Annotated in this window: 53 protein-coding genes (2 of these 53 running past the window's edge); 17 read left to right on the top strand and 36 right to left on the bottom strand. The window is 66.5% G+C overall.

The features are described from left to right. The 12 genes from WEA80_10270 to WEA80_10215 all read right to left on the bottom strand — a co-directional run. Nucleotides 1-734, bottom strand: partial view of an Rne/Rng family ribonuclease gene (locus WEA80_10270; GenBank protein MEX1186962.1) — the 5' end (the start) only. Its footprint begins 868 nt before the window's first position; 734 of the gene's 1602 nt are visible here — the first part of the coding sequence; the start codon lies at nt 732-734; the stop codon falls past the left edge of the window. 397 nt (nt 735-1131) lie between these two features. Then, the gene (locus tag WEA80_10265) at nt 1132-1680 is read right to left on the bottom strand and encodes an isoprenylcysteine carboxylmethyltransferase family protein (protein ID MEX1186961.1); all 549 of its coding nucleotides are present in this window, start codon (nt 1678-1680) and stop codon (nt 1132-1134) included. A 34-nt stretch (nt 1681-1714) separates the two neighbouring features. Then, nucleotides 1715-2932, bottom strand: coding sequence for an acyl-CoA dehydrogenase (locus WEA80_10260; GenBank protein MEX1186960.1), 1218 nt, complete (start codon nt 2930-2932; stop codon nt 1715-1717). Between the two features lie 106 nt (nt 2933-3038). Further along, complete coding sequence (locus WEA80_10255; protein ID MEX1186959.1) at nt 3039-4781, bottom strand: ATP-dependent DNA helicase RecQ; 1743 nt, start codon at nt 4779-4781, stop codon at nt 3039-3041. Between the two features lie 115 nt (nt 4782-4896). After that, a complete protein-coding gene (locus tag WEA80_10250; GenBank protein MEX1186958.1) occupies nt 4897-5061 on the bottom strand; it encodes a hypothetical protein in 165 nt (54 codons plus the stop codon). Further along, entirely contained in the window at nt 5061-5828 is a 768-nt protein-coding gene (locus WEA80_10245; GenBank protein ID MEX1186957.1) for an enoyl-CoA hydratase/isomerase family protein, read from the bottom strand. The genes WEA80_10250 and WEA80_10245 overlap by 1 nt, the downstream gene beginning before the upstream one ends. After that, on the bottom strand, nt 5825-6181 hold the full coding sequence (locus WEA80_10240; GenBank protein MEX1186956.1) for a hypothetical protein: 357 nt from the start codon (nt 6179-6181) through the stop codon (nt 5825-5827). The genes WEA80_10245 and WEA80_10240 overlap by 4 nt, the downstream gene beginning before the upstream one ends. Beyond that, complete coding sequence (locus WEA80_10235; GenBank protein MEX1186955.1) at nt 6178-7539, bottom strand: acyclic terpene utilization AtuA family protein; 1362 nt, start codon at nt 7537-7539, stop codon at nt 6178-6180. The genes WEA80_10240 and WEA80_10235 overlap by 4 nt, the downstream gene beginning before the upstream one ends. After that, nucleotides 7536-9143 (bottom strand): acyl-CoA carboxylase subunit beta, encoded by a 1608-nt coding sequence (locus WEA80_10230; protein ID MEX1186954.1) that lies wholly within the window; start codon nt 9141-9143, stop codon nt 7536-7538. The genes WEA80_10235 and WEA80_10230 overlap by 4 nt, the downstream gene beginning before the upstream one ends. After that, nucleotides 9140-10381: a sensor histidine kinase gene (locus WEA80_10225; protein ID MEX1186953.1), complete on the bottom strand. Its 1242-nt coding sequence runs from the start codon at nt 10379-10381 to the stop codon at nt 9140-9142. Before WEA80_10225 ends, WEA80_10230 begins: the two co-directional genes overlap by 4 nt. 95 nt (nt 10382-10476) lie before the next feature. Beyond that, nucleotides 10477-11997, bottom strand: coding sequence for a transporter substrate-binding domain-containing protein (locus WEA80_10220; GenBank protein MEX1186952.1), 1521 nt, complete (start codon nt 11995-11997; stop codon nt 10477-10479). A gap of 58 nt (nt 11998-12055) precedes the next feature. Beyond that, the gene (locus tag WEA80_10215; protein ID MEX1186951.1) at nt 12056-12469 is read right to left on the bottom strand and encodes a cobalamin B12-binding domain-containing protein; all 414 of its coding nucleotides are present in this window, start codon (nt 12467-12469) and stop codon (nt 12056-12058) included. Nucleotides 12470-12526: 57 nt separating this feature from the next. On the opposite strand from WEA80_10215, the gene WEA80_10210 reads away from it, so the two are divergent. Then, nucleotides 12527-12970: a hypothetical protein gene (locus WEA80_10210; protein MEX1186950.1), complete on the top strand. Its 444-nt coding sequence runs from the start codon at nt 12527-12529 to the stop codon at nt 12968-12970. 1499 nt (nt 12971-14469) lie between these two features. Here WEA80_10210 and WEA80_10205 read toward each other — a convergent pair. From WEA80_10205 to aspS, 8 genes are all read right to left on the bottom strand, one after another. Further along, nucleotides 14470-16986, bottom strand: coding sequence for a BsuBI/PstI family type II restriction endonuclease (locus tag WEA80_10205; protein ID MEX1186949.1), 2517 nt, complete (start codon nt 16984-16986; stop codon nt 14470-14472). A gap of 198 nt (nt 16987-17184) precedes the next feature. Further along, nucleotides 17185-18174, bottom strand: a complete 990-nt coding sequence (locus tag WEA80_10200) for a PD-(D/E)XK nuclease family protein (GenBank protein ID MEX1186948.1) — start codon at nt 18172-18174, stop codon at nt 17185-17187. A gap of 18 nt (nt 18175-18192) precedes the next feature. Next, nucleotides 18193-18699, bottom strand: coding sequence for an ImmA/IrrE family metallo-endopeptidase (locus WEA80_10195; protein MEX1186947.1), 507 nt, complete (start codon nt 18697-18699; stop codon nt 18193-18195). Nucleotides 18700-20207: 1508 nt separating this feature from the next. After that, complete coding sequence (locus tag WEA80_10190) at nt 20208-21914, bottom strand: methylmalonyl-CoA mutase family protein (protein ID MEX1186946.1); 1707 nt, start codon at nt 21912-21914, stop codon at nt 20208-20210. Beyond that, nucleotides 21911-23056 carry a methylmalonyl Co-A mutase-associated GTPase MeaB gene (meaB, locus tag WEA80_10185; GenBank protein MEX1186945.1) on the bottom strand — a complete coding sequence of 382 codons (1146 nt, stop codon included), beginning with the start codon at nt 23054-23056 and terminating at the stop codon, nt 21911-21913. The genes WEA80_10190 and meaB overlap by 4 nt, the downstream gene beginning before the upstream one ends. Further along, the gene (gene ybeY / locus WEA80_10180; protein MEX1186944.1) at nt 23046-23534 is read right to left on the bottom strand and encodes an rRNA maturation RNase YbeY; all 489 of its coding nucleotides are present in this window, start codon (nt 23532-23534) and stop codon (nt 23046-23048) included. The genes meaB and ybeY overlap by 11 nt, the downstream gene beginning before the upstream one ends. A 70-nt stretch (nt 23535-23604) precedes the next feature. Continuing rightward, nucleotides 23605-24573 (bottom strand): PhoH family protein, encoded by a 969-nt coding sequence (locus WEA80_10175; GenBank protein ID MEX1186943.1) that lies wholly within the window; start codon nt 24571-24573, stop codon nt 23605-23607. Nucleotides 24574-24631: 58 nt separating this feature from the next. Further along, complete coding sequence (aspS, locus tag WEA80_10170; GenBank protein ID MEX1186942.1) at nt 24632-26431, bottom strand: aspartate--tRNA ligase; 1800 nt, start codon at nt 26429-26431, stop codon at nt 24632-24634. Nucleotides 26432-26505: 74 nt separating this feature from the next. Between aspS and rlmN the strand changes: the two genes are divergently transcribed. Next, nucleotides 26506-27588, top strand: coding sequence for a 23S rRNA (adenine(2503)-C(2))-methyltransferase RlmN (gene rlmN / locus WEA80_10165; protein MEX1186941.1), 1083 nt, complete (start codon nt 26506-26508; stop codon nt 27586-27588). On the opposite strand, the gene WEA80_10160 is transcribed toward rlmN, so the two are convergent. The 12 genes from WEA80_10160 to WEA80_10105 form a co-directional block, all read right to left on the bottom strand. Next, nucleotides 27517-27939 carry a LytR C-terminal domain-containing protein gene (locus WEA80_10160; GenBank protein ID MEX1186940.1) on the bottom strand — a complete coding sequence of 141 codons (423 nt, stop codon included), beginning with the start codon at nt 27937-27939 and terminating at the stop codon, nt 27517-27519. The two genes, rlmN and WEA80_10160, sit on opposite strands and share 72 nt — an antisense overlap. Nucleotides 27940-28048: 109 nt before the next feature. After that, a complete protein-coding gene (locus tag WEA80_10155) occupies nt 28049-28621 on the bottom strand; it encodes a hypothetical protein (GenBank protein MEX1186939.1) in 573 nt (190 codons plus the stop codon). Continuing rightward, nucleotides 28618-29463 carry a pantoate--beta-alanine ligase gene (gene panC, locus WEA80_10150; protein MEX1186938.1) on the bottom strand — a complete coding sequence of 282 codons (846 nt, stop codon included), beginning with the start codon at nt 29461-29463 and terminating at the stop codon, nt 28618-28620. The genes WEA80_10155 and panC overlap by 4 nt, the downstream gene beginning before the upstream one ends. Nucleotide 29464: 1 nt before the next feature. Next, nucleotides 29465-30289 carry a 3-methyl-2-oxobutanoate hydroxymethyltransferase gene (panB, locus tag WEA80_10145; GenBank protein MEX1186937.1) on the bottom strand — a complete coding sequence of 275 codons (825 nt, stop codon included), beginning with the start codon at nt 30287-30289 and terminating at the stop codon, nt 29465-29467. After that, a complete protein-coding gene (folK, locus tag WEA80_10140; protein MEX1186936.1) occupies nt 30286-30693 on the bottom strand; it encodes a 2-amino-4-hydroxy-6-hydroxymethyldihydropteridine diphosphokinase in 408 nt (135 codons plus the stop codon). Before folK ends, panB begins: the two co-directional genes overlap by 4 nt. Nucleotides 30694-30721: 28 nt before the next feature. Continuing rightward, entirely contained in the window at nt 30722-31081 is a 360-nt protein-coding gene (locus WEA80_10135) for a dihydroneopterin aldolase (protein ID MEX1186935.1), read from the bottom strand. Beyond that, entirely contained in the window at nt 31074-31871 is a 798-nt protein-coding gene (gene trpA / locus WEA80_10130) for a tryptophan synthase subunit alpha (GenBank protein ID MEX1186934.1), read from the bottom strand. The genes WEA80_10135 and trpA overlap by 8 nt, the downstream gene beginning before the upstream one ends. Beyond that, nucleotides 31840-33324, bottom strand: a complete 1485-nt coding sequence (locus tag WEA80_10125) for an HD domain-containing phosphohydrolase (GenBank protein MEX1186933.1) — start codon at nt 33322-33324, stop codon at nt 31840-31842. The genes trpA and WEA80_10125 overlap by 32 nt, the downstream gene beginning before the upstream one ends. Beyond that, the gene (locus WEA80_10120; GenBank protein ID MEX1186932.1) at nt 33321-35048 is read right to left on the bottom strand and encodes a HEAT repeat domain-containing protein; all 1728 of its coding nucleotides are present in this window, start codon (nt 35046-35048) and stop codon (nt 33321-33323) included. Before WEA80_10120 ends, WEA80_10125 begins: the two co-directional genes overlap by 4 nt. Continuing rightward, the gene (gene trpB, locus WEA80_10115; GenBank protein ID MEX1186931.1) at nt 35048-36277 is read right to left on the bottom strand and encodes a tryptophan synthase subunit beta; all 1230 of its coding nucleotides are present in this window, start codon (nt 36275-36277) and stop codon (nt 35048-35050) included. The genes WEA80_10120 and trpB overlap by 1 nt, the downstream gene beginning before the upstream one ends. Continuing rightward, on the bottom strand, nt 36267-36911 hold the full coding sequence (locus WEA80_10110) for a phosphoribosylanthranilate isomerase (protein ID MEX1186930.1): 645 nt from the start codon (nt 36909-36911) through the stop codon (nt 36267-36269). The genes trpB and WEA80_10110 overlap by 11 nt, the downstream gene beginning before the upstream one ends. Then, nucleotides 36908-37675 carry an indole-3-glycerol-phosphate synthase gene (locus WEA80_10105; protein ID MEX1186929.1) on the bottom strand — a complete coding sequence of 256 codons (768 nt, stop codon included), beginning with the start codon at nt 37673-37675 and terminating at the stop codon, nt 36908-36910. The genes WEA80_10110 and WEA80_10105 overlap by 4 nt, the downstream gene beginning before the upstream one ends. 142 nt (nt 37676-37817) lie before the next feature. Here WEA80_10105 and lexA point away from each other — a divergent pair, with 142 nt between their 5' ends. Further along, nucleotides 37818-38426: a transcriptional repressor LexA gene (lexA, locus tag WEA80_10100; protein MEX1186928.1), complete on the top strand. Its 609-nt coding sequence runs from the start codon at nt 37818-37820 to the stop codon at nt 38424-38426. Nucleotides 38427-38654: 228 nt separating this feature from the next. Then, complete coding sequence (locus tag WEA80_10095; protein MEX1186927.1) at nt 38655-39218, top strand: hypothetical protein; 564 nt, start codon at nt 38655-38657, stop codon at nt 39216-39218. Here the strand turns inward: WEA80_10095 and trpD are convergent. Continuing rightward, the gene (trpD, locus tag WEA80_10090) at nt 39163-40191 is read right to left on the bottom strand and encodes an anthranilate phosphoribosyltransferase (protein ID MEX1186926.1); all 1029 of its coding nucleotides are present in this window, start codon (nt 40189-40191) and stop codon (nt 39163-39165) included. The two genes, WEA80_10095 and trpD, sit on opposite strands and share 56 nt — an antisense overlap. Continuing rightward, nucleotides 40188-41090, bottom strand: coding sequence for a hypothetical protein (locus WEA80_10085; GenBank protein ID MEX1186925.1), 903 nt, complete (start codon nt 41088-41090; stop codon nt 40188-40190). The genes trpD and WEA80_10085 overlap by 4 nt, the downstream gene beginning before the upstream one ends. A gap of 97 nt (nt 41091-41187) precedes the next feature. Between WEA80_10085 and truA the strand changes: the two genes are divergently transcribed. The 13 genes from truA (at nt 41188) to WEA80_10020 (ending at nt 56429) form a co-directional block, all read left to right on the top strand. Further along, nucleotides 41188-41943 (top strand): tRNA pseudouridine(38-40) synthase TruA, encoded by a 756-nt coding sequence (gene truA, locus WEA80_10080; protein ID MEX1186924.1) that lies wholly within the window; start codon nt 41188-41190, stop codon nt 41941-41943. 16 nt (nt 41944-41959) lie between these two features. Further along, complete coding sequence (locus WEA80_10075) at nt 41960-42610, top strand: transaldolase family protein (protein MEX1186923.1); 651 nt, start codon at nt 41960-41962, stop codon at nt 42608-42610. Next, nucleotides 42607-43995, top strand: coding sequence for a trypsin-like peptidase domain-containing protein (locus WEA80_10070; protein MEX1186922.1), 1389 nt, complete (start codon nt 42607-42609; stop codon nt 43993-43995). Before WEA80_10075 ends, WEA80_10070 begins: the two co-directional genes overlap by 4 nt. Beyond that, nucleotides 43992-45425, top strand: a complete 1434-nt coding sequence (purB, locus tag WEA80_10065; protein ID MEX1186921.1) for an adenylosuccinate lyase — start codon at nt 43992-43994, stop codon at nt 45423-45425. Before WEA80_10070 ends, purB begins: the two co-directional genes overlap by 4 nt. A 91-nt stretch (nt 45426-45516) precedes the next feature. Further along, a complete protein-coding gene (locus WEA80_10060) occupies nt 45517-46434 on the top strand; it encodes a phosphoribosylaminoimidazolesuccinocarboxamide synthase (GenBank protein MEX1186920.1) in 918 nt (305 codons plus the stop codon). Beyond that, on the top strand, nt 46431-47084 hold the full coding sequence (locus tag WEA80_10055) for a phosphatidylserine decarboxylase family protein (GenBank protein MEX1186919.1): 654 nt from the start codon (nt 46431-46433) through the stop codon (nt 47082-47084). Before WEA80_10060 ends, WEA80_10055 begins: the two co-directional genes overlap by 4 nt. Then, a complete protein-coding gene (gene pssA / locus WEA80_10050; protein MEX1186918.1) occupies nt 47081-48001 on the top strand; it encodes a CDP-diacylglycerol--serine O-phosphatidyltransferase in 921 nt (306 codons plus the stop codon). Before WEA80_10055 ends, pssA begins: the two co-directional genes overlap by 4 nt. Further along, the gene (gene purS, locus WEA80_10045; protein ID MEX1186917.1) at nt 47998-48261 is read left to right on the top strand and encodes a phosphoribosylformylglycinamidine synthase subunit PurS; all 264 of its coding nucleotides are present in this window, start codon (nt 47998-48000) and stop codon (nt 48259-48261) included. Before pssA ends, purS begins: the two co-directional genes overlap by 4 nt. Nucleotides 48262-48310: 49 nt before the next feature. Next, entirely contained in the window at nt 48311-49003 is a 693-nt protein-coding gene (gene purQ / locus WEA80_10040; protein MEX1186916.1) for a phosphoribosylformylglycinamidine synthase subunit PurQ, read from the top strand. A 2-nt stretch (nt 49004-49005) separates the two neighbouring features. Beyond that, nucleotides 49006-51327 (top strand): phosphoribosylformylglycinamidine synthase subunit PurL, encoded by a 2322-nt coding sequence (gene purL, locus WEA80_10035; GenBank protein MEX1186915.1) that lies wholly within the window; start codon nt 49006-49008, stop codon nt 51325-51327. A 6-nt stretch (nt 51328-51333) separates the two neighbouring features. Next, the gene (purF, locus tag WEA80_10030) at nt 51334-52710 is read left to right on the top strand and encodes an amidophosphoribosyltransferase (protein ID MEX1186914.1); all 1377 of its coding nucleotides are present in this window, start codon (nt 51334-51336) and stop codon (nt 52708-52710) included. Between the two features lie 13 nt (nt 52711-52723). Beyond that, complete coding sequence (ppdK, locus tag WEA80_10025; GenBank protein MEX1186913.1) at nt 52724-55396, top strand: pyruvate, phosphate dikinase; 2673 nt, start codon at nt 52724-52726, stop codon at nt 55394-55396. 52 nt (nt 55397-55448) lie between these two features. After that, a complete protein-coding gene (locus WEA80_10020; protein ID MEX1186912.1) occupies nt 55449-56429 on the top strand; it encodes a lysylphosphatidylglycerol synthase transmembrane domain-containing protein in 981 nt (326 codons plus the stop codon). 16 nt (nt 56430-56445) lie between these two features. On the opposite strand, the gene WEA80_10015 is transcribed toward WEA80_10020, so the two are convergent. Next, nucleotides 56446-57291, bottom strand: a complete 846-nt coding sequence (locus WEA80_10015; GenBank protein MEX1186911.1) for a universal stress protein — start codon at nt 57289-57291, stop codon at nt 56446-56448. Then, nucleotides 57284-57671: the 3' portion of an ACR3 family arsenite efflux transporter gene (gene arsB / locus WEA80_10010; protein MEX1186910.1), read on the bottom strand. 728 nt of this gene lie beyond the right edge of the window; the window shows 388 of its 1116 coding nt (coding positions 729-1116); its start codon lies off the right edge, out of view — the gene reads right to left on this strand; its stop codon occupies nt 57284-57286. Before arsB ends, WEA80_10015 begins: the two co-directional genes overlap by 8 nt.

The following is a 57671-nucleotide window of genomic DNA, read 5'->3' as shown; positions in this document are numbered from 1 at the left end:
CCCGTCTCCCGATGGATCAGCGCCGGCGCGCGCGTGAAGTGCGTCTTGCGCTTGATCTTCTTCCACTGCGCCATGAGCGACTGCAGCTCCCGCTGCAGCATCTCGGCGGTCACGTCCTCGCCGACGGTGCGCACGATCACGCCGCCCGACTTCTCGGGGAGCGCCGCCGCGACCATCTCGCGCAGCCGCTGCCGCTCCGGGCCGGGGCCGATCTTCCGGCTGACGCCTACCTTCGACGCTCCGGGGATGTAGACCAGGAAGCGCCCGGCCAGGGAGATCTGCGCCGTGACGCGCGGACCCTTGGTCGAGATCGGCTCCTTGGAGACCTGCACCAGGATCTCCTGGCCGCGCTTGAGCAGATCCTGGATCTGCGGCTCGCCCTTCGAGCCGTTCCGTTTGCCATTGGAGCCGTCGGCGCCCCTCGCGCCCTTCTCGGGCTTCTCGTTGTCCGTCTCCGGCTCCGGGACGTCGCCGTTGCCGGGGTCGTCCTCTTCGTCCTCGACTTCCTCGTCGGCTGCGTCGGACGCGTGCAGGAACGCGCTCTTCTCGGTGCCGATGTTGACGAATGCGGCCTGGATGCCGGGGAGGACCGCTTCGACTTTCCCGAAGTAGATGTCGCCGACCATCCGGCGCGTCTCGGGCCTGTCCACGAGCAGCTCGACGAGCTGGTCGTCTTCGATGATCGCGACGCGCGTCTCACGCTGCGCCGCGTTTATGAGAATTTCTCTTTTCATATAAGCCTTGGGTCCGCCGGCGGCGACTCGACACCCGCGCGGGCCAAGGCCCGTGTTGACTGTTGTGCGACACCGGCAACCGCCGGCTTTCGCCTTGGGATCCTGCCGCTTCGCGTGTGATCGTCCGCGGGATACCCGCCGGCTGGACCGCTCGTGGAGCGGTTTGCCGGACCCCGGGCTCCCGCGCGATTGCCCCCTTCGGGGCGGCACGCAGACGACGGGCTGCGGGATGGGAGCAATCGAACGTGCATCGGCTGCTCGTCCCACCAGCCGGCTGATATGCGAGTCGCACAAATCTGCCGGCCCGAAAAACACTGGATGTACGCGGGGAAACTTAGCGCCGGGGCGATCGTTCGGTCAATAGCGACAACGACTTAGCGGCCGCCATAAAATCGGTTTATAAGCCCTGGGAAGCCCTCAGCCCCAGCCAGATCAGCGCGGCCACGAAGACCAGCGCGGCCTTCCACTCGCCGTGCTTCATGTACAGGTCGAAGCTGAACCGGTCGTCCTCGCCGCTCTCCAGCGTCCAGGCCGTGCGCCGCGGGAAAAAGGCAGGGACGCTCCGCGCGTAGTTCGGATACTCCGTCGGAAACCGGCCCAGGATGTTGACCCGCTCGGCCTCGATCTTCGGCGCGTACACCAGCACGAAGAACGCGATCACCAGCAACAGCAGCGACCAGTGCGCCGCGATCGCGAACCCGGCCGCGATCAGGAAGCTGCCGAAGTACAGCGGGTTCCGCGTGTACGCGTACGGGCCGGTGATGGCGAGCTGCTCGTTCTTGCGGATGTGACCGCTCGCCCAGCCGCGGACAAGCACGCCGATGAGCGCGATGGAGCCGCCGACCGCGAGCGGTAAGGGCTCGGGCTGGGCGAACGCGAGGTACAGCGCGCCCAGCACGAAGCCGAGCGGCATTCGGAGCGCCTTGGCGAGATCCTGATAGCTCATGGGAAAAACGCTGCGTGCTGCGTAGTTCCCCTGTTCAATCTCTTATCTCCCGCAAAATCTGCCGCGCTATCACCATCCGCTGAACCTCCGACGTCCCCTCTCCGATCTCACAGATCTTGGCATCCCGCATCATCCGCTCCACCGGATAGTCCTTCGTGTACCCGTATCCGCCGTGGACCTGGACCGCCTTTATCGTAGTTCTCATCGCCAGCTCCGAACAGAACAGCTTCGCGATCGCGGCCTGCTTGGTGAATGGCTTCTTGTGCTCGGCCAGCCACGCCGCGTGATACACGAGGTGTTTGCCCGCCTCGATCTCCGTCGCCATGTCGGCCAGCGGAAAGCTGACGCCCTGAAAGTTGGATATGGGCTGCCCGAACTGCCGCCGCTCCGACGCGTAGCGCAACGCTTCCTCGTACGCGCCCTCGGCGATGCCGAGGGCCAGCGCCGCCATCCCGATCCGGCCGGCGTCGAGCGTCTGCATGAAGTTGAGAAAGCCCTGCCCCTCCTCGCCGAGCAGGTTCTCTTCCGGCACTTCAGCGTCCTCGAAGTTGAGCGACCGCGTGTCCGACGCGCGCCAGCCCAGCTTGTCCTCCTTCTTGCCGGAAGTAAATCCCGGCGTGTTCGGCAGTGATTCGTCGTGGCCGAAGCCGGCTGCGTCCGCCTTCGCGCGGTCGCACGTTTCCTTGGTGATGATGAAGGAGCTGATCCCCTTCGTGCCGATGCCGGGCGTCGTCACCGCCGTCACGACGAAAACCTCGCCCACGCCGCCGTGCGTGATGAACACCTTCGAGCCGTTGAGGACGTAGCGCCCGTCCTTCTTCACGGCCGTCGTCTTCGTTCCTCCCGCGTCGCTCCCCGCGCTCGGCTCCGTCAGCCCGAACCCCGCGAGAACTTTCCCGCCGGCCAGCAGCGGGACATACCGCTCGCGCTGCGCGCCGCTGCCGAAGTGGAAGATCGGCGAGGTGCCGAGCGTGGTGTGCGCCGAGATGGTGATCGCGTGCGACGCGTCCACCTTCGCCATCTCGTGGATGACGCTGACGTAGGCGAGCAGGTCCAGGCCGGAACCGCCCAACTCTTCGGGCCACGGAATCCCGAGGAGCCCGAGGTCGATCATCTTGCGGACGTTGTCCCAGGGGAACTCGCCGGATTCGTCGTACTTCGCGGCGGTCGGCGCGATCTCCTCGCGGGCGAATTCGCGGACCATGTTGCGGACGGTGAGATGCTGTTCGCCGAAATAAAGAGCGTCATCCATTGGGGATAAGTCTATTCACGGTGTGCTGGACGAGCCATGCTCCGATGCGATCAGAGCGTTGTGCGAAACGCATCACGCTCAGGCAGAAGTTGCGGCGATGCCTGTGCTACAAGCAGTTATCGCAACTCCTGCAATTTCTGATGCGCGCGGCGGACTTGTCCCCGAAATAGCGCAGCACGAACGTCCGCCGACAGTTCCTGGTTTGAGCGTATTTTTGCATCATGTCCAGCTTCGCCATCTCCGCGCGGCGCCGGGTGTCGAGCCCGTCCCAGTCCACGTCCAGATCCTTCACGTTCCGCGCCCCGGTCAGAGCCAGCCCGCCGCCGCTCCGCTCCCAGGCGACGAACTGCTTCGCGGCCAGCGTCTCGAGGATCGGCGTCGCCCCCGCCGCCCCGCCGAACCCCGGAGGAAGTCCGTTCAAGTCGATCGTCGCGCCGGCGTAGAGGTTGTCCCGCGCCACGGTCCACAGCGCGCGCAGCAGCCCGATCTCCAGCTCCGCCCCCTCGCTCAGCTCCCGCTTGATCCGCGCGTGCGTCGCCAGCAGCCGCACGGTCACGAGCGACGACGACGCCCCGACGGTTCCGACCGCGCCGGCGAAAGTGAGCACCCGGATCGCCGCTTCGACGTCGCGCGCGCCGATCCCCGTGCCGGCCATCGCCGCCAGCGCCTCGGGATCGTCGGCGGTGATCCCCTTACCGCTGGTCGCGCGGAGCAGCGCACCGAACACGCGCTCGATCGTCCGGCGCTCGGGGTGCGCCGCCTTGATGAAGAACTCGTGCGTGAACCTGTCCTGATAGGCGTGCAGCAGCAGCACGTCGGAGTGGTCGCCGTCGCGTCCCGCGCGCCCGGCTTCCTGGTAGTAGGCCTCGAGAGTTCCCGGCATCGCGTAGTGGATCACGAGCCGCACGTCCGGCTTGTCGATCCCCATTCCGAACGCGTTGGTCGCGACGATCACGCGCACTCTCCCGCTCATGAAATCGTCCTGCACCTTCCGCCGGCGGTCGCCCGCGAGCCCGGCGTGGTACGCCGCGGCGCCGATGTCCGCGCGAGTCAGAACGCCCGTGATCCGGTCCACCGCCTTGCGGGTGGGTGCGTACACCACGGTCGTGCCCTGGTTCTCGAGCAGCTCGTTCACCAGCACCTGGTCCTTTTCCTTGTCGCGCCGCACGGCCTGCACCGCGTACGACAGGTTGGTCCTGTCGAAGCCGGTGATGACGACTTCCGGCTCGCGCAGGCCGAGGTGCGTGATGATGTCGCTGCGCACGTGCGGCGTGGCCGTCGCGGTCAGCGCGATGCACGGCGGCGAGCCCAGCCCCTCGCGCATCGCGCGCAGCCGCAGATAGCTGGGCCGGAAATCGTGGCCCCACTGGCTCACGCAGTGCGCTTCGTCCACCGCCAGCAGCGACACGCCGATCGACCGCAGCCGCTCGACGAGACGCTCCGACTCCAGCCGCTCGGGCGCGACGTACAGCAGCTTGATGTCGCCCGTGGTCGCGCGCGCGAGCCGGTCGAGCGAATCGTTCAGCGACAGCGTGCTGTTGAGGAACGCCGCCCCCACGCCCTTCTGCGTGAGGACGTCCACCTGGTCCTTCATCAATGATATGAGCGGCGAGACCACGACGGTCAGTCCCGGGAGCACCATCGCCGGGACCTGATACGCCAGCGACTTCCCGCCGCCCGTGGGGAGCACAACCAGCGTGTCGCGTCCCGCGAGCACCGACTCGACCGCGGCAAGTTGTCCGGCGCGGAACTCCGTGTAGCCGAACATGTCGCGCAGTACGTCGGTCGCCGTGCGGGGACCCGCGCCCCTTTTCGTCCTGCGGGTCCGGGTTGCTGCAACGCTTGTCATCGAGCTGGGGCGAACCGGTGGGAGGTGGGCTGGGGCGCGGCTACCCCGAACCATAAGCCACGAACCGCCCTGCGTCGAATCGGTCCATTCCGGTCGTAACCGGCAGCCCCCGGATTCAGAGCCTGGGCGTTCTCCCCCCCACGAATCGAAGGATAAGGGCCGCGCCCAGCAGGACGATCCCGGCCATCCGGAGGTAGGTGGAGTCATTCCGGATTCCCAGCGCGAACAGGACCAGGGCGGTGAGCGCCAGCGACAGGCGGATCGCCAGCAGCCGCGGCACTACTGCTTTTTGCCCCTGCGGGAGAACCGCGCCACACCTTCGCGGAACGCGGCGGTAGCGCGCGCCTCCGCGTTCCCCGCGACGCCGGCCGCGAGACTCTCCGCGAAGCTCTTCCCCTCCGATTCATAGAAGAGCCGCTTGGTCAGCCGCACCGCCTCGGCCGGCAGCTCCGCCAGCTGCGCGGCGCACTGCTCGATCTCGTCCTTGAACTTCTCAGCCGCGATCACGCGCGTGATCAGTCCGATCCGCTCGGCCTCGTGCGCGTCGATCAGCCGGCCGGTCGCAACCAGCTCGAACGCCTGCTTCTCCCCCGCGCTGCGGCGGAGCATCGTCATCACCATCGCCGGCACGAACCCCACGCGCACCTCGGGGTAGCCGAAGCGCGCGTTCTCGTGCGCGAGCGCGATGTCGCACGCGTTCGCGAGCCCGCACCCGCCGGCGAGAGCGTGTCCCTGCACCCCGGCGACGACCGGCTGCGGCAGGCTCCGGATCGCCACGAAGACGTCGCCCAGCGCCTGCGCGTCCGCGCGGTGCTGCTCGGACGTGGCGTCGCGCATCGCGGACAGCGCGTCCAGGTCGGCGCCGGCGCAGAAGTCGTTGCCTTGCCCGGTTATCAGAACCACGCGCACCGTCGGCGACTCGCGGATGTGCTCGAGGCAGAGCCTGAGCTCGTCCGCGGCGACGCGGTCCAGCGCGTTCTTCTTCTCGGGGCGCGCGAGGATGATGTTCGCCACGCCGCCGCCTTCCTCGCACAGCACGCGCTTCATGCCCGCACTCCCGGGAGCTTTAGCGTCTTCGCCTCGGCGTCCGGCACGTCGAGGATCATGCGCAGCAGAGCGGTCGAGAAAACCTTGCCCTGCGCGTCCGTCTTGAGCGAGATCGTTCCCCCGCCGTCGAGCGCGCCGTGCAGCAGGAAGTTGAGCGCGCGGAGATTCGGCAGCTCGAATCGCTCCACTGGTCCGGTTATCATTCCCTCAAAGTGATGCGCCACGCGCTCCGCCGTCAATTCACGCGCGAGCAGCGGGTACCACGCGGGGTCCAGCGCTATGACGCCGACGTTGGCGGTATCGCCCTTGTCGCCCGAGCGCGCGTGCGCGACGTCGAGGAGCCGCAGCTTCACGCGATGACCTCCACCTGCGTGCGAACCTGCGTCTTGTCGATCAGCGCGGGCCAGTACGCCACGATCTCCTCGACCTTCGGCCGGCCGCCGGCGAACCCCGTGACGCTCGGCGGCCCGTTCAGCACCAGCGGCGCGATCTCGCGGGTGAACCGCTCGACCGCCTTCCTGTCGGGCCCGCGCACGCCGAAGCGGAGCTGCACCTCCGGCACCTCGCCGGCCGCGCCCGCCAGAGGACCGTGCGTGGACGAATGCCCCACCAGCTCCGCGAGAATGTGGTCGAACCGCAGCCCCAGCCGGTCGAGCCGCTCGCGCAGAATGCGCTCGGCCGCGCGCGCCTTGTCGACGGCGTCGGGCCAGACGTACACCAGCGTGCCGACCGCCTTGAAGCCCGCGCGATACGCGATCGACACCTTGAGCTTGTCCGTCGGGGGACGGCCTTTGATCCCGTGCACGCGGACGCGATTCTCGCCCGCCTGCTCGAGCTGGATCGTCGTGAAGTCGGCGACGACGTCGGGAGTGATGTACGACGTGGGATCGCCCATCTCGTACACGAGCTGCTCCGTGACCGTCGGTACGCTCACCCGGCCGCCGGTGCCCGCGTGCTTCGTGATGGTGAACGTCCCGTCGGCCGCCGCCTCGGCGATCGGGTAGCCGACGTTCGCGAGATCGGGAATGTTGCGCCAGTCGTGCATGCAGTTGCCGCCCGAGCACTGCGCGCCGCACTCGATGATGTGCCCCGCGACGATGCCGGCGGCGAGCTTGTCCCAGTCATCGGCGGCCCAGCCGAACTCGTGCCGCAGCGGCGCCATCGTCAGCGCGGTATCGGTTGAGCGGCCGGTGATGACGACGCTCGCGCCGCGTGCCAGCGCTTCCACGATCGGCTCCGACCCGATGTACGCGTTGGCAGCGATCACGTCGCCCCGCACCTGGCTGAGCGGCTCGCCGGTGTCCATGTTCGCCAGCTCGTGCCCCGCGGAGATCAGCTCATCGATGCGCGGCAGGAGGTCGTCGCCCGTGACGACGCCGACCTTCAGCTTGCCCGCCGCGCCGCGCGCCTGCGCCATCTCCAGCACCGCCGCGGCGCACGCCGGCGGATTCACGCCCCCGGCGTTCGCGATGACGCGCACGCCGCGCTCCGTGATCGCGGGCAGCACGCTCTCGATCGCGCCCACGAAATCGCGGGCGTAGCCCATCGCGGGATCGCGCTCCTTCTGCTTCTGCAGGATGCTCATGGTGACTTCGGCGAGGTAGTCGAGCATGAGGTAGTCGATCTCCCCGCCATCCGCCTGCCTGCGCGGCGCGTCCAAATCGTCGCCCCAGAAACCCTGCCCCGCCGCGACGCGAACGATCTGCTTCACAGAACGAAGGCTCCAAGGTGTGGACCGGCGTTCTGGAGAGCGGCCGTCAACGCCATCACCAGCACTTCGCGCGTGTCTTCCGGATGCACGATCGCGTCCACGAACCCGCGCGCCGCCGCGTACTTCGCGTCGAGCTGGTGCTCGTAATCCTCGCGCATCTCGTCCACCGACTTCTCGACCTCAGGCGGGAGCTTGCTCCCTTTCGTCTTCGCCGTCTCCAGCGCTCGCCCGTGCACCGCCTGGATTGCCGACTCGCCCTCCATCACGCCCATTCGCCCGGTCGGCCAGGTGAAGATGAAATCCGGATCGAACCCCTGCCCGGCCATGGCGTAGTAGCCCGCGCCCGACGCGTGGTTGATGGTGAGCACGATCTTCGGTGATCTCGCGCAGGCCATCGCTTCGACGAACCGCGCGCCCGCGCGGATGATCCCGCTCTGCTCCGCCTCCGGGCCCACCATGAACCCCGATACGTCCTGCACGAACAGGATCGGCAGCCTCTGCTTGTCGCACCGCTCTATGAAGAACGCGGTCTTCTCCGCGCTGTCGGTGTAGATGATTCCGCCGATCCTCGGCTTTTCCCCCGGCCGCTTCACCAGCTCGCGCAAGTTCGCGATGATTCCGACCGGAATCCCGCCGATCCGCGCGTCCGCGCAGATCATCTCCTTGGCCAGCTCCGGCTGAAACTCCGTGAGAGCGCCGTCATCCACGATCGCGCGCAGGAGCGCGTGCATGTCGTACGACATCCGGTGGTCCGCGGGCAGCAGGTCGTACAATGCCTCAGCATTGGTGGATGACGAGGACGCATCTGTCGTCGATGCGTCCTCGTCGTCTGCACTCACGGGTAGCTGCAATGGCAGTTGGCCGACCAGCTCCCGCAAACGCTCGAGACACTCGGCATCGCTCTCTACTGCATAGTGAGCCACACCGCTCACTTGCGTATGCATTACTGCGCCGCCCAGCGTTTCCGAATCGACGACCTCGCCCGTCGCGCCCTTGACCAGATTGGGGCCGGCAAGCCCCATGAACGACGTCCCTTTCACCATCAGGATCACGTCGGACAGCGCGGGGAGGTACGCACCCCCAGCCACGCACTGGCCCATCACGGCGGCGAGCTGCGGCACGCGCAGGTAGCGGCGCATGATCGAGTTGTAGTAGAAAATCCGCGCCGCGCCGTACTGCCCGGGAAACACGCCGCCCTGGTACGGCAGGTTCACGCCGGCGGAATCCACCAGGTAGATGATCGGGATGCGGCACCGCATCGCGATCTCCTGGGCGCGGAGAATCTTGGGGATCGTCTCGGGCCACCACGAGCCCGCTTTCACCGTCGGATCGTTGGCGACCATCACGCACAGCCGGCCTTGCACGGCGCCGATTCCCGTCACCACGCCCGCCGCCGGCGCCTGGCCGTCGTACTTGTCGTGCGCGACCAGCATTCCGATCTCGAGAAAGCGCGTGCCCTCGTCCCGCAGCCCCTCGATCCGCTCGCGCGCGGTGAGTTTCCCCTGCTTGTGCACCTTCAACGTGCGCTCGGCACCGCCGCCCTTCGCGATCTGACCCTCGAGCTTGCGGACGGCCGCGCTCAGCTCGCGGAGCCGCGCGCTCACTTCCCTCCCTCCGGCCGGCGCGTACCCGCGGCGGCCGCGTCCTCCTCCCGCCGCGACGGGAGCGCGAACGCGAACACCGACCCGCCCTCGGCGGGAAACTCCGCCCAGGCGCATCCGCCGAGCGACTCGACCGTCTCGCGCACGATGCTCAAGCCGAGCCCGGAGCCTTCGATACCGGTGACGGTTGCCGCGTGCGCCCGAAAAAATTCCCCGAACAGCTCGGAGCGCGCCTTCTCCGGCACGCCGATACCGTTGTCGCGGACGCGGACGGTCAGCTCGCCGCTCAGCCCGCCGGTCACGCTCGTGTCCTCGAAGCGGAAACCCCCCTCGATCCGCACCCACCGCCGCTCGGCCTGCTTGTCGCTGTACTTGATCGAGTTCGAGATGTAGTTCATCAGGCACAGCTCGACCGCGCCGGCGTCCACCTCGACCGGGGGAAGATCGTCGGCCAGCTCCACCTGAACCGACGCCGCCCGGGCCGCGTCGCGCAGCTGCCGCACCACTTCGGCCGCGGCCTGAGGGAGCAGCACGTTCCGCCGCTGGCGGGAGTCGGTCTCGATCTGCGACAGCGAGACCAGGTTCAGGAAGGCCCGCTGCAGCGAATCGGAGTTCTCCAGCAGCATGCGCTGAAAGCGCTGCCGCTGCGGCGGCTCGAGCCAGTCCTCCTGGAGCAGGTGCGCCGCGCCGCGGATCGCGCCCACGCGATTCTTCAGCTCGTGCGACACGGTTCGGTTGAATTTGCGGAGCTGCTCCTCGCGCTCCTTCACCTTCTCCGCCGAGAGCCGGAGGAAGTGCGTCATCGTGGCCTGGCGGATCACTTCGATCGCCTGTCCTACGCGCTGCCAGCAGCGCAGAAAATCACGGCGCGGTGCTTCCAGGCGCGCTTCTTCGACCGCCTCGTACAGGAAGGAGAAGACGACGCCGCCGAGGATCTCGTACTCCTTGAGGATCTGGTAGGCGTCGAACCCCTGCGCGTGGCGCAGCGCGCCCAGCTCCATGGCCTTGGCCGACATCGCCGTGCCGTCGTCGGGGTCGTCGGGCCGCTCCAGGAAGTCGGCGATCCCCTCGATGAGCAGCGGAACGTGATTCAGCAGGTCGTCGGTCGGAAAGATCTTGTTCGGGGCCAGCGACACTCTCGCGCTGATCCGCTCCAGCCAACGGGAAACGAGCTCGTCCTTCGAGCCGCGCAGCAGGTTGGCGACCTCGGAGGCCAGCGTGTGAAGGGAGTCACCGGGCAAGAGCGATCAATCCGTCGGCTGGGAGGAAGAGAAGCGATGCGACAACGATTCCGAAATGAAGGGAGGCGCGAACGCTCGCGCCAGTCCCGCAGCGGCTAGTCGTTCCCGGCCTGTCGGTAGTGCTGAAAACGCTCGAGGATGATCGCGACGTAGTTCACCGGCTCGATGCCACGGGAGTAGCCGTATTTCACGACGGGATTGGTGTACACCTCGCGCTTGGACTTCTGCAGCAGCCAGTAGGAGACGTCCGCCCATTTCGTCGGGTCGTCGCCGGCCTGCCTAGCGAGCCGCTGCGCGTCCTCCACGTGGCCGGAGCCGGTGTTGTACGACGCGAGGATGAACTTGAGCCGCTCGTCCGGGTCCTCGATCCGCTTGGTCCAGTAGTTCGTCAGCCAGTCGAGGAAGCGCACGGCGCCGGCGACGTTCTCCTCGGGATCGGTGGCGTTGCGCACCTTGAACTCCGCGGCCGTCCTCGGCATGAGCTGGAGCAGGCCGGTAGCGCCCGCCCACGACCGGGCGCGCGGCTGGAACTTGGATTCCTGGTACGCCTGCGACGCCAGCAGCCGCCAGTCCCAGCCGATCTTCTTCGCTCCTTCCTTGAACAGCGTGTCGTACTCCGACAGGGTTCCGGTCTCGGACGCGAGGAACGGGCTTTCGAGCCGCTGGTGATAACCCGCGCTGTGCACGAAGTACTTGGTGTACAGGTTCTTGAGCGTCGCCGCGTTCTGCTCGTCGTCCAGCCACTGGTTGAGCCGCGCGAGCAGCTGCGGCGCGTTCGGGCGCACCGCCCACGCGATGGGCGCGGCTTCGCCGAGGGCGGGGCGGACCGCGATGTTCGTGTAGTGGTCGCTGGATATGTCGGCGAGGTTCCCCTGCGCGACCGTGTACCGGATGGTGCCCTCGGAGACCGCGCGGATCAGCGCTTCGGAGGTTGCATCTACCTCGACCACGTAAATGTCGCCGGTCAGCGTATCGGCCAGCTCGATCAGCGTACGCGTATAGGGTGACTGCTCGGGGACGTCCACGCGCTGCCCCTGGAGCTGCGACGGCCGCTGGACCTGCCGCACGCGCGCCGGCGTGATGGGGGGAGGCGTGGCGGGCTTCGCCGCGCCGCCAAGCGCCGGAGCAGTGTCCGCGACGACGACCGCCGGCGGGCTGGTGGATATCTGCACCAGTACCGGGTTCGTGGCGTATAGCGCGCGGGTGTACGCCACCACTCCCGAATCTTCCGGCGCGGCAACGAGGCGCGCCGCGACGATGTCGCCCTTCCCCGCGCGCAGGAGCTTGAACATGCTGTCGCGCTCCGTCACCACCAGCATCCGCAGCTTCACGTCCAGATCTTCCGCGAACTTCTTCAGCAGCTCGTACTCGTAGCCCATCGGCTCGGCACGGTACAGGAAGTAAGTGGTCGAGTTGTACGGAGCGATGACCACCAGCGTGTCGCGCTGCGCGATGGCCGGGAGGTCGCGCTGGATCGAGGGACCCATCTTCGCCCTGCGCTGCGCTTTGTAGATCGCCTGGGAGAGGAACGGCATCTCCCCGCAGCCGAAGATTCCAGTCAGGAGGACGAGCAGCGCGAATCGACCGGGCTTTAGGGGTGTGCGTGTGCGAGTCACACCCTCGCGACATGCGAACTTCGGGCCGCGACGGCGGGCGGCCGCCGCGACTGGCGGGCTAGGCTTCCTGCTCCTGCCGCTGGGCGAACCAATCCTTTATGTAGGCGATCAGCTCGCTGGTGTGCGTGCCAGGGCCGAACAGCTTCCCGATCCCCATGGCCTGGAGCGCCTCCATGTCTTCCTTGGGGAGGATCCCGCCGCCGGTGATGAGGATGTCGTCGCGCCCCTGCTCGCGGAGGAGCTCCACCACGCGCGGGAAGAGCGTCATGTGCGCGCCGCTCAGGATGGAGAGGCCCACGACGTCCACGTCTTCCTGGACCGCCGCGGTGGCGATCATCTCGGGTGTCTGGTGCAGGCCCGTGTAGATGACTTCCATGCCGGCGTCGCGGAGCGCCGCGGCGACGACCTTGGCGCCGCGGTCGTGGCCGTCGAGGCCCGGCTTGGCTACGAGGATGCGGATAGGGCGGGTCATGGGGTCAACTTACTGGGAACAACGGAACTGAACCAGTAAGGCCGTGTACCGGCCGACATGAAGAACATTCAGCGGTCCCTCAGGGGAGCGTTGCTGGCCGGTCCCGTCGCGCTGCTCCTGGCGTGCGGCGACTACGCCACCGATCCCCGCTATCGGACGTTCATGGGTTGCGACTTGCGCGACATCTTCGCGGGCGACGCGCGCGCCGGCACATTGTCGAGCGGCGACTGCCGGGTGCAGGGCGCGTACACCGACATGTACTTCTTCGACCATCGCAACGATCAGGACTTTCTGATCATCGATCTCGAGTCGTTCGATTTCGACGCGTACCTGGCGATCTACGATTGGGACACACGCGAGCTGCTGTACGAGAACGACGACTTCAACGACTTCGATACCGACGCGCGGCTGTCGGGGACCCTGCCGCGGGGCCGGTACGTCATCGCGGCGTCGTCATTCGAGGCGGGAGAGACGGGGCAGTACGTGCTGACGGTTGATTGAGGCGAAAGATGGCATAGAGCATATAGCGTTAAACGATTGGCCCATTTCGGCGTGTAACCCTTGGACTTTACGTAAGGATGGAGAGTTGCAAATACCGAGGCGCTCCATGATTTCAGTGCGCATCTCCTCGTCTATATTGAAACTCCCCCGAACACGCGGATGAACATCGAGTGGCAACACCTGCGGGCAAGGCGCATTTCTATTTGTTTCCGTTCGACATCCATCGTACCAAGGAGGAGTTTCCGCCAATTCCGCTCGTGTTGGATGGCCACCGCGGGACAGTCTACGGTCCGTTTCAGAACCGGAAAACTGAAGTGCCCCCAATCGCGCAGGTTGACCTGTCTAGAGTCCCCCGAAGGCCGTTTACAACCCAACCTCAGGGCGGTCCTTCGGTCACGATCACCCCGCAGGTTCCCGCGGACCGAATTCGCGCAGACGCAGTACGAGTTGACGTCTACGGGGATGAAGTGGCCGGCCGGAACGCGGCCGACGCGTTTGTTGGCCGATTCCTAAGGCTCATTCGCGCTGCCACGAATCAGTGGTGGATCACTCGACCGCACGCCGAATATGAATCCAACCCACGGAACACAATGGATATCAACGGACGCGGCGAGCGAATCCAGACGAATCAGTCGATGGCCTTGTCGATGAGGATCGAAGCGACGATGGGCGTCGAAGACACATTGCTTAGTTCGGAGTTGTTCGCTGCTCTTGCTCGTAACGCCGGGGAGGGTTGCGACTCACCCCTCTCTCTCGACTTATACTTTGATGCAGTTTTTACCTCGATATCCGACCAGCAGGACGAGCTCGCCGTCTTGTTAGTAGCCATGGCGTGTGAGCTCGCGGTTAGGGAAGGCCTCTCGCGAGCTTTGAGCCGGTCCGGAAATCCGCGGCGGCGGGTAATACGACTCATCAGTTCTAGCGACCTGCTTCGAAACCTCCGAGTGGTTGCGCCGCTGCAGTTGCGACGGGACTTTTTTCAAGAGGAACCGGATTCTGGGGAATGGATCACGCGACTCTGGAAGGAACGAGGAAGGCTTGCCCACGGTAACCTGAACCAGCGGGCAGTGGGCTCATCTAAATCTAGCCTCGAGAGAGAACAAGTTGCTGCGGTGCTCGGCGCCGCTAGAACACTTATGAAATGGGCTGACACACTCTCGGCCGCGGACCCTGAAGAAACTTCGTATTCCTTGCATCGCTAGAAAAAACGGGCTCTCGGCACGCCCCCGAACACGTCCTCCAACGCAGCCCTGATCTCATACAGCGTGCAGTACGCGCGCGGGCAATCGAGAATGAGTGGCATCCGATTAGCATCCGTCCGCGCCGCTTCGCACCGACGCGCGGCTGTCGGGAATGCTGCCGCGGGGGAGGTACGTTATCGCGGCGTCGTCGTTCGAGGCGGGTGAGACCGGGCAGTACGTGCTAACCCTGGACTAGCGCCTCAGGAAAACCATCCCGCGGGCCGGTTTATTCGCACGCTTGCGAATCCAGAGCGACGCTCAACTGTCGTACGGCCCCAGGAACCGTTCGCCGTTGAAATGAATGAGATGAGTGGGCGCATCCGCCGCCCATACCTCGGTTTCCCATGCAATGTCGCCGAGGAATTTCTTCAGTGCCTGCCGAGTCATAAACGCCGTCACGAACACGAGCGGCGCTTTTGAAGTGGCAAACAGCTTCTTCAGCTCTGCCCGTCGTTTCGGATTGACGGGACCGTGACTGGTAACTGCCTCCACCAGTACTAACCAGTTCATTTTTTCGAAGTGAACGACCACATCCGGCATCTTCCCGTGGGCCTTGACGGCAACGCCGAGCTCTGCAAGGCGATCGCGATCGAAGTAGCCCCATTTTTTGTCAGCGTCGCCCACGTAGAGTGCGCGGCCACCCGGCGTGAAGCGGGGGCAGAAATCCTCGACGATCTGCCGTATCAGCTCGTTCTGTCCCCCCGGCGATAGTGATATCTCCAGGCCGTCGCGGAGAGTCAGCGGCAAGCGACGCATATCACGCTCTCTAGCATATCTCGCAACAAGGGTGTCCGAGGCTGCTAAATACTTCCGAAGATTCGCGTCCCACCGCGACGTTCCTAAGGTCTTTAGAAGGCGTAGGACAACTGGCGGAACTTGATAACAGTACGCCGGACTATTCGTCGCGCGATCGGGCTTATCTGGATTCGCCACGACAACGCCGGCCGCCTCGAACTGATGAAGCGTGAAACGCCGGATAGTTTCGCGTGTGTTCGGCTTCCAGTGCTTGTCGTAATGTTCAGCCACAAAGCCCATAATCGGCGTCACGCCGCGTACCGGATTCTTTGCTGCCGTCCATTGATCTCCCGATCGCATCCCCAGAAGGGCCAGAAGGGTTAGTGCCGCACGCTCGTTCTGTTGGTCCTTGGGTAGCCCCAGCGCCTTAAGGGCGGCGGACGCTTCCACAAGGCGCGCCTTGATCGCTTTGGACCCACGTTTTCGCGGCTTCTTCACGGCGATGATTACCTCTTCGACTATATCGTCAAGCTGCTCTTGCGTCGTTGACGGAATTGGCATCTGCGTTGCGATGCTGTCCAACTGCGCGGCGCTCGGATACGGCAACTTCCTAAGATCTGTAGCGTTCACCTGCGTGTGGCCGCTGAACTGGCGAAAATAACGATCCGCGATAGTCGAATTTAGAAATGCAGCGAGACCCACTGCCAGCGTCTTGGGAATCCCTCTCCCAGCTCGGTGGAAGTAGTTCACGTGATTCTCGAAAGCTACTCTGTCGCCGGGTACGGAATCCGGTGTCACAACTGCTGCGACCAATCGTCGGTTCTCTTCCTTTGCCGTGAAACGTTTGACGACTACGTAGACACCACCCGGATTCGTCAATTCCGCTGATGCAGGTGACAGCGCCAAGGCATTGGGCTTGTTGGCGCGCGGATGGGGCCACCGAACGGACTGTCCGTATATGTGCCGCGGATAAATGAGAGGAATGCTTTCCGGGCCCAGAACGGAACGCAAGTGCTCACGAGCCCGAAACTCAACTACGCGCCCGGTTGAAACCTCGAGCCCGAGTTGAGCGAGAGAACTCGAGAGCTTTTCAACTACGCGACTCACGGTGGTGTCCCATTCGTCGGGAGTAATGTGGATCACATTGTCTGGATCAGTAGGCTGGATAACTTGGTCGAATGCCACGTTTCGGCGGTGGATTTCTTCTGACGTTCCGCCGGCGCTCCATTCAACCGAAACCTGTGACCTCTGCGGAGTTCCGCGCTCCACGCGGAAGATGACGTTCTCTTGCAGAACGCCATCTTGTCCGAATGCAGCGGATCTGGAATCAAGAACGTGGAGATGAGTCAGGTTGTTTGAGCCAAGGAGGTCTCCTCGAAACGTGCGGAAGTAAGGGCCATTACAGAATGACCGCGGAGTGATTGCCATCAACTCGCCGCGCTCAGCTAGGAGCCTCATGCTGAGGGCGACGAAAGCCGTGTAGAGATTACTTGTCTCAATTCCTGCGCCGCTCAAGAGAGTACGTTCGACGGAGTCACTCCTGATTTTCTTGTACGGCGGATTCAAGAGGGCACAATCGAATGGCACGATCTCCGAGGCGAACAATCCCCCCGACAAGGCCTCGACGGCGGCTGAGACGAAATCCTCGAGTCGGATCGAATATGAAAACCTTATCCCCGCGTCGTTACACGCCCTGTGACACGTTTCGAGGACTCGATTCAGACTTCCCTGGAGGTGCTGGTCGACTTCGAACGCAGTTACATCTATCGCTTCTGGCGCCGTGTCGCCGCGTATCACGTGCGAAACCCAGGCGGCGATCAACATTCCTACGCCGGCGCCGGGGTCCAGCATGCGAAGTTGGGCTCCTCTCTTTTCGCTAAGAGAAGCGAGTACCTCGGCAACCCCGGCCGGCGTGAAGAACTGACCAAGAGTTGCGCGCGCGGACCGCCGCGTCGCCCGCACGATTTCGGCTTGTATGGATTCCGCAACACTGACAGCGTCGTGCGACGCGGTAAATGCGGCCGTAGATGCAAACGTCATAGTCACCTACAATTTACGGCGCGCGCCCCAAGTGTCCGAGCCAAAACGGTGCAATCCATAGCGAAAGAATGCCGATGGATCGGTGAACCCTCAAGAAAGGGTTCGTCTGAGCTGCGGGCCCGCGCATCTCAGGCGCCATCCACATATGTGGCAGCGGCCGCCATTGGCCGGTTTCACATGGACCGAATCTTCGGATGGTTAGAACTTTAGTCGGACCCCTGCGCGGCCCAGCAAAACGAGCTCAGGCTCGCAAAGCTGGAAGAAAGGACAAATCCGGCACTCACTGGGGTCGTCGGTGAGCTGAAAGCCACTCATGGCCTTAGGCCGATTTGTGAGTATATCTACTAACATGTCGCGCATGTCGGCCGCACTGCACTCTATCCTCGTTCGAACGGCGAGTATCTCAGAATCCGTGAACCGGACAACGTCAACCTTCCCGCTTTGAAGGTGAACGAGCTTCGTGGGATAATGGCTGGTTGGATTCGTCAAACTCAACGCCTCGCGGATATAGAGACCGTAAACCGCGAGCTGATCGCTTCCCTCATCCGCAACACCAGTTTTCCAATCGACGATAGTCCATTCGTTATTGGTCAGATACACGAGATCTGGTACGGCGTACACGGTAATGCCGCCAACTTGGAACGTGGATAGCGGTTCAACCATTACTGTTCCTTCTTTCCCAGCCCTGCCTACCTCGTCCCAAATAGCGGACGAAACGAGATTGTCGATACATTTCACGGCCCGAGCCCGAGCCCGTAGGAGCTGATTCTCAAGGACCCCGCGCTTGTAATAGGCTCCGTACGCGACGGGATGGCGTTTTGGACGCGCCTGAAACGACTCTAGGTCTTGGGAGCGCGCATACAACTCGTCTAGGGCTTTCATCGTCGTTTCAATGAGCGAGGCGACCGGTATGGGTCGGCCATCCAGAACCGACGCGACATAATCCTTAGCGCGTTCGTGGACCTCGGTCCCGACCTGAACATCGAATGATGTGAGATTCTTCAGCCGCCATGCCGTTTTGGCTACGTCGCTGGATGTCCGTTCCCACCCGTTCGACGAACCGTAATAGTGCCAGAAATAACGGCGCCGACATCTTTCGAACAGCAATTCTCTACTGCTCGACCAGCTGAACTCCGGATAGTCGCGATGTACGTATGGTGGAGCCGCGTCCGTGGCCCCAGCGGTCACGGTCCGTTGGCCTGCCACTTATAGCACCCCCAGCGCAGACAGGCGAAGCGCGAGCGCTTGACGGCTAACTCCGTATTTGGCCGCAAGTTTCGCCAGTGTATCGTCAAAACCTGCACTCGACGACGCCTTGGACTCGTGCTCTAGGACAACGCTTGACACGTCCTTTAGGAGGAGATCAGCGGGCAGTAACAATTCAGCGGCAAATTGATTCGCTTCGATTTCCTCGTCAACCGTTCCAGTGGCGGACTCCTCATTGCGCATACGTAGCTGGAATGACCCATCGGCATGCGGAGCGGTGTATCCGTGCAGAATGATGTGCGCGATTTCGTGAGCGATTGTGAACCTACGGCGACTTTCCGGGTCATTCGCGTTAACGGCGATTACCCAGCGTCCGCGCTCGGGAAGCGGAATAAGAACACCCGCCACGTTTGGTCCGAGGTCGTCGCGGGACTCTACACTCGCGCCAAGGTTCGCGGCGATGGCATCCAAATCGGTCGGGATTCCCTTTGGAGATTTGCTTAGCACCGATCGCGCTGCAGCACGCGCTTTCCGAATTCGCGCCACCGCTACGCGTCTCGTCCCGTCACTTCGGCAACTAAGCTCACAAGTTGTCTTCGATCGGATTCCGTAATACGTCTCTCATCCGGCGCGACGTGCAACTCCACGCTATCGCTCCAAGGGACAAAAACCGTTTTGGGATCTGGAAGGAGTGCCGCTGGCCGAATTCCCAATACGGCGGCGGCAGCGTACAGAAGTTCCAGGTTGGGCCTCTGTCGCCCAAGCTCGAGATTGCTAACTGAAGACCGGGCCAATTTGAGGCGTCGAGCCAGCTCTTCCTGAGATAGGCCGGCTCGGTGACGCGCCTTTGCCAGTTTTTGGCCGAAAACTCTGAGCAAGGGCTGCGGCTTCGATGAACTCACGTCGGACAGTATACATGGCAAAAGGACTTCGTCAATGCCAAAAATACTGACAAGTAGTACTTGCTTGCGTTATCGCTGGATTAGAGGTACTATTGACGAGTGGCAGCCTTAGTGGGTTCAGACGCGCCAACCGGGCGAGACATCCTTCGCGTGATTGGTGAGGGGCTAGACAATGATGTCTGGCCAGGAGTTGCCTCAGGTGGTCGACTGGTACCCGCTCAGTCGACCGTCGCGAACGTGGCGGGAAGCGCCAAGGAGGTGAGCGCAGATGGCGCCGGACCAGCGAGACGGTCCGAGGGATCCTCAACCCGATCACGGGAAGGGCCCGCCGGACGTTGTACCACCGAAAGACCCAGTTCGCCCGATCAAGCCGCACCGATCTTCAGGCAGCTGAGTGACCGGATGGTGAGGGAGCTCGACGAGGTGGCTTCAGCTTATCCGCAAGCTCGAACTGAGGTCGCCTCGTCGGGCATCTGGCTGACGATCAACGTGAGGCCGATCCCCAGACTCTGGATGTCTGCCACAGTTCTTACGCTGATACCGACGTTTATCCCCGGGAGGATAGCGTCTTGGGCGCGGTGGGATTCCGATGTCCAGTTCGGTCGCTGGATCGGGCCCCGGCACAGCTACTTCGATGGTAGCATATGCGCGTTTGACCAGGCCGACGAGGGGTGGGAGGACCCATCGTTGTTGGACCGCATGGGAGCGATCTCGCTGTGGGTCGCACGGCAAGCGTACGCAGAAGCGTTCGGCCGATGGCCCGGCCCACAAGTAATTCATGAACCAGCAGCGCGCCTGTTCTTTCAGTCGCCATCGGAACTTTGTGCTGGCTGTGGATCCAGGCGTCCATACTCAGGATGCCACCTCTCGGACGATCTAGACGATCCCGCGAACTATCCCGATCGCATTGTCACGGCATTGTGTTTTCGTGCGATCCCCGAAGAGGTCATCCAGCGGCTGAGGCTCCAGTGGGACGCGCGGTCCATGTTCGAAGCTTGGGCACCGTCGATTCGGCGCAGACCGATACCCGCAGGAATCCTTCTCGTCGGCTCACGTCCCGCCTAGAACCGTCGCCAGCTATCCCTTTCTACGGGGAAAGAGCGCTCCAGATAGTCAAAAGAAAACCGGCTCCCGGTACGCCCCGAACACGTCCTCCAACGCCGCTCTGATCTCGTACAGCGTGCAGTACGCCCGCGCGCAGTCGAGAATCAGCGGCATCAGGTTCGCGTCCGTGCGCGCGGCCTCGCGCAGCTCGTTCAGCCTCCGGTCCACCAGCGCCTGATCGCGCTTCGCCCGCATCGCGGCCATGGACTTCCGCTGCTCGGCCTCGGCTTCCTTGCCGATCTTCAGTAGCGGGATCGTCAGCTCGGGCTCGTCCGTAACAAACTCGTTCACGCCCACCACGAGCTTGCGCCGCTGCTCCAGCTCCCACTGCTGCCGCGCGGCGGACTCGGCGATCTTCCGCTGGAGCCAGCCCTTCTCCAGCGCGGCTACCACCCCGCCCTGCTGCTCGATGTCGGCGAAGATGCGCTCCGCTTCCGCTTCGAGATCGGACGTGAGCCGCTCGACGTAGTACGACCCGCCGAGTGGATCGCTCACGTTCGCCGCGCCGGTCTCGAACGCGAGCACCTGCTGCGTGCGCAGCGCGACCTGCACCGCCTCTTCCGTGGGAAGCGCAAGCGTCTCGTCCATCGAGTTGGTGTGCAGCGACTGGGTGCCGCCGAGCACGGCGGCGAGGCCCTGGTACGCGACGCGCACGATGTTGTTCATCGGCTGCTGCGCGGTCAGCGTCACCCCCGCGGTCTGCGAGTGGAAGCGCATGATCCACGAGCGCGGATCCTTCGCGCCGTACCGCTCCTTCATGTGCCGCGCCCAGATCCGACGTGCCGCCCGGAGCTTGGCGATCTCCTCGAAGAAGTCATTGTGGATGTCCCAGAAGAACGACAGCCGCTTGCTGAAGCCGTCCACGTCGAGCCCGCGCGCGATCCCGCGCTCCACGTACGTGAAGCCGTCGGCCAGCGTGAACGCCAGCTCCTGCGCGGCCGTCGCCCCCGCTTCGCGGATGTGGTAGCCGGAGATGGAGATCGTGTTCCACTGCGGCACGTGCTCCTCGGACCACTCGAAACAATCAACGATCAGGCGCAGCGCGGGCTCGATCGGGAAGCACCACGCATGTTGCGCCATGTACTCCTTGAGGATGTCGTTCTGGATCGTCCCCCGGAGTTGCTTGGCGTCTATCCCCTTCTTCTCTGCCGCGGCGATGTAGAAGCAGTACAGGATCACCGCCGGGCCGTTGATCGTCATGGAGACCGACACTTCGTCCAGCGGTATCCCGTCGAACAGCGTCTCCATGTCGGCGAGACTCGAGATCGCGACGCCGCACTTGCCGACCTCGCCGAGCGAGCGCGGGTGATCCGAATCGTAGCCCATCAGCGTCGGGAAGTCGAACGCCACCGACAACCCCGTCTGCCCGTGCGCTAACAGGAACTTGTAGCGCGTGTTGGTCTGCTTCGCCGTGCCGAAGCCGGCGAACTGCCGCATCGTCCACAGCTTGCCGCGGTAACCGGTCGCGTGCGAACCCCGCGTGAATGGGTACACGCCAGGCAGACCGATCTCCGCTGGATCAATGTCCTCGGTGTCGAGCGCGGTGTACACGGGCTCGACGGCCTTCTGCGAGTTGACGAAGCCGATGTCGCGCTTGGCCGCGGCCTCATACTTCCGCCGCCACTCGGCGACTTCCTCGCGCAGGCGCTTCAGCTCGGCGTCGCGCTGGTCCGCCGGCTTCAGCTGCTTGTCGTCGAATCCCTTGATGGCGGTCATTTGCTCGCTCGCTTGTCTCGGTGGGCGATCAGCTCGCCGCTCTTCTCCAGCAGCTCGTCGGCGACCGTGAACGGCGTCGCCGATCCGCTTTCCATCTCCTCCACCCGCCCGTCCAGCCACTGCTGCGTGCCGGAATCACTCCACAAGCGATTGCGCACGCGTTGCTCGACCACGTCGACAACGCGGTCACGAAGGCGGCGACGACGGCGGGTCCGCAACTCACCACTGGCTTCAAGATATGTAAAGTGCGCATCGATGGCGGTGAGGAGCTCGACTACTCCCTCGGCCTTTGTCGCGATGGTGCTCAGCACCGGCGGAAGCCAGGGAAGCTGTTGGCTATTGGCTATTGGCTTTTGGCTAACAGCATCAGTTGCGAGTTGGGCCTTCGCTGCCTGACGTGCCAGGCGGGCCGGATTGATGGCTTTCATGTCCACGCCGTGGTGCGCGGGCATGTTCTTCATCGTCGCGCCGGAGCGGAGGCCGAGCATCAGCTCGATGTCCATGCGGAGGCGGTCGGCGCCGGGGCGGTCGGCCTTGTTCACCACGAAGATGTCGGCGATCTCCATCAGGCCGGCCTTGAGCGTCTGAATCGAATCGCCCGACTCCGGGACGAGCACGACGACGCTGCTGTCGGCGATGCGCGCGATGTCCAGCTCGGACTGCCCGACGCCCACGGTCTCGACGATGATCCGCTCGAAGCCGAACGCGTCGAGCACGTCGGCGACCTCGCGCGTGGCGGCGGCGAGCCCGCCGAGCGAGCCGCGCGTGGCCATCGACCGAATGAACACCCCGGAGTCGAGCGCCACGCTCTCCATGCGCACGCGGTCGCCGAGCAGCGCGCCGCCCGTGAACGGCGAGGTAGGATCCACCGCGACGACTCCCACGCGGTGTCCGGCGTTCCGCAGCTCGCGCACGAGCAGAGTGCCGAGCGTGCTCTTCCCCGCTCCCGGTGGTCCGGTGATCCCGATGCGCCGCGCGCGGCCGAGCTTGGTGTGCAGCCGGCCGAGTATCTCGTCGAAGCCGGCCCGGTGGTTCTCCACGATGCTGACGACGCGCGCGAGCGCGGCCGACTTGCCGGCGTCGAAGTCCGCGAGTAGCTGATCGAACGCCGCCGCGCGCGCCGGCGCGATGCTAGAAGGCATCAGCGAGAATCCTCTCCTGTTTGCGCCACATGTCCGAGCTCACGCGGTCCTCACCGGGCTCATGATCGTAACCGAGAACGTGCAGCGTCCCGTGGACGATGACTCGCGCGAGCTCTTCACGCATGCCGGCCCCGTAATGGGCCGCATTTTTCCGCACGATGTCCGGACAGATGTAAATGTCGCCCAGGACGGAATGTTCGAAGGGGCTGGCCGCAGAACCGGACGCGTGTCCCCGAAGGGCGCGTCTTAGGCCGAAGGCCGTAGCGCCCGCAGGGGATACACGTCCGGTGTCGCGGCCAGCCCCGGGCGCGGCGCCTGGCGCGTCGCCGAGCGCGAACGAGATCACATCGGTTGGCCCCGCGTGATCGAGGTGCTCGCGGTTGAGCTTCGCGATCTCGCGGCTGGAGACGAAAGCGACCGAGATCATCGCCTCCTTCACGCGTTCGGCGAGCAGCGTCCGGCGGACCAGGTCGCGCACGCGGTCGGCCGACAGCGGGATGCGCTGGCCGCCGAGCGAGACGTCGACAGCGAGCCGCGACGGGGGCGTGTCAACCGCCCGAGTCGTCGGCGTACGCCTTGATGATCTCGCGCACGAGCCGGTGGCGCACCACGTCCGCGTCGTCGAGGTAATGGAAGCCGATCCCCTCGATGCCCGGCAGGATGCGCTCGACCTGGAGCAGTCCCGATTCCTCCCGCCGCTGCAAGTCTATCTGCGTCTTGTCGCCGGTGATCACCGTCTTGGAGTTCACGCCGAGCCGCGTGAGGAACATCTTCATCTGGGCGTTGGTGGCGTTCTGCGCTTCGTCCAGGATCACGAACGCGTCGGACAGGGTGCGGCCGCGCATGTACGCCAGCGGCGCGATCTCGATCGTCCGCGTCTCGAGCGCCTTCACCACGCGCTCCTGCGGCATCATGTCCTCGAGCGCGTCGTACAGCGGGCGCAGGTACGGATCGACTTTCGCCTGCATGTCGCCCGGGAGGAAGCCGAGTGATTCGCCCGCTTCGACGGCGGGACGCGCGAGCACGATCCGGCGCACCCGCTTCTTGCTGAGCGCGTCCACGGCGGCGGCCACCGCGAGATAAGTCTTGCCGGTACCGGCCGGGCCGATCCCGATCACGATATCGTTGTCCATGATCAGCCGCAGGTACTCGTTCTGCCCGCGCGTCTTGGGGCGGATGACCTTGCGGATGCCGGGGAGCACGATCCGCGTCTCGCCGTCGTCCAGGCCGGAGCCGTTCCCGCCGGTGTCCGACACGTCCTCCAAGGTCATCCGCAGCACGTCGTCGGCGGTCAACGGCACGCGCTGCTTGGCCGCGTCGATCATGCGCTGCGCGATCGGCGTAGCGCGCTCCACTGATTCGTTCGACCCGCTCACGGTGAGCGTGTCGCCGCGCAGCGCGACCTTGGCACCGCTCTGCTTCTGCAGCTCGATCAGGTTCTCGTCGTTGACGCCCGCGAGCGTCAGCATGTCCGCGCCTTCGGTGGAGAGCTTGTTGGTCTGGAAATCGTCAGGCATTAAATGAGCTGTTGGCTATTGGCTGTTGGCTATTGGCTGTTGGCTATTGGCTTACTGATCAGTGATCACTTTTCCTGATGTGCAGCTCCTGCAAATCTGCGTCCGCTACGGGGGACGGGGCGCCCTCGAACAACGCTCTTGCGGCGGTGGTTTTCGGGAAGGCGATTACATCTCTTAGCGATTGGGCGCCGGCGAGCATCATGGCGATGCGGTCGAAGCCGAAGGCGATGCCGCCGTGAGGGGGGGCGCCGGAGCGGAGAGCTTCGAGCAGGAAGCCGAAGCGGGCCTGCGCATCCGCCTCGCTGATTCCCAGCGCGGTGAAGACGCGCGACTGAATGCGGGGGTCGCTGATTCTCATGCTCCCGCCGCCCAGCTCGGTGCCGTTGAGCACGAGATCGTAGGCGAGGGCGCGGACGTGCTCGGGATCGCTCTCCACCTTGGCGAGATCGTCCGGGTGTGGCGACGTGAAGGGATGATGCACCGAGCCGAGCGCGCCCGTGGCGGCGTCACGGCTGAACAGCGGGAAGTCGGTGACCCACACGAACGCGTTGGAGCCGTTGCCGAGTCCGAGGCGGCTTGCGATCTCCTGCCGCACGCGGTCGAGCGCGGGGTTCGCGGTCGCGTCGGGCGCGGCCGCCAGCAGGCACAGGTCCCCTTCCTCGATCGCAAGCTTGTCCGCGGCGCCCTCCGGCAGGTGCTTGGCCAGCGGTCCGTCGAGCGCGCCGCTCACGCGCTTCGTGCGCAGCAATCCCGCGACGCCCGCCGATTTCGCGATGGTCTCCAGCTCGTCCACCTGCTTGCGCGAGAACGACGCGCCACCGGGGACGCGCAGCCCGCGCACGCGTCCGCCCGCTTCGATCGCCGACCGCGTGATACCGAAATCGGCGTTGCGCACGATGTCCGTCGCGTCGAAGATCTTCAGCCCGTACCGCAGGTCGGGACGGTCGGTGCCGTAATTCTCCACCGCGTCCGCGTACGTCATCCGGTCGAATCTCTCCGGCACCCTCAACCCGGCGACCCGGAACAGCGCCGCGATTAGCCCTTCCGTCAGCTGGTAAATGTCTTCCGGCGCGATGAACGACGCCTCGATGTCGATCTGCGTGAACTCCGGCTGCCGGTCGGCCCGCAGGTCCTCGTCGCGGAAGCACCGCGCGATCTGGAAGTACCGGTCGAAGCCGGATACCATCAGCAGCTGCTTGTAGATCTGCGGCGACTGCGGCAGCGCGTAGAACTCGCCCTTGTGCACCCGGCTCGGCACGAGGTAATCGCGCGCGCCTTCCGGCGTGGGCTTCGTGAGGATCGGCGTCTCGATCTCGAGGAAGCCGTGCTCGTCGAGATATCTGCGCGTCGCCTGCTGCAGCTCGTGGCGCAGGATCATGTTGTCGCGCAGCTCCGCCCGGCGCAGGTCGAGATGCCGGTAGCGCAGCCGAAGCTCCTCCGACGCGAGCTTCTCGCCCTTGCCCAGCGAGACCGGAATCGCGGGAGTCTCCGCGGGCCCGACGACGCTGATCTTTGCCGCGCGGACTTCCACCTCTCCGGTCGCCATCTCCGGGTTGCGCCCTTCCGGCGGACGCAGCGCGATCTCGCCCTCGAGCAGCACGACGCTCTCGACGCCCGCGCCCGCGGCCGCGGCGATCGCTTCGGGAGACGCCCAGCGGGGGTCGAACGAGACCTGGATCAGCCCCGAGCGGTCGCGGAGATCCAGAAAAAGGAGTCCGCCGAGGTCGCGGGTGCGATGGATCCAGCCGCCGAGTCGGACGCGGGTGCCGGCGTCCGCAGCACGGAAACCGCCGCACATGTGCGACCGAAGCGCTGTGCTCCGGGTGCCCGGCTGGGCCGGAGGGGTCTGGGCGGTCAATTCGACCGGACTGAGAACGTCATCAGGATGAGTTAAATTTAAGGCCTACAACGCTTTATTGTGAATACTTAAAGATGAATCAGAAGGAAAATCTCCTCAACCTCACCCCCTCCGAGGCGGCCGAGCGTCTGCGCTTGTTTGCCGTCGAGATGGGGCAGCCCGCGTACCGCGCGTCGCAGGTGGCCAGGCATCTCTGGCAGGTGCCGCTCCCGGGGTTCGAGGCGATGACGAACATACCCCTCGCCTTCCGCCAGCAGCTGGCCGCGCGCTTCGACGTCCCGCGGCTCGAGCTCGCCACGCGCCAGCTCTCCGCGGACAGCACGCAGAAATTTCTCTTCCGGCTCGCCGACGGCGAGATGATCGAGACCGTCGCGATCCCCGAGGACAACCGGCTGACGCTGTGCATCTCCTCGCAGGCCGGGTGCGCGCTCAAGTGCTCCTTCTGCGCGACCGGGGCGATGGGCTTCGCGCGCAACCTCGAGACGTTCGAGATCGCGGGCCAGGTGCGGGAGCTGGCGCTGCTCGACCCGCCGCTGCGCGCGACCAACATCGTGTTCATGGGGATGGGCGAGCCGATGCTGAACTGGAAGGCCGTGGATCCGACGCTCACGATCCTGAACGCGCCCGACGGGATCGGGATCGGAGCACGGCACATCACGGTCTCCACTGTCGGCGTGCTCCCCGGGATCGTCGCGCTGAGCGAGCGCCCCGAGCAGTTCCGGCTCGCGCTCTCGATTCATGCGCCGACCGACGAGCTGCGGCAATCGCTCATGCCGATCAACACGAAGTATCCGCTGGCCGAAGTCATCGAAGCCGCCAGGAAATTCGACCGGCGCGTCACGTTCGAGTACGTCATGCTCGGCGGCGTCAACGATTCGCCCGAGCACGCGCGCCAGCTCGGCGAGCTCGCGCTCGAGTGCAAGGCGTTCGTGAACCTGATTCCGCTGCATCCGGGCGGAGCCGGCGAGTTCAGGCCGACGTCCGCGCGCGACATCTCGATCTTCGCGCGCAGGCTGCGCGGGATGCGAATTCAAACGGCGATCAGAAAGAGTCGCGGGATGGACATCGCCGCCGCATGCGGCCAGCTACGGGTAGAACGGCAGCGCCGGCGGGCGCCAGTCGCCGCCGACAAGGACCGTCACGTCCAGGTAGCGTGAGGAATCCGGGCGGCTCTCCGCTCTCGCTTTCATCGCCGTAGCGACGAGCGCGGCCCAGTCGCCGTGGCCCGAGCGGTCGAGCACGAGCGTCGAGTCGCGGCGCTCCGACGCGTTGCCAAACGACACGACGTCGAACCCGCGGTCCCGCAAATAGAGCGTCGCCTGCCGGGCGAGACCGCGCGTGGCGGTGGCATTCTGCACCTCGACCTTGATGCGCACTCCCGCGGGCGCGACGACGTTGTACGCCTCGTCGTCGAAGCTTCCCGGCGCGCCGGCCGCAGGCGCCACGGCGCCCCGGTAGTAATTCCACCCAAACCACCCACCCGCCGCCAGCAACAGCAGAAGCAGCACCCACCGCCCGATCTTTCGCCGGGGCCTCGGCGCCCCGAACTCTTCGAATTGTCCGGGATCCGTCACCGCTCAGCCAACAGCCAATAGCCAACAGCCAATAGCTGAGTCTTCACCTCAGCTCGTTCCACAGCGCCACGGTTTCCGGATAGATGTAATCCCCTTCGCGAATCGACCACTCCAGCCGGAAGCGCACCACCTGGCGGAACACGCCTTCGAAAGCGTGCGGCACCTGGCTGGCGAGAAACTCACGGTCCTCGTGCAGAAACTTGCGGCCGGGCTCGAGGTAGTCCGCCATGTACAGCGCCTTTCCGGTCGAATCCCAGTTGGGCGAGCCCATCGTGTGATAGCGGATGGCGTCCAGCAGGCTGGACCGCTTCTCCCCTTCCTGCGCGAGACGTACCGCGGCCGCGGGCCCGTGCAGCAGCCCCACCGGCGAGCTCTTGTCGCCGGTGAGCCGGCGCAGCTCCTCCTCCGGAGCTTCCCGCAGCGCGTCGTGCAGCCGACCCGCGTCTATCCACTCGTTCGCCTTGGCCGGATCCAGGCGCATCCCGGCCGCCCAGGCCGACAGCAGCGCGGTGACGCGCGCGATGTGCGCGCGCCGCTTCGGCCCGACTTGCGCCCACGACGGCAGCTCCACGTACGGCGAGGTGAATGAATCCGAATCAGTCAGGGTTTCTTTCACGGTTCCAGAAGCTCGTTGTCTATGAGTCGCGTGCCGCCGACGCGTACGGCGGCGATCGCCGCGGCGCGCGTGTCCACGTTCTTGACGCGCTTGAAGGTGCGAGGGTCAACTACGGCGAGATAGTCCAGCTCGATCCCCGGTTCCGCCGCCAGAACCTCCTCGGCGACGCGCTCCAGCTCGGCGCCGCTCTGCACGCCGGACTTGTGCGCCGCGCAGATCTTCATGAGCGCGCGCGGCAGCGCCCGCGCCGCAGCCCGCTCCGTCGGGCTGAGGAACTGGTTCCGGCTCGACAGCGCGAGCCCGTCGGCGTCGCGCACCGTCGGCTCGATGATCACCTCCAGCGAAAAGTCGAGCTCGCGCGCCAGCGCCTGGACGAGACACGCCTGCTGGAGGTCCTTCTGCCCGAACACCGCGAAGTCCGGCTGCACGATATTAAACAGCTTCGCGACCACGGTGAGCACGCCGGTGAAGTGGCCGGGGCGTGACGCGCCCTCCCACTCCTTGCCGAGCCTGATCGCGTGCACCTCGATCGTGCGCTCGCGCCGGTAGATCTCGTCCACCGACGGCGCGAACACGAGCGATGTGCCCCGCTCGACCGCGCGCCGAGTGTCGCTCTCGAGATCGCGCGGGTAGCGGGCGAGATCCTCGTTCGGCCCGAACTGCAGCGGGTTCACGAAGATGCTCATCACCACGTAGCCGCCGACGCGGAGTGCGGCATCCACGAGGCTCAGATGGCCCTCGTGCAGCGCTCCCATCGTGGGAACGAACGAGATCGTCTCCCCGCGGGCGCGCGCCCCCGCGACCGCCGCGCGAACGTCGGCGATCGTCGTCACGACGTTCATGTCAGAAGCTGTGCTCTGAGCCGGGATACTTGCCGCCGCGGACGTCGCTCGCGAAGCGCTCGACGGCGCTGCGGACGTCCGTTGCCAGCTCGGCGTACCGCTTGAGAAACTTGGGCGCGAACCGGTCGTTGAGGCCGAGCAGGTCGGGGAGCACCAGCACCTGGCCGTCGCAGCCCGCGCCGGCCCCGATGCCGATCGTGGGGACCGCCACGGCCTCGGTTATCCGCGCCGCGAGCTCGGCCGGGACCAGCTCGAGCACGATGGAGAACGCGCCGGCGTCCTCGAGCCGCCGGGCCTCGTCCATCATCCGCGACGCGTCTTCCGCGCCCCGCCCCTGCACGCGCGCCCCGCCGAGCGTGTGCACCGACTGCGGGGTGAAGCCGATGTGACCGACGACGGGAATGCCGGCGCCAACCACGCGCCGCACGGTCTCGGCCATCTCCTCGCCCGCGCCCTCCATCTTCACCGCGCTCGCGCCCGTCTGCTGCAGCACGCGGCCGCAGCTCATGATGGCCTGCTCGACGCTCGCCTGGTACGTGAGGAACGGCATGTCCACGAACAGCAGCGCGCGCTTCACGCCGCGCCGCACCATGGTCGCGTGGTAGATCATCTGGTCGAGCGTCACCGGGAGCGTGGTGTCCAGGCCGGCGATCACGTTGCCGAGCGAATCGCCGACGAGGACCGCGTCCACGCCGGCTTCGTCCACGAGACGGCCGAAGAGCGCGTCGTAGGCGGTGACCATGACGATCTTCTCCCCCTTTTCCTTGCGTTGCACGTACTCGCGGATCGACAGCGCGCGCACGGCGTCCCCCGTTCCGCTGCTCACAGCCGCTCCTCGATCTGCGCGATCTGGCGCCGCCAGAAGTCGCGCTCCGGCAGGCCCGGGTGCGGCAGCGTCAGCTGCGCCGTGGCAACAGTGGCGTTGCCGCACGCGACGATGTCGACGTCGAGCGTGCGCGGCGCCCACCGCTCGCCCCGCGTGCGGCCGTTCGCCCTCTCGATGCCCTGCAGCTCGCTCAGCAGCTGCATCGGCTCCAGCGCGGTTTTCACGGCGAGCATCTGATTCAGATACTTCTCCTGTTGGAGTCCACCGAGCGGCTCGGTTTCCTCGACGTCCGAGGCGGCGACAATGAATGTATCCGGCAGGGCGGCGATTGCACTGCGAGCGGCGCTGAGGTGTTTGTGGCGGTCCCCAACATTTGATCCGAGGGCAATAAAAACCAGGTCCATAAGCTGGTGACTAGTCACGAGTCACTAGTCACTTTTTCTTCCGTTCCACAGTCACCTCCGCATACGCCAACGGCCCCGGCAGCGCGACGTGCGGCTTGCGCACCGACACCGAGACCCGTGTGACCAGCCGCACCTCCAGCGACTGCTCGGCGATGCGCTCGGCCACGTCCTCCAGGTACTTCATGTGTCCGTGCGCGAGCACGCCCGCCGCGCGGTCGTACAGGTCGCGGTAGTCCGCAACCGTCGCCGCGCCGTCGCCCCCCGCGGGCCGCTGCACCCAGACCGATACGTCCACCTCGATCGACTGGGCTACCTCCGCCTCGTGCGGCAGGACCCCGATGTGCGTGTGGAAGCGCATCCCCTTCAGCGTCACTACGTCTTCAGCCATCCATCGCCTCCCGCATGGAGCGTACGAGATTCAGCGCCGCGCCGGTCGACTCGCCGGCGGCCCGCACGACAGCGCTTCCGACCACGACTCCGTCCGCCAGCCGCGCGACGGCGCGCGCCTGCGCGGGAGTCGAGATTCCGAAGCCCACGCACACGGGGAGATCGGTCACCGCACGCAATCTCGCGACCATCGGCGCCACGTCGGGCGGGGCGTCGTCGCGGGCGCCGGTGACGCCCATGCGGCTGATGAGGTACACGAAGCCGCTCCCGTGCTGGCAGATTCCGGCCAGTCTCCCGGGCGGCGTCGTCGGCGCGACGAGCCGGATGAAGTCGAGCCCGCTTTCCGCCAGCCAGGCTTCGCGCCGCGGATCCGCGCCGAGCGGCAGATCCGTGACGAGTATACCCGCGATGCCGGCGTCCCGCGCCCGGCGCAGCACGTCCGGCCCCGCCGCGAGCAGCGGATTGAGGTAGGTGAACAGCACGACGGGCACGGCCGGCCGCGCCTTCTCGAGCAGCTCCAGAGAGCCGTCGAGCGTAACGCCATTGGCGAGGGCGACGGACGAGCTGTGCTGGATCACCGGGCCGTCCGCGACCGGGTCGGAGAAAGGGACGCCGAGCTCGATCACGTCCGCGCCAGCCGCTTCCAGCCCTTCCAGCAGCTCCACCGTTGCGGCCGGCGACGGGTGCCCGGCCGTGACGTAGCACACGAGCGCGCGGCGCGAATCCGCGCGCAGCGCCTCGAACCGCTCCGCTATCGACTCAGAGGAAATAATCGCCGACGCGGATGCCATAACGCTCCGGGTCCGCGGTCTTGATGATGGTCCGCGCGTAGCTTCCGTCGGGGCTCTGCTCGGCGAGATCCGCTTCGACCGGCGGCGTGATGAGATTTCCCAGCGGATCGCTGACGATCATGACCACCGGGCGCGCGAGCAGCTCCGGATTGACGTTGGCCGTCTTCGCGATCGCCAGCTCGAAGGTGTCGAGAACGACCAGCGTCCCCACCGGATAGATGCCCAGCAGGTTGATGAACGCCTTCACCACCACCGGGTCCAGGCCGCGGCGCGGGTTGTCGCGCATCTCTTCGAGCACCGCGGGCGGCGGCAGCGGCTCGGTCTGGTAGCTGCGGCGCGAAGTGGCCGCGTCGTAGCTGTCCGTGACGGCGACGATCCTCGCCGTCATGCAGATCTGCCGTGCCCGGATCGGCTTGGGATAGCCGCTGAGATCGGACTTCATGTGGTGCTCGTACGCCACGACCATCGCGCGGTACGGCAGCTCCGCCTGCCCGCGCATCTGGCACAGGCCGAGCACGCCGAGCCACGGGTGGCCCACGATGAGCCGCCATTCCTCGTCGGTCAGCCCCTCGGTCTTCTGCAGTATGTCGATCGGGATGCGCGACTTGCCGATGTCGTGGAACAGCGCGGCCATTCCCAGGTCGTACAGCTGCCGCTTGGTGAAGCCGAGTCGCCTGCCGAGCGCGACCGAGAAGATGCAGACGTTGACGGAGTGCGTGAACGTGTACTCGTCGTAGTCGCGGATGGTCGTGAGCCCGACGAGCGAGACCTCGTCGTTCAGGATCTGGTCCACGATGGTCTGCACCAGCCGCTTGATCTTCTTCAGGCTCGGCGACTTCCCGAGGCGCACCGAGTTCATCACGTCCTTGGTGACCGTGACGGACTGGGCGTACGTGCGCACGGCGGCCGCATGCACCTGCTCGCTGGCCTCGCGGTCGGTCGCGGATTCCGACGGCGGCTCCAGCTCGAAGGCGGCGACGCCGGCGCCGCGCAGCCGCTCCATCAGCCGCTCGAGGCTCCCCTCAGGATCGCCCTTGAGCGGCGTGTCGAGCGCGTTCAGGAACACCAGCCAGTCGTTGGGCGTGGCGACGTCGGGCACGCGGATCGCGCCCACGCCGCTCGCCTTGCAGATGGTGAGCACCTGGCCGAAGCTGGCGTAGTTCGTGAGGTCGAGACGGAGCCGCGTCTCGTTCAGGAAGATGAACTCGCCGGACACCCGGAACTCGAGCTCGTGCTCGTGCTCGTGCTCGCGGATCTCGCGCGCGACGTTCGCCACGTCCTCGAGCGCGCGCTGCACCGACGTGTGCTCCGGCGGATACAGCTTGATGGACCGCATCGCGCTGTACATGCCGATGATCAGCGTGCGCCCGATCTTGCGGACGTACGCCGGATTGCCGTGCTCGGAGAGGGGCCAGGCGCCCGACGACGGAGTCGTAACCTGCTGCGACGTCATGCGGCTACCCCGCGGATGGCTCTGGTCACCGCGTTCTTTACCACGGCGTCCTTGTCGCCGGCGGCCTTCTCCAGCGATTCCCGCGCGCGCCGCGTGTTGATCTTGCCGAGGGCCATTGCCGCGCATGCGCGGAACTCGGGCTCCTCGCGCTTGCCGAAGGTGCCCTTGCCGTTCAGCACCGAGTCGAGGAAGTCCACGCCGGCGTCGCCCGCGAGCACGCCGTACGCCTCGAAGAACGCCATCTTCTCAGTGAGGTTGGTCTCCCGCAGCGGTTTGCCCTTGAGCGCCTTCTCCACCCGCGGCAGCGCCGCCCGGTACGACCGCCCGCCGAGCGCGCGGACGGACGCGACCCGGACGTCCCGCTCGGAATCCTCCACGCATTTCTCCAGCACCTGCAGCGCGCCGGGCGAGCCGATGTCGGCGAGCGCGAGCACGGCCGCGAGCCGCATGCCCGGATCGGCGCCGGTGTTGATCACCTGGCCCAGCGCCGGCACCGCCGCGGCCGCCTTCATTACGGCGGCGCGCTGAATCGCTTCCTGCACCACGACGGGATCGCCGACGGTGATCAGCCGCACCAGCTCGGACGTGTGCAACGCGGCGAGACGGTCGGCCGCGTTCTCCAGCAGCTCGCACAGCTCGCGGTTCTGCGAGCGCGGCGTGAACGCGAACACGGTCTCGAGCGCGGCCGGTCGCAGCTGGAGGAACAGCTCGGAGATGTCGCCCTGCGGGAGCGAGAGCGGCGCCTCCTCCAGCGTCTCCAGCAGCTGGCCGAGCACCGCGCCGTCGGACAACCGCTCGGGCAGATCCGAGAACCGCTGCTTCTGAACCTCGGTCATCTCCCTGGCGCGCTGCGCGGTGAGCGCGACCTCGCGCAGCAGATACGCCACCGTGCGGACCTGGTTGGTGGACAGCAGGTTGATCAGGATTCCGTCGAGAATGCGCGCGATCTCCTCGCGCACGCCCACGTCCTCCTGCGTCTCGAAGGTGTCGAGCAGCGACGCGATCACCAGCGGCCTGAGATCGGCCGAGTAGTCCTTGGCGATCTCGTTGTGGATGTACTCGATCTCGCGCTCGTCGAGGAAGTAGAGCGTCGAATCGAAGCCCTCCATGCTGACTACGCCGGCCGGCTTCGCCGACGACACCAGCTGCTCGCTGCCGCCGCGCTCGACCTCGCCGGGAGGCGGCAGCCGCTCGGGCGCGGCCCCCGGTTCCATCGGATCGTACGGCGTGTCTCCCGTGCCGCCGCCGGCGCCGACGTACTTGTACTCGAACGTCGAGAACTCCTGCTCCCAGAGAATCGTGAGCATGTCGTCGTCGTCCGCGGTGGCCGACCGGACGCGCTGGATGATCTCCATGATCGCGTCCATGTCCGTCATCTCGAAGCCCTTGCAGATCTTGATCTCGCGGAGGCCGTCCTTGAAGAACACCCACGCGAGATTGTCCGTGGACTTCTCGGTGTCCTCGTACACCAGGAGCTCCTCCCAGAGGAACTGCGTCTCGGAAACCTGCAGGACGAGCTCATCCGTCTGCTGCCAGAGCCCCTGGAACGCCGCGCGCGCGGCTTCCATCGAGCGCGCGTGCATCGGGTTGTTCGGCAGATACAGCGCGTGCGCGCGCACGGCCTTGGAGAAAGTCTTCAGCACGTCCGTCACGATCGCCGCCGCGAACGGCGGCGGCTCGACGGAATCGGGCGCCTGCACTGGTGCGCTTGTTGGTGAAGTCATCAGCTCAAGAGATCCATCTCGCTTACCTGCGCCACATCCTTGTCGCCGCGCCCACTGATGCAGACCAGAAGCGAGTCACTGTCCGACCAGCGGCCGCGATTTTTCGCTATCCAGGCAATGGCGTGCGCGGATTCCAGAGCCGGGATGATTCCCTCCAATCGGCTGAGGAGAACGAACCCTCGCAGCGCCTCCGAATCCGTAACGGAGACATATGTAGCCCGATGAAGTTCCATAAGATAGGCGTGCTCGGGCCCGACGCCAGGATAATCGAGCCCCGCGGAAATCGAGTGCGCGGGCCGGACCTGGCCGCTCTCATCCTGCAGCAGGTAGCTCAGCGACCCGTGCAGCACTCCCGGCGAGCCGCGCGCCAGCGACGCCGAGTGCTCCGCGGTATCGAGTCCATGACCTGCGGCCTCCACGCCCACCAGCTCGACGTCCGAGTCGTCGATGAACGCGTGGAAGATCCCCATGGCGTTGGAGCCACCGCCGACACATGCCACCACCAGCTTCGGCAGCGCGCCGGTCTTCTCCAGCATCTGCGCGCGCGATTCGCGGCCGATGACCGACTGCAGGTCGCGCACGATCCGCGGGTACGGCGCCGGACCCACGACCGATCCGATGATGTAGTGACTGTCGTTCACGCTGCCGACCCAGTCCCTGATCGCTTCGCTCGTCGCGTCCTTGAGCGTGCGCGTTCCGGAGGAGACCGGCACGACGGTCGCGCCCAGCAGCCGCATGCGGAAGACATTCAGCTCCTGCCGGCGCATGTCCTCCTCGCCCATGTACACCACGCAGTCCAGCCCGAACCGGGCGCACACGGTTGCCGTCGCGACGCCGTGCTGCCCCGCGCCGGTCTCCGCTATGATGCGGCGCTTGCCCATGCGGCGCGCGAGCAGCGCCTGGCCGACGGTGTTGTTGATCTTGTGCGCCCCGGTGTGATTGAGGTCCTCGCGCTTGAGGAACACGCGCGCGCCCACATGCTCCGACAGCCGCGGAGCGACGGTCAGCGGCGACGGCCGTCCGACGTAATCGCGCAGCATCTCGTCCAGCTCGCGCTTGAACGCCGGGTCCGACATCGCGTCGGCGTACGCGACGGTCAGCTCGTCGAGCGCCGGGATGAGGGTCTCCGGGACGTAGCGACCGCCGAATTCGCCGAAACGGTCGAGAGAGCTATTGGCTATTGGCTCCTGGCTTTTGGTAACAGCCTTTGCGGTCTTCCTACTCGGCATCGGCCTGAGCTACAGCGTCCGCAAAGGCGCGCATGCGGGCGTGATCCTTCACGCCGGGTGACGACTCGACGCCGGAAGAGACGTCCACGACGTCGGGGTTCAGCGCGCGGATCGCGCCAGCCACGTTGTCGGGGTCGAGGCCGCCCGCGACGATCAGGCGCTTGTCGCCGACCAGCCGGCGAATGGCCGCGGCCTCGCGCTCCCAGTCGAAGGTGCGTCCGGTTCCGCCCAGTCCGGCTTCGGAGTAGCTGTCCACGAGCACCGCGTCCGCGTCGGCCGATTCGCCGGCCACGGTCAGCGCGCCTGCCTCACCGATGCGGATGACCGACCAGATCTCGCCGCGAAAGCTCGCCCGCAGCCGCTCGATCACGCCGTCAGGGGCTCCGCCGTGGAGCTGAATCACGTCCAGCCCCGACGCGTCGGCGGCCGCGAGAATCTCGTCCACCGATGCATCGCCGAACACGCCGACCTTTCCCAGGCCGGGGGCGGCGGTCCAGATGTCGGTGGCGTCGGCGGGATCCACGCGGCGAGGGCTGTCGGTGAATATCGATCCGACATACGCCGCGCCCAGCTCCGCGGCGAAGCCCGCGTCGCGGGCGCGGGTGATCCCGCAGAACTTCATCGCCGTCTTCATCGGCGCGCTCGCGGAACGCCGGATAGGTCGCGCACTGCCTGCTCGGGATCCTCCGCGACGGAGAGAGCGCTGCCGACGAGCACGGCGTCCGCTCCAGCGCGCGCGAGCGCCTCCACGGACGCGCGGTCGCGAATCCCGCTCTCGGCGACCGCCGTGGCCTGGCGCGGCACGCGGCGGAGCAGCTCGAGGGGGACGGCTTCGTCGATCACCAATGTCTCGAGATCGCGCGCGTTGACGCCGATAAGGGTCGCGCCGGAATCGACGGCGCGCTCGAGCTCCGCGCGCGAACGGACCTCCACGAGCGGCTCGATCCCGTACTCGCGCGCCACGCGGACGAGCGCGTCGAGCGCCGCCGGCGGCAGCGCCCGCGCGATCAGCAACACCGCGGACGCGCCCAGCGCCCGTGTCTCGAGGATCTGCACCTCCTGCACGATGAAGTCCTTCCGCAGCACGGGGACGCCGGTGGCCTCGACGACCTCGCGGAGGTCGTTCGGCGACCCGCCGAAGCGCGAAGGCTCGGTGAGGACCGAGATCGCCGCGGCACCGCCACGCACGTAGGCCGCCGCGCGCTCGCCTGCGCGCAGCGTCGGATCCAGGTCGCCCCTGGACGGCGACCGGCGCTTGACCTCCGCGATGATCGACACCGAATCGCCGCCGAGCACGTCGAGGAGCGCGGGCGCGGCCGGCGTGTCCACCGCCGCCCGCTCGAGCTCACGCCTTTTCGGCAGGAGTTGCCCGACCCGGGCCCCCGTCAGCTCCAGCAACTCGCCCAGAGTGCCTCCCGGCGCGCTCCAGAAAGATTCCTGTTGCGCTTCGGGGGCTGTTCGGCTAATGTGTGAGTTCGGCAAATCTTCGGTGCGGCAGAGGTCACAACCTTATTACGGGATTACGGGGCTCGAACAAGATATGTCGCTCACGAAACGGCAGCGCGAAATCCTCACATATCTGGCCGACTACTCGGAGGCCAACGGGTACGCGCCCAGCTTCGAGGAGATCGCCGAGCGCTTCGATTACAGCTCGTTGGCGACGGTACACGAGCACCTCACGAACCTGGAGCGGAAGGGCTACATCAAGCGGCACTACAACGAGAGCCGCGGGATCGAGATCCCTTCCTCCGACGTGTACGGCCGCGCCGTGCACCTGCCGCTGATGGGCACCGTCGCGGCCGGCATGCCGATCGAGGCCATCTCCGTCCCGGAGACGTTCCCGGTCCCCGACGATCTGGTCCGGAAGAACGGCAACCACTTCGTGCTGCGCGTGCGCGGCAACTCCATGGTGGACGAGCAGATCCGCGACGGCGACTACGTCATCGTCAACGAGAAGCCGACGGCAGACAATGGCGAGATGGTGATCGCTCTTATCGACAACTCGTCCGCCACATTCAAGAAGTTTTACAGGGAAAAAGACGGGCGGATTCGACTCCAACCGGCAAACGAAGCTCTACAGCCGATCTATGTGCATGAGAACGACGTCACGATTCAAGGAGTAGTTGTAGGAGTTATACGGCGGTATTAGGCGCGCTCAATAACTGCGAGCGTTGTGAGTTAACCGTTCAACCGTTGGCCCGTTAGGGCGTAACCGCGAAACGCCCGCCGCAGTTTGCGGCCCGACGCAAAACGCAAAAACGGGTAACGCACAACGCGCCCCGCCGTTCTCCCGCGACTCTGCGCGGAGCTTGTTGCCACGGAGTCAGCATCCGAGTCATTCACACGGAGTTTTATCCGTGGAGTGTCCGTGCGTCCGATGACTCGTTGGCTTCTCGTCACGCTCGCCTTCGTTCTCACGCTGTTCATCACCCCCAAGCTTCACGCTCTCTACATGAGCAGCCTGTCGCTCACCGAGCTGGTCGAGGCTGAGGGCGGCGAGCGTCGCATCGTACGGATCGCCGGCGGCGAGTCGATCGAGGTCGTCGTCCACCGCAGCGAGACCTGGTGCCATTGTCCGGGGCTCGGTGTCGCGGCGCAGTCGCGCTCAGCCGACCCTGACTCGATAGTGCTGCTCGCCGACGCGTTGTTCCGCGCGTTTCGCGCGGAAGCGGCGCGAGAGCCGGCCAAGCGCCGCTGCCTCACGGTCACGCTCCAGCCGGGCATAGGACGGCAGGATCCCATGAACCCGCGCAAGCAGTCCAGCTTTTCCCTCTGGCGCCGCCGGACCGACGAGCGGTGGGTCCTCTTCACGACCTCGGGTGAGAGCGCGGTTCACTCGGAAGCCACCCGAACGCTCGGCGCTCTCTGGCCCCAGGTACCGCGCGCTAAGAGTACACCTCCCGAAGCCGCTCCAGCGCCGTCAGCCCGGACCCGGCTTTGAGCGCGTCCCGCGCGCGCGTGACTCCCTCGTGGTAGCTGCCCGCCTTCCCGCTTAAGTAGATCGCCGCCGCCGCGTTCAACTCGACCGCGGCTTTAGCTCCGGGCGTGCCGCCGCCGCCGAGCAGATCCAGGATCACGTGCGCGTTGTCCGCCGGTGAGCCGCCGGCGAGATCGTCCGGGCTGACCCGCCCGATCCCGTGCTTGGCGGGATCGATCGTCCACTCCGTCACCGAGCCGTCCTTGATCTCGGCGACGTGCGTCGGTCCCAGCGGAGAGATCTCGTCCAGCCCCGGCTCCCCGTACACGACCATCGCGTGAATGGCGCCGAGCTTCGCCAGCGCCGCCGACAGAATCCCCATGCGATCGCGGTCCGCCACGCCGACGAGCTGGCGGCCGACGCCGGCGGGATTCGCCAGCGGACCGACGATGTTCATCACCGTCGGAATCGCCAGCTCGCGGCGGATGGGGCCGACGTGTTTCATGGCCGGATGCATCGCGGGCGCGAACATGAACACCATGCCCGCTTGCTCGAGCGACCGCGTCATCACCTCAACCGGCGCGTCGATGCGGACGCCCAGCGCCTCCAGCACGTCCGCGCTCCCGCAGGCGGAGGTGAACGAGCGGTTGCCGTGCTTCGCGATCCGGACGCCGGCGCCGGCCGCCACGAACGCGGCGGCCGTGGAGATGTTGAACGTGGTGACCGCGCCGCCGCCGGTGCCGCACGTGTCCACCAGCTCGTCCGGCTCGCTCGCGGGCAGCTGGATCATCGCCCGCCGTAGCGCGCGCGCGGCGCCCGTCATCGTGTCGGCGGTCTCGCCGGCGACCCTAAGTCCAGTGAGGAACGACGAGATCTGCACGCCGGTCGCCTCGCCGCGCATGATCACGTCGAACGCCGCGCCCACCCCGTCCGCGTCGAGCGGACGATGGAAGGCGAGGTCCTTTATCGCGTGCTGAAGGGCGTTGAGCTGGCTCACCCGCGAGCGGCGACGGCCGCGACCACCTCGTCCAGCAGCTTGCGCGGATCTTCCGCCTTGTCGCGGTGCTCGAGCAGGCGCTCGATCCGGTAGAGAACCTTCGCCTGCGTCCGCAGCTGCAGCGTCTGGTTGCTCATGTCCAGGTGCGCTTTCTCGAGCTGGGCCACGGCGGCCGATACCTGCTGCTCCACGGCCCACAGCCGCTCGCCCGCCGTCTGCGCCTGCGCGGCGGCGTCTCTCGCGGCGCGCTCAAGCTGGGCCACGCGGGCGGAGTCTCCGCCTCCCTTCCCCTGAGCCGCCCTGCGCGCGTCGGACAGCTGCGCTTCCAGCTCCTCGATCGCCTTGCTGTACTTCGCGTGCAGCGACTCGGACACTTCCTCGAGCGCGCGAACCGCTTCGGCGCGCGCGTCGCCCTCAGCGAAGCGCGCAGCCGCGTTCATGAACAAGGCCATGAGCGGCAGCATGCGGTCGGTCGCCCGGCCGCCGAACCGTCGCTTCGGCTCGATCACCGCGATCAACGCGTACAGCTCGCCGTCGAACCGCAGCCCCTGCAGCAGCAGATATGCCCCGCTCGGCGGCGGTGCTCCGAACGACAGGAACTTCATGAAATCGTTCGACAGGTCGCCGAAGTCCACGAGCTTCGCGCCGCCGAGCACGTCCTTCTTCAGCTTCGCGGGGAGGTGATCCGGCGAGAGCTCCATCGGGATGGTCGAGATTCCCGTCGGTCCCGCCACGAGCCGCGACGTGAGCAGTCCTCTTCGCGGATCGTACGTGAACAACGCCAGCTCGAGCCCGGGGTCGTTCCCCGCCATCTCCGCGTACAGCACTGCCAGCGCGCCGCGAAGATCGGGCGCGGCGGAGAGAGTCTGGCAGAATACCGGGAGCGGCTGCGGGGACATGTTCGCTGAAGATTAGCGCCGGAAGCGCTTCCCGAATAGCTTCCGCTCAATGACGCCGCCCCCGCCGCCCCCGGGGCCAGAGGCAGGAACGACGCGGATGATTCAGCTAATCCTGCACTACGACGGCTCGGGCTTCGCCGGCTGGCAGCGACAGCTGGATGAGCCGACCGTTCAGGGCGCGCTGGAGGACACCCTCTTCAAGCTCACACAGCAAAGGGTCACCGTGACAGGCGCCGGGCGGACGGATGCCGGGGTGCACGCGCGCGGCCAGGCCGCCGGCGTGCGCGTGCCGGAAAAGTGGCAAGCGTCCGAATTGCGCAGAGCGCTGAACGCGACTCTACCGGAGTCGATCTGGGTCGCCGCCGCGCACGAGATGTCGGACGCCTTTCACGCCCGGTACAGCGCGGTGGCCCGCCGCTACTCGTATCGCGTCGGGCTCGACGAGGAAGCGTGGTCGCCGTTCCGCAGGCGATACGAGTGGGCGATGGACCGCGGGATCGACCTCGCCGTGCTCGCCGCTTCCGCGGAGGCCGTCGTCGGAGAGCACGCGTTCCTCGCGTTCGCGGTCAAGGGAACGGCTCCCGCGAGCGACGATCACCGGTGTACAGTTCACTCGGCGGGCTGGCGGGAGCGGCCGGGCGGGCTGACGTTCGAGATCGAGGCTAACCGGTTCCTGCATCACATGGTGCGGTACCTGGTCGGCACGATGGTGCAGGCCGCCAGCGGCAGACGCTCGCCGGATTCCGTCGCGCGGCTGCTGTCCGAAACGGACAATCGCGACGTGTCGCCGCCCGCGCCGGCACATGCGTTGTTCCTGGAGCAAGTGCGGTATCCGAGCGATCTTTATTTGTGACCCGCAACCTTCCCGCATGAACATTTACGTCCGGAGTGACAGCCTTGCCGAGATAAGCACCGCGGCGGAAGCGGGGCTGGCCGACGGCATTCTGTTCGCCGGCTCCGGCGACGAGCAGCACGATCCCACCGAGCTGTCGGCGATCGTGGCAGAGTTCGCGCTCCCGGTGTGCGTCGCGATCGGCGCGACGACCACGGCCGACATGTACCGCGAGGCGCGCGAGCTGGCGCGCCTGTCCGATCGCATCATCGTGCAGGTGCCGCTCGTGGAAGACGCGGTGCCGGTCATTCGGCGCCTGACGGTGGACGGCGTGGACGTCTGCGCCAACTACATCTTCAACGCCGCGCAGGCAGCGATCGCGGCGAGGGCGGGCGCGGGCAAGGTTCTGGTCTCGGTGCCCGACCTCGACGCGCAGGGGCAGTCGGTGGACGAGGTACTCGGCGAGATTCGGGCGGTGTTCGACCGCACGCACGCCGAGTGCGACCTCATGGCGGCGGGGCCGAGAAGCGCCGCCGAGTTCACATCCTGCATTCTCGCCGGAGCCGACATCATCTGCATCACGCCGATGCTGCTGCGGACGCTGATACTTCATCCGTCGACCGACCGCGCGCTCGACAGATTCCTCAGCGAGGCCGGAAGACGCGGGAAACAACGGAGCCTCACGTGAGGCGCACGCCGGCATTTCTCCTGGTTACGCTGGCCCTCGCCGGCTGCGAGGGAGCTTCGCCCATCGCGTCGTCGGCGCAGTCCGCGGCAACGGCGGCGAGCCCGGCGCAGGTCGAGGCGTCGCGGCGCACGGCGATCACCGCTGCCGTAGCGCGCGTGGCCCCCGCCGTGGTCACCGTGCAGACGGAGGCTGTCGAGCGCGTCACCGACTTCTGGTTCGGCAGGACGTTCGAGCGCACCCGGCCGGGACTCGGCTCCGGCTTCATCGTGAAGGACGACGGAACGATCCTCACCAACGCGCACGTGGTCGCCGGCGCGTCGCGCATCTCCGTGGCGCTACCGGGCGGGGGAACGTACCCGGCCCGGCTCATCGGCGCCGACGAGACCAACGATCTCGCCGTGATCAAGGTGGACGGGCAGACGCTGCCGGTCGCGCCCCTCGGCAGCTCGCGCGACCTGCTCATCGGCGAGTGGGCGATCGCGATCGGCAATCCGTTCGGCTTCCTGCTCGGGAACACGGAGCCGAGCGTGACGGCGGGCGTGGTGAGCGGCGTGGGCAGGAACATCGCTGCCGGCGCGGGCGAAGGTTCCGGGGTGTACGTGGACATGATCCAGACCGACGCGTCCATCAATCCCGGGAACTCCGGCGGCCCGCTGATCAACGCGTCGGGCGACGTGATCGGCGTGAACAGCTCGATCTTCTCGCCGTCCGGCGGCTCCGTCGGCCTAGGCTTCGCGATTCCGATCGACCGGGCCAGGCGCGTCATGGAAGACCTGCTGGCGCACGGCGTGATCCGGCAGCCGTGGGACGGGATCAACGTCCGCGTCGTCTCGCCAGGCGCGAACCCGCGCGAGATGCTCAGCGCCGGCGTCGTGGTGCGCAGCGTCGTGCCGGGATCGCCGGCCGACGGCGCGGGAGTGAGGGCCGGCGACCGGATTCTCCGCGCGGGCGACCGCCCGCTGCGGAATCCCTACGACTGGCAGGCGGCGCGGCTCGACTTCCGCGTGGGCGACGCGGTGCCGCTGGTGGTGCGCCGCGGCGGCCACGATCTGACCGTCTCGATGCGGATCACGGACCTGCCGGAGCTGACCGCGCCGCGCGTCGAGGTGCTGCGGGAGATTCAGCTCGTCACGCTGTCCCCGCAGATCCGCGAGAGCCGCCGGATCCGCAGCACGAGCGGAGCCCTCGTGGTGAACGTCAGCGAGCGCGTCTCCGCCGAGATCGGGATCGAGCGCGACGACGTCCTGCTCCAGATCAACAACGCGCGGATCGCTTCGGCGGAGGATGCGGCGAGAGCGATCAACTACTTCGCCGGGCGCAGCGTGATCGAGGTCTGGTTCGAGCGCAACGGCCAGCTGGGCCACACTTATTTCCGGGTGAGATGACCGAGTACGATCGCTACTCCTCTCCGCTGGCCGACCGGTATGCCTCGTCGGCCATGCTGGAGCTATGGTCGCCGCGCACGCGCTACGGGATGTGGCGCCGGCTCTGGCTCGCGCTCGCGGAGTCGGAGCAGGAGCTGGGCGTGGCGATTCCGGCCGAGGCCATCACGCAGATGCGCGACCGGCTGGACGACATCGATTTCTACGCGGTGCAGGCGTACGAGCGGCGCTTCCGGCACGACGTGGTCGCGCACATCCACGCCTTCGGCGACGCAGCGCCCGCGGCGAAGCCGTTCATCCATCTCGGCGCGACCAGCGCTTACGTCACCGACAACGCCGACCTGATTCTGATGCGGCGCGGGCTCGACCTGCTGCGCGGCAAGCTGCTCCAGATCATCCGCTCGCTCGCGGCGTTCGCGCGCGAGTGGCGCGACGAGCCCGCGCTCGGCTACACCCATCTCCAGCCGGCGCAGCTTACGACCGTCGGCAAGCGCGCGACGCTCTGGCTGCAGGACCTGGTGCTCGACCTGAGAGACCTGGATCATCGTCGCGACACGCTCCCGTTCCGGGGAGTGAAAGGCACCACCGGCACGCAAGCGTCCTTCCTCGAGATCTTCGACGGCGACCACAAGAAGGTCCGCGAGCTGGAGCGGCGCGTGACCGCGCGGATGGATTTTCCCTCCGCGCTGGGAGTCACCGGCCAGACCTACACGCGAAAGCTCGACGCCTGGGTGCTGGGCATCGTCTCCGGCATAGCGTCGAGCGCCGCCAAGTTCAGCGGCGACATCCGCATGCTGCAGACCTTCGGCGAGCTGGAAGAGCCGTTCGAGCAGGACCAGGTGGGGTCGTCCGCGATGGCGTACAAGCGGAACCCGATGCGCGCGGAGCGGATCGCGTCGCTGGCGCGCTTCGTCCTGTCGCTCGAGGCCAACGCGCACCAGACGCACAGCACGCAGTTCCTCGAGCGGACGCTGGACGACAGCGCCAACCGGCGCATCGTGATTCCGGAGGCGTTTCTCGCGACGGACGCGATCCTGCTGCTCATGGGCAACATCGTGACGGGCATGGAGATCTACCCGCGGCAGATCCGGCGCCGCATCGACCGCGAGCTGCCGTTCATGGCGACCGAGGAGCTGATCGTCCGGGCGGTGCGCGCTGGTCGCGACCGGCAGGTCGCGCACGAGGTGATCCGCCGGCACAGCCTGGCCGCCGCGCGCGCCATGAAGGACGGCGCCGACAGCAACGACATGCTCGACCGCCTAGCGGCCGATCCGGAGTACGGCGTGCCGATGGACGACCTTCGCGGCGTGCTCGCGCCCGAGAGATTCGTCGGACGGGCGCCGCAGCAAGTGGACGATTTCCTCGCGGAAGTCGTGGAGCCGGTTCTCGCGGGCGCGCCGCCGGAGAAGGCCGCGGACGAGATCCGAGTCTGAGAACGACGGTGACTAGTGATTAGTGATTAGTGATTAGTGATTAGTAACTGCCGTTCCGCTGGTCACTGGTTCACGATTGTCACTATTCCCTATGCCTCTTCTTCAGTCAAATCTTCCTCTCCCGTTGCTGCGCCAGGGGAAGGTTCGCGACGTGTACGAGGCGGGGCCGGAGCAATTGCTCCTCGTCGCCACGGACAGGGTCAGCGCGTTCGACGTCGTCATGCGGGAGGCGGTGCCGCACAAGGGGGCGGTGCTCACGCAGCTCACGGCGTGGTGGCTCCGGCGTCTTGGAGACGAGGTTCCGCACCACATGCTCACGGCCGACGCCGACGAGATCATCTCGGCGGTCCCCTCGCTGGCGCCGCACAGGGGCGCGATCGCGGGCAGGGCGATGCTGTCGAAGCGGGCCGAGGTCTTTCCGATCGAGTGCGTGATCCGCGGCTACCTCGCCGGCTCCGCGTGGAAGGAATACCGCTCGCATGCGACTCTCGCCGGCGAGCCGCTGCCGCCGGCGCTCAAGGAGAGCTCGAAGCTGGAGCCGCCGCTGTTCAGCCCCGCTACCAAAGCCGAGACCGGGCACGACGAGAACATCACGCGCGGGCGCGCCGCGGAGATCGTGGGCGGCGAGCGCATCGCCGAGCTGGAGCGTCTCACCCGGCTCGTGTACGAGCGCGGCCGCGCGCACGCCGAGTCGCGCGGAATCATCATCGCCGACACCAAGCTCGAGTTCGGAGAGGTCGACGGGCGGGTTATATTAGTCGACGAGGTGCTCACCCCCGACAGCTCACGCTTCTGGCCCGCGGACCGATACGAGGAAGGCGTTGCGCCACCCAGTCTCGACAAGCAGCCGCTGCGCGATCATCTGGAGCGGGAGAAGACCGCCGGCCGCTGGAACGGCGATCCGCCGCCCCCTCCTCTTCCGACCGACGTCATTGATTCGATGAGCCGCCGATATCTCGACATATTCCAGCGCCTCACCGGCGCCGCGCTTCCGGGCACGCCCGGGTGAGCTTCGCCCGCGAGGGGCTCGCCTTCATCGGGATCGCTTCCGCGCTGGCCGCGACGGCATACGCGTTCGCGCTGGCGCGCAGGTCCTGGACGCTGTGGCTGCTGGCGTTCGCGCTCACGGTGGTCGCGCTCTGGGTCGCGTTCTTCTTCCGGGATCCCGAGCGTACCGGAGAGCGCGGGGAGAGCATCGTGGTCTCCCCCGCCGACGGCAAGATCGTGATGATCACGGAAGTGGACGAGCCGGCGTTCATCGGCGGCAAGGCGATCCGGATCTCCGTCTTCATGAACGTCTTCAACGTGCACGTGAACCGGTACCCGGTGGACGGGACCGTGCGCTACGTCCACTACAATCCCGGCAGATTCCTGAACGCCGCCACCGAGAAGTCGAGCCTCGAGAACGAGCAGATGTCCGTCGGGCTCGAGACGAAGAGCGGCCGCATACTCGTGCGGCAGATCGCCGGCCTCATCGCGCGGCGGATCGTGACCTACAGCAAGGAAGGCCAGGTCGTGAAGCAGGGCGAGCGCCTGGGGATCATCCGCTTCGGCTCGCGCGTGGACGTGTTCATTCCGCCCGATTCCAGGGTTCGCGTCGCGACCGGTGAGACGAGCAACGCCGGCGTGACTGTGCTCGCGGACCTCCCCGCCCGATGACGGACGGCGAAGTCCGGGCGCAGCGCCGCGTCCGGCGCGCGGTGGTCGTGCTGCCGAACGGCTTCACGCTGGTCAACCTGTTCTTCGGGATCTTCGCCATCGTCGCGGCGTCGCGCGGGGAGTTCAGCACGGCGGGACTGTACGTCGTGTTCGGCGGGATCGCGGACGCGCTCGACGGCCGCGTCGCGCGCGCGACGAGAACGGGCTCGCGCTTCGGCTCGGAGCTCGACTCGCTGGTGGACGCCATCTCGTTCGGGCTCGCCCCGGCGCTGATCATGTACTTCGCGGTGCTGAACCGCGACGGCTGGGACTGGATCTTCGTGTTCCTGTACACGGCGTGCGCGGTGATCCGCTTGGCGCGGTTCAACGTCGAGCAGGCCGGCCGCGCCAAGAAGTACTTCCACGGACTGCCGAGCCCGGCCGCGGGCGTCACGCTCGCGACGTACTACTGGTTCAGCCAGACCGACCTCTACGGCAACACCATGATCGGGGACCTGCCGTGGGAGATGGTGCTGCGCTACCTGATGCTCATGCTCGCGTTCCTGATGATCAGCAACGTCTCCTACCCCGCCGTCCCCACCGTGGGCTACCGGAAGCCGGGTGAGATCATCGGATCGCTGGTGGTCGCCTCCACTTTCTTCGGCGTGCTGTTTCTGCCGAGGGAATTTTTCTTCCCCGCGCTGCTTCTCTACGTGCTGTACGGCCTGGTGAAGACGGTCGTGTACGGGCTGATGGACCGGCGGCCGAGCGGCGATGCCCCCGTCATCAGCGACGAGGACGACGACACGGAAGAGCCGCAAACCCGTGAGCTGCTGGAGCCGGATCTGCTTGCGGCGCAGCGGAAGCGCCGCCGGCGGCGCCGGCACGGGCGCGGCGGTCAGCCGGACCCGCGACCCTTCTCCTCGGGGCCCGAATGAAGCACCGAGTCTACCGGATCGCCGTGCACATCGTCCCGCGGGCCGGGCTGTTGGATCCGCAGGGCAACACCATCACCGGCGCGCTCCACTCGCTCGGCTTCAAGCATGTGAGGTCGGTGCACGTCGGCCGGCACGTCGTCATCGAGACCGAGGCGCCCGACGCGCTGCAGGCGGAGACCGCGGTGCAGGAGATGTGCGAGAAGCTCCTGGCCAATCCGGTAACGGAGGACTTCGAGATCACGTCGGCGGTGCCGTTGTGACAACAGCTATTGGCTATTGGCTGTTGGCTATTGGCTTTTTGGAGCCGGCATGAAATTCGGGATCGTGACGTTCCCTGGGTCCAATTGCGACTACGACGCGTACCGGGCCGTGGTGGATCAGCTCGGCTCCGAGGCGACGTACCTCTGGCACAAGACGGAAGACCTCGAGGGAGTGGACGTCGTCGTGCTCCCGGGCGGATTCAGTTACGGCGATTATCTGCGCGCCGGGGCAATCGCGCGGTTCAGCCCGATCATGCAGCAGGTCGCGGCGCACGCGCGCCGCGGCGGGCCCGTGCTCGCCATCTGCAACGGATTCCAGATCGCGTGCGAGGCGGGACTGCTCCCGGGCGCGCTCGTGCGCAACACCGGAATGCGCTTCGTGTCGGACGCGGTGCACCTCCGGGTCGAGAACGCCGACACACTCTTCACCTCCCGGTACGAGCAGGGCGCGGTGCTGCGGATCCCCATAGCGCACGGCGAAGGCCGGTACGTCGCGGACGCTACGACGATCGGCAGGCTCGAGGACAACGACCGGATCGTATTCCGCTATTGCGACCCGGCCGGCGCCGTCACCGGCGCAGCCAATCCCAACGGCTCGATGCGCGGAATAGCCGGGATCGTGAGCGACGAGGGGAACGTGCTGGGAATGATGCCGCATCCCGAGCGCGCGGTGGATCCGCTGCTCGGACCGCCCGACGGGCTGCCGCTGTTCGAGTCGCTGCTCGCGAGGGTGGCCGTGTGACGATGGTTGCTCCGCGCCCCGGCGACCCGCGCATCACTTCCGCGCTCGTCGCGGAGCACGGCCTCAACGACGACGAGTTCCAGCGGCTGGTCCGCATGCTCGGCCGCGAGCCCACGTTCACCGAGCTGGGGATAATCAGCGCGCTGTGGAGCGAGCACTGCTCGTACAAGCACTCGCGTCCGCTGCTCAAGACGCTCCCCACAGAAGGGCCCCAGGTTCTCCAGGGACCCGGGGAGAACGCGGGCGTGGTCTCGGTGGGTGACGGCCTCGCCGTCGCGTTCAAGATCGAATCGCACAACCACCCGTCGGCGGTCGAGCCCTACCAGGGCGCCGCCACCGGCGTGGGCGGAATTCTGCGCGACGTCTTCACGATGGGCGCGCGGCCGATCGCCATGCTCAACTCCCTGCGCTTCGGCTCGCTGGACAACGCGCGCGTCAGGTACCTGTTCGCCGGCGTCGTGAAAGGCATCGGCGACTACGGCAACTGCGTCGGAATCCCGACCGTCGCCGGCGAGATCGTGTTCGACGACGCGTACGAGACCAATCCGCTCGTCAACGCGATGTGCGTGGGCGTGATGAAGGAGAGCGAGCTGATCACCGCCAAGGCCGAGGGGATCGGCAACCCGATCATCGCGGTGGGAGCACGGACCGGCCGCGACGGCATTCACGGAGCGTCGTTCGCGTCGGAAGATCTGTCGGAGGCGAGCGACGCCAAGCGCCCGCGCGTCCAGGTCGGAGATCCGTTCACCGAGAAGCTACTGCTGGAGGCGAGCCTGGAGCTGATCCGGAGCGGACACATCGTCGCGATCCAGGACATGGGCGCGGCGGGTCTCACGTCGTCCTCGGCGGAGATGGCCGAGCGCGGCGAGGTGGGCGTCACGATCGACGTGAGCAAGGTGCCCGTGCGCGAGGAAGGAATGACGCCGTACGAGATCCTGTTGAGCGAGTCGCAGGAGCGCATGCTCGTCGTGGCGAAGCGCGGCCACGAGGACGCGGTCAGCGAGATTCTCACTCGCTGGGATCTCACGGCTGCCGTCATCGGCGAGGTGATCGCGGAGCCGGTGTACCGCGTGACGGAGGGCGACACCGTAGTCGCGGAGTTTCCGGGCTCGCGCCTGGTAACGGACTGCCCGCGCTACTCGCCGGAAGCGCGCGAGAGCGACGAGATCGTCCGGCTCCGGGCGACGGACGTTGCAAGCGTTCCCGAGCTGCCCGAGGAGAAGGACCCGGTCTGGACGCTCGACCGGGTGCTCTCGTCACCCACGATCGCCAGCAAGGCGTGGGCGTACCGGCAGTACGACTCCACCGTGCGCACCAACACGGTGATCGGCCCGGGCGGCGACGCCGCGGTGCTGCGGCTGCGCGGGTCGAACCGCGCGATCGCCGTGAAGACGGACTGCAACGGCCGGTACGTGTACCTCTCGCCGAGAAATGGCGCACGCGCCGCGGTGTGCGAGGCCGCGCGAAACGTGGCGTGCACCGGCGCGCGGCCGCTGGCGATCACCAACTGCCTCAACTTCGGCAACCCGAAGCGGCCGGAGAACTTCTTCCAGCTGAGCGAGGCGATCGCGGGAATCGGCGAGGCCTGCCGCGCCTTGGATACGCCCGTCACCGGCGGGAACGTGTCGCTGTACAACGAGAGCCCGTCCGGCGCGGTGTACCCCACGCCTGTGATCGGCATGCTCGGCCTCATCGACGACGTCGCGCACGTCACGCCGGCGACGTGGTCGGTGGACGACGACGTCATCGTTCTGCTGGGGGAGATCCTCGGCGAGCCGGCGGACGGTCTTGGCGGCAGCGAGTATCTCGCCCGAATTCATGGAATCGTCGCGGGCACTCCGCCGAAATGCGACCCTGACCTCGAGCGGGACACGATCGCATGCCTGCTCGAGTGCATTCGCGGCGGACACGTGCGCTCGGCGCACGACTGCAGCGACGGGGGGCTCGGAGTAGCGCTGGCGGAGTGCGCGATCGCGGATCGGTCCGCGTTGGTGGGCGCCGAAATCGATGTGTCTGCGTGGAGCGGCGTCGCATTGCGGGAGTTGCTGTACAACGAAGCGCAGGCGAGGATCATCATCACGGTGCCGGAAGCGTCGCTGGGCACGATAGCCAAGATCGCGGTAAAGCATCGGGTGGCGCCGGTCGTGCTCGGCCGGGTGCGGACCGGATCGGGGAACCTCGAGATCAAGCACGGTGGAAATCGCACGGTCGTAGCGCCGCTCGAGCGACTCGCGGCGGCGTACCACGACGCGATCCCCGCGATCATGGAAGCCAGCGTCGAGAGCGCCGCCGTGCTGGAACAGGCCGCCGTGACGACGGTCTAGCCGGCCATGTGCGGCGTCTTCGGCGTGCGCGGACATCCCGGCGCGGCCTCGCTGACTCACCTCGGACTGTACTCGCTGCAGCACCGCGGGCAGGAGTCCGCCGGCATCGTCGCGGTGGGCGACGATGGAACCGCGCGGACTCTGCGCGCCATGGGGCTCGTGTCCGACAAGTTCAGCCCGGAGAGCATCGCGTCGCTCACCGGCTCGACCGCGATCGGCCACACGCGCTACAGCACCACGGGCTCGTCCACGATCGAGAACGCCCAGCCGGTGCTCGCGCGCTTTCGGGACGGGCACCTCGCGCTGGCCCACAACGGCAACCTCACCAACTCCAGTGAGCTCCGGATCGAGCTGGAGGACCAGGGCTCGATCTTCGCTTCCACGATGGACTCCGAGGTCATCGTGCACCGGATGGCGCGCTCGCGCTCTTCCGCGCCCGAAGAAAAGCTCGCGGACGCGTTGCGGGGAGTGGAAGGCGCCTACTCGGCCGTCGTGCTCGCCGGCGACACGCTGCTCGCGGCACGCGATCCGCGCGGCTGGCGGCCCCTGGTCATGGGCCGGCTCAATGGCGCGGTGATCTTCGCATCCGAGACCTGCGCGCTGGACATCGTGGGCGCAACGTTCGAGCGGGAGATCGAGGCCGGCGAGATCGTGGCGGTGGACGGCACCGGGATCCGGTCGTCGCGTCCCTTCCCCGCCGTCGAATCGCGCAAGTGCGTGTTCGAGTTCGTGTACTTCGCCAGGCCCGACAGCCGGATCTTCGGCGGCTCCGTGGACCGGGCCCGCCGCGAGCTTGGCCGACAGCTTGCCAGAGAAGCCCCCGCGCCGGGCGCCGAACTGGTGTTCAGCGTCCCGGATTCGTCCAACTCGGCCGCGCTCGGCTACGCGGAAGAATCGGGGCTGCGGCTCGAGCTGGCGCTGATACGGAATCACTACGTGGGCCGCACGTTCCTCCAGCCGACCCAGGCCGGCCGGGACGCGAAGGTGAAGGTGAAGTACAACGCCGTGCGCGAGGTGCTGGATGGAAAGAGCGTGGTTATGGTGGACGACTCGATCGTGCGGGGCACGACCACGCGCGGGCTCGTCGCAATGGTGCGCGGGGCCGGCGCGCGCGAGGTGCATCTGCGGGTGAGCTCCCCGCCGATCACGGGGCCGTGCTACTACGGGATCGACACGCCGACCCGCGAGGAGCTGATCGCGGCGAACTTCACGGTGGAGGAGATCGCGACGAAGCTCGGGGTTGATACGCTCGGCTATCTTTCGCTCGATGGAATGTTGCGGGCGGTACCGAAAGGACCGGATGGGTTCTGTCATGCGTGCTTTTCGGGCGATTATCCCACCGCGCCTCCTAGTGACCCCGTCAAGCTGAGGTTGGGGCGATGAGGCGGGAGCTGTAGTGCCGCAGTCAGTCTTTTTCTTCGGCGACGGCAAGGCGGAAGGCACCAGGGACATGAAACCCGTCCTCGGCGGCAAGGGTGCCAACCTCGCCGAGATGACCAACCTCGGCGCTCCCGTCCCTCCCGGGTTCACGATCGCAGCGTCCGAGTGCGTCGCTTTCCTGCGCGACGGCAAGTACGGCGACAAGCTGCGCGCCGAGGTCGAGGGGAATCTCGCGCGGCTGGAGAAGTGCACGGGCAAGAAGCTCGGCGATCCGAAGAACCCGCTGCTCGTGAGCGTTCGCTCCGGCGCCGCGGTGTCGATGCCGGGAATGATGGAGACGATCCTCAACCTCGGGCTCAACGACCGCACCGTAGTGGGACTGGAGCGCGCCAGCCGGAACTCGCGCTTCGCGTACGACTCGTACCGCCGCTTCATCCAGATGTACTCGGACGTCGTGCTCGGCGTGTCGAGCCAGAAGTTCGAGCAGGTGTTGGCGGCGAAGAAGCTGACCGAGGGAGTCGAGGACGACACCGGGCTCGGCGAGGATGCGCTGCGCAATCTCGTGGAGGAGTACAAGCAGCTGGTGAAGCGCGCCACCGGCGCGCCCTTCCCCACCGATCCGGTCGTGCAGCTGTGGGGCGCCATCGAAGCCGTGTGGCGGTCGTGGATGCTCAAGAAGGCGCGTGACTACCGCAAGGTGAATCGCATCTCCGAAGACCTCGGCACCGCGGTCAATATCGTGTCCATGGTGTTCGGCAACCTCGGCGAAGATTCCGGAACCGGCGTGGCGTTCACGCGTGACCCTTCGACGGGCGAGCGGAAGTTCTACGGCGAGTTCCTGGTCAACGCGCAGGGCGAGGATGTCGTCGCGGGCACGCGCACGCCGCTCGCGATCGAGCAGATGGCCGACCGGCTGCCGGGAGCGTATAAGGAGCTGCTGGAGGTGCAGGACCGGCTCGAGCGGCACTACAAGGACATGCAGGACCTCGAGTTCACCGTCGAGCGCGGGAAGCTGTACCTGCTCCAGACGCGCGGCGGGAAGCGCACCGCGGCAGCCGCGGTGCGGATCGCGAGCGAGATGGTCACCGAGGGGCTGATCAACAAGACCGAAGCGGTGGCGCGGGTGCCTGCCGCGGAGCTGGATCAGCTGCTGCACCCGATCATCGATCCTTCCGTGCACGCCAAGCCGATCGCCGTCGGTCTCCCCGCGAGCCCGGGCGCCGCGTCTGGTATCGCCGTGTTCGATCCTGACAGCGCGGAGGATCGTCACGCGGCCGGCGAAGCCGTCATCCTCGTGCGAGAGGAGACGACGCCGGAGGACTTTCATGGAATAGTCGCCGCGCGGGCGGTGCTCACCTCGCGCGGCGGCATGACGAGCCACGCCGCCGTCGTCGCGCGGGGGATGGGCAAGTGCGCCATCGTCGGGTGCAGGGACATCGAGGTCGATCTCGACCACCGCCGCTTCTCGGTCAACGGGCTTGAGGTGGAAGAAGGCGACTGGCTGACGCTCGACGGCGGGACCGGCCGCGTGTTCGCCGGGAACCTGCCGACCGTCCCCAGCGAGATCGTGCGTGTGACCAACGGCACGCTGCGTCCCGCCGACGCGCCGCTGTACCAGTCGTACCACCAGCTCCTCGGCTGGGCGGACGAGGTGCGGCGACTCAAGGTAAGAGCCAACGCGGACACGCCGAAGGACGCGCGCACCGCGCGCGGCTTCGGCGCGGAAGGGATCGGACTGTGCCGCACCGAGCACATGTTCTTCGAGGGCGACCGCATTCAGGTGATGCGCGAGATGATCGTCGCGCGCGACGAGGCCGGACGGAGGCGCGCGCTGGCGAAGCTGCTCCCGATGCAGCGCGCCGACTTCGAGGGGATCTTCGAGGCGATGCACGGGTACCCGGTGACGATCCGCCTGCTCGATCCTCCGCTGCACGAGTTCCTGCCGCACGGGGGCGAGGAGAGCAAGCTGCTCGCGCGCACGCTCAGAATCCCGCGCGCGGAGCTGTCGCGGATCATCGAGGACCTGCGCGAGACCAACCCGATGCTGGGGCATCGCGGCTGCCGGCTCGGGATCACCTTCCCCGAGATCACCGAGATGCAGGGGCGCGCGATCTTCGAGGCGGCGGTGCGCGCTTCGCGCCGCGGGATCGACGTGCGGCCGGAGATCATGATCCCGCTGGTGTCGACCGCGAAAGAGTTCGAGCACCAGCGCGCCATTCTGGAATCGGCGGCGGCGCAGGTGCTCGGCGCCATGGGCGAGCGCGTGGAGTATCTGATCGGAACCATGATCGAGCTGCCGCGGGCGGCGCTCACGGCCGGCGACATCGCGCAAGGCGCCGAGTTCTTCTCGTTCGGCACCAACGATCTGACGCAGACCACGTACGGGCTGAGCCGGGACGACGCGGGGCGGTTCCTCCCGTCGTACGTCGAGGCAGGGATCTTTCCCGAGGATCCGTTCCAGGTGCTGGATCCCGATGGCGTCGGCCGGCTGATACGGATTGCAGTGGAGGAAGGGCGCGCGACGCGGCCGAAGATCAAGCTCGGCATTTGCGGAGAGCACGGCGGCGAGCCGCGGTCGGTGGCGCTCTGTCACCGGATGGGGCTCGACTACGTGTCCTGCTCGCCGTACCGCGTGCCGATCGCGCGGCTGGCGGCGGCCCACGCCGCGCTCGCGGATGTGAAGGCGTGACTAGTGACTAGTGACTAGTGACTAGTCACAGCGCACCTTACCCCCCGGCATGATGCGAACCGCGACCCGGTGGTCGATCACCCTCGCGATATTCGCACTGCTCGTGCTGTTTGCGCGGACCGTGGACTGGAACGCGGCGTGGGCGGCGATGCGGGGAGCGTCGATCCCGCTGCTGCTGCTGGCGTTCGCCGCCAACACGACGTCCGTCCTGCTTCGGATAATCCGCTGGTGGATATTCCTTCGCCCAGCGGGCTCCCCCTCGCTCAGCCTGGCGACGAAGGCCGGGATTGCCGGAGTCGGCCTCAACAACGTGCTGCTCGCGAACGGCGGCGAGGCCGCGCGCGTGGTGTTCGTGTCGAGCGCGTCCGGAGTGCCGAGCGCGACCGTGCTCGCGACGATCGCGCTCGAGCGGATGTTCGACATAGTGGGGTTCATCGTGATGGTGGTGGCGGGCACGCTGATCTTCCCGCTGCCGCCGGAAATGGAGGGCTACCGGATCCCCGCCATGATCGTGCTCGTGGTGGTGCTCGGCGGACTGGGCACCTTGGTCTACATGACACGGCACATGACCCCGGCCACGCTGGCGGAGCGGCCGCCCGAGATCACGCCGCCGGTCGGGCTCGTGGCAAAGATCGGCTCGTTCTTCAAGTGGTTCGTCGCGAGCATGGGCGCGCTGGCGAACAGCCCGCGCTTCGTCGGCGCGCTCACGCTGTCGCTGGTCGCGTGGGTGCTCCAGATCGTCACGTTCGCGCTGGCCGCGAAGGCGGCGGGGGTCGAAGTCCCGCTAGCCGCGAGCCTCGCGGGGCTGTTGGCGGTGAATCTCGGGCTCGTGCTGCGCGCGACGCCCGGTAACGTCGGCTTCTTCCAGTTTGCCTACGCGCTCACGGTGGAGCAGTTCGGCGTCCCGCGCGACCCGGCGATCGCGGTGTCGCTGCTGATTCAGACGCTGCAGATGGTGCCGGTCACGATCATCGGGGTCGCGCTCGCGCCCGAGTTTGTGTTCAAGAAGCGGGGACAATCCGCAGCGTCCTAGCCGCTTTCCTCGCTCGTCACGGGACCATCAACACAGGGCGACCCGCGATCTCGCAAAGATTGGCAGCCGTGCTGCCGATCAGCCGGCTGGCTATCGGGTTATGGCCGCGTTTGCCCACCACGATCAGCGACACGTCCCGGCTGCGTGCATGACGAGCGATTTCAGCCGATGCCTTACCTTCAAGCATGACGGGGTTGCCACGACTTCCGGTGGCCTCGATGCGTCGTATCAGTGCGTTCAATGCCTCCTGTGCGTGCGAGGCCGCAAGGGAGGTCGCAGCGCTGTCGGCCGCTTCCATGACATAAACGCAGTCGACCTGTTCGGCTTTCGATGCCAAGTGGATCGCCGCGGCCTCCGCCGCCGCCGCACTCGCTGAAAAATCCGTCGCGAGTAGCACATGGCGCAAAGTGTTCGTGCAGACCGCCGCACATTTGTGCTGGGTACCAACGGCGGTGGGTTCGACCCACTCCAACAGCAATGGCACCGTTGTCCTTTGAATCACGGCTCTGGCCACGCTGCCCAGAAAGAGCTTGCTGATCAGGTTGTGACCACGCGATCCAATCACGATCAGCTCGGCGCCATGGTCAGACGCCGCTGCCAGAATTTCTTCAGCTGGAACACCGCTGGCCCGGACGCTGACCTCAACCTCGAGGCCCGCAGCCCGTAGGGGCTGCGCCAGTTTTTCCAGCCAGGCTACATAGTCCTTTTCATGAGCCAGAGCTGCACCCTGCGTGTAACCCACCTGAATGACGTGCGTGAGTATCACGCGCCGCACACCCCAGTGTTGCAGCTCAGGCAGGCAGTCGAGGATGGGCTGCTCGGCCGGCGCCAGATCCAGCGCAACCAATACCGTGTTATACATGGATTTCTTCTCTCGCGTTGCAACTCCTCGGGTGGCCGATGGTTGCCGGGGCCGGCGCAGCGGGAAACCAACCCTGCGTGCGATTAGAAAAGGCCACCAGTGACAGCATCACGGGCACCTCCACCAGAACGCCGACGACGGTGACCAGCGCCGCCCCTGAATTGAGGCCGAACAGACCGATGGCCACAGCCACCGCCAACTCGAAAAAGTTGGAAGTGCCGATCAATGCGCAGGGCGCTGCCACGTTGTATGGGACTTTCCAGAGTCTCGCCGCCGTATAGGCGATGGCAAAAATGCCGTACGACTGGATCAACAGCGGCACCGCGATCAGTGCGATCAGCAACGGCTGATCGAGGATGATCCGCCCTTGAAAACCAAAC

It is taken from the genome of Gemmatimonadaceae bacterium (assembly GCA_040882285.1).
Lineage (GTDB): Bacteria > Gemmatimonadota > Gemmatimonadetes > Gemmatimonadales > Gemmatimonadaceae > JACDCY01.
Note: the sequence above shows the minus strand (reverse complement) of the source record. Positions and strands in the feature narration are given on the sequence as shown.

Coding starts and splice junctions, on each gene's coding strand:
- WEA80_10265 (MEX1186961.1), bottom strand. CDS start 1,680: ATGAGCTATCAGGATCTCGCCAAGGCGCTCCGAATGCCGCTCGGCTTC.
- WEA80_10260 (MEX1186960.1), bottom strand. CDS start 2,932: ATGGATGACGCTCTTTATTTCGGCGAACAGCATCTCACCGTCCGCAAC.
- WEA80_10255 (MEX1186959.1), bottom strand. CDS start 4,781: ATGACAAGCGTTGCAGCAACCCGGACCCGCAGGACGAAAAGGGGCGCG.
- WEA80_10245 (MEX1186957.1), bottom strand. CDS start 5,828: ATGAAGCGCGTGCTGTGCGAGGAAGGCGGCGGCGTGGCGAACATCATC.
- WEA80_10215 (MEX1186951.1), bottom strand. CDS start 12,469: ATGACCCGCCCTATCCGCATCCTCGTAGCCAAGCCGGGCCTCGACGGC.
- WEA80_10210 (MEX1186950.1), top strand. CDS start 12,527: ATGAAGAACATTCAGCGGTCCCTCAGGGGAGCGTTGCTGGCCGGTCCC.
- WEA80_10205 (MEX1186949.1), bottom strand. CDS start 16,986: ATGACGTTTGCATCTACGGCCGCATTTACCGCGTCGCACGACGCTGTC.
- WEA80_10190 (MEX1186946.1), bottom strand. CDS start 21,914: ATGACCGCCATCAAGGGATTCGACGACAAGCAGCTGAAGCCGGCGGAC.
- meaB (MEX1186945.1), bottom strand. CDS start 23,056: ATGCCTTCTAGCATCGCGCCGGCGCGCGCGGCGGCGTTCGATCAGCTA.
- WEA80_10175 (MEX1186943.1), bottom strand. CDS start 24,573: ATGCCTGACGATTTCCAGACCAACAAGCTCTCCACCGAAGGCGCGGAC.
- rlmN (MEX1186941.1), top strand. CDS start 26,506: ATGAATCAGAAGGAAAATCTCCTCAACCTCACCCCCTCCGAGGCGGCC.
- panC (MEX1186938.1), bottom strand. CDS start 29,463: ATGAACGTCGTGACGACGATCGCCGACGTTCGCGCGGCGGTCGCGGGG.
- folK (MEX1186936.1), bottom strand. CDS start 30,693: ATGGACCTGGTTTTTATTGCCCTCGGATCAAATGTTGGGGACCGCCAC.
- WEA80_10135 (MEX1186935.1), bottom strand. CDS start 31,081: ATGGCTGAAGACGTAGTGACGCTGAAGGGGATGCGCTTCCACACGCAC.
- trpA (MEX1186934.1), bottom strand. CDS start 31,871: ATGGCATCCGCGTCGGCGATTATTTCCTCTGAGTCGATAGCGGAGCGG.
- WEA80_10125 (MEX1186933.1), bottom strand. CDS start 33,324: ATGACGTCGCAGCAGGTTACGACTCCGTCGTCGGGCGCCTGGCCCCTC.
- WEA80_10120 (MEX1186932.1), bottom strand. CDS start 35,048: ATGACTTCACCAACAAGCGCACCAGTGCAGGCGCCCGATTCCGTCGAG.
- trpB (MEX1186931.1), bottom strand. CDS start 36,277: ATGCCGAGTAGGAAGACCGCAAAGGCTGTTACCAAAAGCCAGGAGCCA.
- WEA80_10110 (MEX1186930.1), bottom strand. CDS start 36,911: ATGAAGACGGCGATGAAGTTCTGCGGGATCACCCGCGCCCGCGACGCG.
- lexA (MEX1186928.1), top strand. CDS start 37,818: ATGTCGCTCACGAAACGGCAGCGCGAAATCCTCACATATCTGGCCGAC.
- WEA80_10095 (MEX1186927.1), top strand. CDS start 38,655: ATGACTCGTTGGCTTCTCGTCACGCTCGCCTTCGTTCTCACGCTGTTC.
- WEA80_10085 (MEX1186925.1), bottom strand. CDS start 41,090: ATGTCCCCGCAGCCGCTCCCGGTATTCTGCCAGACTCTCTCCGCCGCG.
- truA (MEX1186924.1), top strand. CDS start 41,188: ATGATTCAGCTAATCCTGCACTACGACGGCTCGGGCTTCGCCGGCTGG.
- WEA80_10075 (MEX1186923.1), top strand. CDS start 41,960: ATGAACATTTACGTCCGGAGTGACAGCCTTGCCGAGATAAGCACCGCG.
- purB (MEX1186921.1), top strand. CDS start 43,992: ATGACCGAGTACGATCGCTACTCCTCTCCGCTGGCCGACCGGTATGCC.
- WEA80_10060 (MEX1186920.1), top strand. CDS start 45,517: ATGCCTCTTCTTCAGTCAAATCTTCCTCTCCCGTTGCTGCGCCAGGGG.
- pssA (MEX1186918.1), top strand. CDS start 47,081: ATGACGGACGGCGAAGTCCGGGCGCAGCGCCGCGTCCGGCGCGCGGTG.
- purS (MEX1186917.1), top strand. CDS start 47,998: ATGAAGCACCGAGTCTACCGGATCGCCGTGCACATCGTCCCGCGGGCC.
- purQ (MEX1186916.1), top strand. CDS start 48,311: ATGAAATTCGGGATCGTGACGTTCCCTGGGTCCAATTGCGACTACGAC.
- purL (MEX1186915.1), top strand. CDS start 49,006: ATGGTTGCTCCGCGCCCCGGCGACCCGCGCATCACTTCCGCGCTCGTC.
- purF (MEX1186914.1), top strand. CDS start 51,334: ATGTGCGGCGTCTTCGGCGTGCGCGGACATCCCGGCGCGGCCTCGCTG.
- WEA80_10020 (MEX1186912.1), top strand. CDS start 55,449: ATGCGAACCGCGACCCGGTGGTCGATCACCCTCGCGATATTCGCACTG.
- WEA80_10015 (MEX1186911.1), bottom strand. CDS start 57,291: ATGTATAACACGGTATTGGTTGCGCTGGATCTGGCGCCGGCCGAGCAG.